56 protein-coding genes and 1 tRNA gene (1 of these 57 cut by a window edge) are annotated in these 55,045 nt (G+C 72.8%); 32 read left to right on the top strand and 25 right to left on the bottom strand.

The annotated features are described in order from the left end of the window. On the bottom strand, positions 1-363 hold the 5' portion of the coding sequence (locus AB0M28_RS00285; RefSeq protein WP_365395184.1) for a TetR/AcrR family transcriptional regulator. The gene continues 294 nt to the left of window position 1, outside the view; 363 of the gene's 657 nt are visible here — the first part of the coding sequence; the start codon lies at positions 361-363; its stop codon lies beyond the left edge, outside the window. Positions 364-478: 115 nt separating this feature from the next. Here AB0M28_RS00285 and AB0M28_RS00280 point away from each other — a divergent pair, with 115 nt between their 5' ends. Then, positions 479-1,906 carry an MFS transporter gene (locus AB0M28_RS00280; protein WP_365395181.1) on the top strand — a complete coding sequence of 476 codons (1,428 nt, stop codon included), beginning with the start codon at positions 479-481 and terminating at the stop codon, positions 1,904-1,906. A 24-nt stretch (positions 1,907-1,930) separates the two neighbouring features. Here AB0M28_RS00280 and AB0M28_RS00275 read toward each other — a convergent pair whose 3' ends face one another. Continuing rightward, positions 1,931-2,407, bottom strand: a complete 477-nt coding sequence (locus tag AB0M28_RS00275; protein ID WP_365395178.1) for a rhodanese-like domain-containing protein — start codon at positions 2,405-2,407, stop codon at positions 1,931-1,933. A 141-nt stretch (positions 2,408-2,548) separates the two neighbouring features. After that, complete coding sequence (locus AB0M28_RS00270; RefSeq protein WP_365395176.1) at positions 2,549-3,517, bottom strand: helix-turn-helix domain-containing protein; 969 nt, start codon at positions 3,515-3,517, stop codon at positions 2,549-2,551. 214 nt (positions 3,518-3,731) lie between these two features. Here AB0M28_RS00270 and AB0M28_RS00265 point away from each other — a divergent pair, with 214 nt between their 5' ends. Continuing rightward, positions 3,732-4,436 carry a hypothetical protein gene (locus tag AB0M28_RS00265; protein WP_365395173.1) on the top strand — a complete coding sequence of 235 codons (705 nt, stop codon included), beginning with the start codon at positions 3,732-3,734 and terminating at the stop codon, positions 4,434-4,436. 105 nt (positions 4,437-4,541) lie between these two features. On the opposite strand, the gene AB0M28_RS00260 is transcribed toward AB0M28_RS00265, so the two are convergent. Continuing rightward, complete coding sequence (locus AB0M28_RS00260) at positions 4,542-5,126, bottom strand: histone deacetylase (protein ID WP_365395642.1); 585 nt, start codon at positions 5,124-5,126, stop codon at positions 4,542-4,544. Positions 5,127-5,341: 215 nt separating this feature from the next. On the opposite strand from AB0M28_RS00260, the gene AB0M28_RS00255 reads away from it, so the two are divergent. Then, a complete protein-coding gene (locus tag AB0M28_RS00255) occupies positions 5,342-6,943 on the top strand; it encodes a threonine/serine exporter family protein (RefSeq protein ID WP_365395171.1) in 1,602 nt (533 codons plus the stop codon). Positions 6,944-7,005: 62 nt separating this feature from the next. Here AB0M28_RS00255 and AB0M28_RS00250 read toward each other — a convergent pair whose 3' ends face one another. Beyond that, positions 7,006-7,653 carry a DUF305 domain-containing protein gene (locus AB0M28_RS00250; protein ID WP_365395168.1) on the bottom strand — a complete coding sequence of 216 codons (648 nt, stop codon included), beginning with the start codon at positions 7,651-7,653 and terminating at the stop codon, positions 7,006-7,008. A 101-nt stretch (positions 7,654-7,754) separates the two neighbouring features. Further along, entirely contained in the window at positions 7,755-8,162 is a 408-nt protein-coding gene (locus tag AB0M28_RS00245) for a DUF6153 family protein (protein WP_365395165.1), read from the bottom strand. Positions 8,163-8,342: 180 nt separating this feature from the next. Here AB0M28_RS00245 and AB0M28_RS00240 point away from each other — a divergent pair, with 180 nt between their 5' ends. Together AB0M28_RS00240 and AB0M28_RS00235 are read left to right on the top strand one after the other, a co-directional pair. Beyond that, positions 8,343-8,735, top strand: a complete 393-nt coding sequence (locus AB0M28_RS00240) for a nuclear transport factor 2 family protein (protein WP_365395162.1) — start codon at positions 8,343-8,345, stop codon at positions 8,733-8,735. Between the two features lie 252 nt (positions 8,736-8,987). Next, on the top strand, positions 8,988-9,440 hold the full coding sequence (locus AB0M28_RS00235; protein ID WP_365395160.1) for a hypothetical protein: 453 nt from the start codon (positions 8,988-8,990) through the stop codon (positions 9,438-9,440). Between the two features lie 96 nt (positions 9,441-9,536). Here AB0M28_RS00235 and AB0M28_RS00230 read toward each other — a convergent pair whose 3' ends face one another. The 3 genes from AB0M28_RS00230 to AB0M28_RS00220 all read right to left on the bottom strand — a co-directional run bounded on the left by AB0M28_RS00230 (position 9,537) and on the right by AB0M28_RS00220 (position 11,245). Beyond that, positions 9,537-10,010 carry a hypothetical protein gene (locus AB0M28_RS00230; RefSeq protein ID WP_365395157.1) on the bottom strand — a complete coding sequence of 158 codons (474 nt, stop codon included), beginning with the start codon at positions 10,008-10,010 and terminating at the stop codon, positions 9,537-9,539. 178 nt (positions 10,011-10,188) lie between these two features. Then, positions 10,189-10,262: transfer RNA gene (locus AB0M28_RS00225), tRNA-Pro, on the bottom strand. 50 nt (positions 10,263-10,312) lie between these two features. After that, positions 10,313-11,245: a metallophosphoesterase gene (locus AB0M28_RS00220; RefSeq protein WP_365395154.1), complete on the bottom strand. Its 933-nt coding sequence runs from the start codon at positions 11,243-11,245 to the stop codon at positions 10,313-10,315. Positions 11,246-11,384: 139 nt separating this feature from the next. Here AB0M28_RS00220 and AB0M28_RS00215 point away from each other — a divergent pair, with 139 nt between their 5' ends. Continuing rightward, positions 11,385-11,849 carry a GatB/YqeY domain-containing protein gene (locus AB0M28_RS00215; protein ID WP_365395151.1) on the top strand — a complete coding sequence of 155 codons (465 nt, stop codon included), beginning with the start codon at positions 11,385-11,387 and terminating at the stop codon, positions 11,847-11,849. Positions 11,850-12,044: 195 nt separating this feature from the next. Here the strand turns inward: AB0M28_RS00215 and AB0M28_RS00210 are convergent, their stop codons facing one another. After that, positions 12,045-14,354: a transglycosylase domain-containing protein gene (locus AB0M28_RS00210; protein ID WP_365395148.1), complete on the bottom strand. Its 2,310-nt coding sequence runs from the start codon at positions 14,352-14,354 to the stop codon at positions 12,045-12,047. A gap of 397 nt (positions 14,355-14,751) precedes the next feature. On the opposite strand from AB0M28_RS00210, the gene AB0M28_RS00205 reads away from it, so the two are divergent. Further along, complete coding sequence (locus AB0M28_RS00205) at positions 14,752-15,081, top strand: WhiB family transcriptional regulator (RefSeq protein ID WP_365395145.1); 330 nt, start codon at positions 14,752-14,754, stop codon at positions 15,079-15,081. Positions 15,082-15,274: 193 nt separating this feature from the next. Here AB0M28_RS00205 and AB0M28_RS00200 read toward each other — a convergent pair whose 3' ends face one another. Together AB0M28_RS00200 and AB0M28_RS00195 are read right to left on the bottom strand one after the other, a co-directional pair. Then, a complete protein-coding gene (locus tag AB0M28_RS00200) occupies positions 15,275-16,549 on the bottom strand; it encodes an ArsA family ATPase (protein ID WP_365395142.1) in 1,275 nt (424 codons plus the stop codon). Continuing rightward, the gene (locus tag AB0M28_RS00195) at positions 16,546-17,520 is read right to left on the bottom strand and encodes an ArsA-related P-loop ATPase (RefSeq protein WP_365395139.1); all 975 of its coding nucleotides are present in this window, start codon (positions 17,518-17,520) and stop codon (positions 16,546-16,548) included. Before AB0M28_RS00195 ends, AB0M28_RS00200 begins: the two co-directional genes overlap by 4 nt. 176 nt (positions 17,521-17,696) lie before the next feature. Here AB0M28_RS00195 and AB0M28_RS00190 point away from each other — a divergent pair, with 176 nt between their 5' ends. From AB0M28_RS00190 to AB0M28_RS00160, 7 genes are all read left to right on the top strand, one after another. Further along, a complete protein-coding gene (locus AB0M28_RS00190) occupies positions 17,697-18,032 on the top strand; it encodes a YciI family protein (RefSeq protein WP_365395136.1) in 336 nt (111 codons plus the stop codon). Further along, a complete protein-coding gene (locus AB0M28_RS00185; protein WP_365395133.1) occupies positions 18,029-19,327 on the top strand; it encodes a sigma-70 family RNA polymerase sigma factor in 1,299 nt (432 codons plus the stop codon). The genes AB0M28_RS00190 and AB0M28_RS00185 overlap by 4 nt, the downstream gene beginning before the upstream one ends. 96 nt (positions 19,328-19,423) lie before the next feature. Next, positions 19,424-19,585: a hypothetical protein gene (locus AB0M28_RS00180; protein WP_365395130.1), complete on the top strand. Its 162-nt coding sequence runs from the start codon at positions 19,424-19,426 to the stop codon at positions 19,583-19,585. Then, positions 19,582-20,049 carry a RidA family protein gene (locus AB0M28_RS00175; RefSeq protein WP_365395127.1) on the top strand — a complete coding sequence of 156 codons (468 nt, stop codon included), beginning with the start codon at positions 19,582-19,584 and terminating at the stop codon, positions 20,047-20,049. The genes AB0M28_RS00180 and AB0M28_RS00175 overlap by 4 nt, the downstream gene beginning before the upstream one ends. A gap of 130 nt (positions 20,050-20,179) precedes the next feature. Next, positions 20,180-21,079, top strand: a complete 900-nt coding sequence (locus AB0M28_RS00170) for an NUDIX hydrolase (protein WP_365395124.1) — start codon at positions 20,180-20,182, stop codon at positions 21,077-21,079. Then, a complete protein-coding gene (locus AB0M28_RS00165; protein ID WP_365395121.1) occupies positions 21,076-21,906 on the top strand; it encodes an MBL fold metallo-hydrolase in 831 nt (276 codons plus the stop codon). Before AB0M28_RS00170 ends, AB0M28_RS00165 begins: the two co-directional genes overlap by 4 nt. Positions 21,907-21,970: 64 nt before the next feature. Beyond that, positions 21,971-22,639, top strand: a complete 669-nt coding sequence (locus AB0M28_RS00160; RefSeq protein WP_365395118.1) for a class I SAM-dependent methyltransferase — start codon at positions 21,971-21,973, stop codon at positions 22,637-22,639. Positions 22,640-22,681: 42 nt separating this feature from the next. Here the strand turns inward: AB0M28_RS00160 and AB0M28_RS00155 are convergent, their stop codons facing one another. The 5 genes from AB0M28_RS00155 to AB0M28_RS00135 form a co-directional block, all read right to left on the bottom strand. After that, positions 22,682-22,903, bottom strand: coding sequence for a hypothetical protein (locus AB0M28_RS00155; RefSeq protein ID WP_365395115.1), 222 nt, complete (start codon positions 22,901-22,903; stop codon positions 22,682-22,684). 47 nt (positions 22,904-22,950) lie between these two features. Then, positions 22,951-23,427: a nucleotidyltransferase domain-containing protein gene (locus AB0M28_RS00150; protein WP_365395112.1), complete on the bottom strand. Its 477-nt coding sequence runs from the start codon at positions 23,425-23,427 to the stop codon at positions 22,951-22,953. 92 nt (positions 23,428-23,519) lie between these two features. Further along, positions 23,520-24,194 carry a Crp/Fnr family transcriptional regulator gene (locus AB0M28_RS00145; RefSeq protein WP_365395109.1) on the bottom strand — a complete coding sequence of 225 codons (675 nt, stop codon included), beginning with the start codon at positions 24,192-24,194 and terminating at the stop codon, positions 23,520-23,522. A 472-nt stretch (positions 24,195-24,666) separates the two neighbouring features. Continuing rightward, positions 24,667-25,716: a DUF3533 domain-containing protein gene (locus AB0M28_RS00140; protein ID WP_365395106.1), complete on the bottom strand. Its 1,050-nt coding sequence runs from the start codon at positions 25,714-25,716 to the stop codon at positions 24,667-24,669. A 20-nt stretch (positions 25,717-25,736) separates the two neighbouring features. Next, on the bottom strand, positions 25,737-27,062 hold the full coding sequence (locus AB0M28_RS00135; protein WP_365395640.1) for a glutamate decarboxylase: 1,326 nt from the start codon (positions 27,060-27,062) through the stop codon (positions 25,737-25,739). A 238-nt stretch (positions 27,063-27,300) separates the two neighbouring features. Between AB0M28_RS00135 and nth the strand changes: the two genes are divergently transcribed. The 4 genes from nth to AB0M28_RS00115 all read left to right on the top strand — a co-directional run bounded on the left by nth (position 27,301) and on the right by AB0M28_RS00115 (position 30,445). Then, the gene (nth, locus tag AB0M28_RS00130) at positions 27,301-28,128 is read left to right on the top strand and encodes an endonuclease III (protein WP_365395104.1); all 828 of its coding nucleotides are present in this window, start codon (positions 27,301-27,303) and stop codon (positions 28,126-28,128) included. Next, entirely contained in the window at positions 28,125-28,805 is a 681-nt protein-coding gene (locus AB0M28_RS00125; RefSeq protein ID WP_365395101.1) for a CoA pyrophosphatase, read from the top strand. The genes nth and AB0M28_RS00125 overlap by 4 nt, the downstream gene beginning before the upstream one ends. 107 nt (positions 28,806-28,912) lie before the next feature. Beyond that, positions 28,913-30,109 carry a MarP family serine protease gene (locus AB0M28_RS00120; RefSeq protein WP_365395099.1) on the top strand — a complete coding sequence of 399 codons (1,197 nt, stop codon included), beginning with the start codon at positions 28,913-28,915 and terminating at the stop codon, positions 30,107-30,109. Between the two features lie 141 nt (positions 30,110-30,250). Next, positions 30,251-30,445 (top strand): hypothetical protein, encoded by a 195-nt coding sequence (locus tag AB0M28_RS00115; protein ID WP_365395096.1) that lies wholly within the window; start codon positions 30,251-30,253, stop codon positions 30,443-30,445. Positions 30,446-30,475: 30 nt separating this feature from the next. On the opposite strand, the gene AB0M28_RS00110 is transcribed toward AB0M28_RS00115, so the two are convergent. The 4 genes from AB0M28_RS00110 to acs form a co-directional block, all read right to left on the bottom strand. Then, positions 30,476-31,405, bottom strand: a complete 930-nt coding sequence (locus AB0M28_RS00110) for an alpha/beta hydrolase (RefSeq protein WP_365395093.1) — start codon at positions 31,403-31,405, stop codon at positions 30,476-30,478. Continuing rightward, complete coding sequence (locus AB0M28_RS00105) at positions 31,402-31,863, bottom strand: phage holin family protein (protein WP_365395090.1); 462 nt, start codon at positions 31,861-31,863, stop codon at positions 31,402-31,404. Before AB0M28_RS00105 ends, AB0M28_RS00110 begins: the two co-directional genes overlap by 4 nt. A gap of 34 nt (positions 31,864-31,897) precedes the next feature. Next, positions 31,898-33,298, bottom strand: a complete 1,401-nt coding sequence (gene nhaA / locus AB0M28_RS00100) for a Na+/H+ antiporter NhaA (protein WP_365395087.1) — start codon at positions 33,296-33,298, stop codon at positions 31,898-31,900. A 308-nt stretch (positions 33,299-33,606) separates the two neighbouring features. Continuing rightward, positions 33,607-35,562 carry an acetate--CoA ligase gene (gene acs / locus AB0M28_RS00095; RefSeq protein WP_365395084.1) on the bottom strand — a complete coding sequence of 652 codons (1,956 nt, stop codon included), beginning with the start codon at positions 35,560-35,562 and terminating at the stop codon, positions 33,607-33,609. Positions 35,563-35,745: 183 nt separating this feature from the next. Between acs and AB0M28_RS00090 the strand changes: the two genes are divergently transcribed. Both AB0M28_RS00090 and AB0M28_RS00085 read left to right on the top strand, forming a co-directional pair. Beyond that, positions 35,746-36,381 (top strand): sigma-70 family RNA polymerase sigma factor, encoded by a 636-nt coding sequence (locus AB0M28_RS00090; protein ID WP_365395081.1) that lies wholly within the window; start codon positions 35,746-35,748, stop codon positions 36,379-36,381. After that, entirely contained in the window at positions 36,378-36,947 is a 570-nt protein-coding gene (locus AB0M28_RS00085; RefSeq protein WP_365395078.1) for a hypothetical protein, read from the top strand. The genes AB0M28_RS00090 and AB0M28_RS00085 overlap by 4 nt, the downstream gene beginning before the upstream one ends. 70 nt (positions 36,948-37,017) lie before the next feature. On the opposite strand, the gene AB0M28_RS00080 is transcribed toward AB0M28_RS00085, so the two are convergent. Beyond that, entirely contained in the window at positions 37,018-39,252 is a 2,235-nt protein-coding gene (locus tag AB0M28_RS00080; RefSeq protein WP_365395076.1) for a bifunctional SulP family inorganic anion transporter/carbonic anhydrase, read from the bottom strand. Positions 39,253-39,694: 442 nt separating this feature from the next. On the opposite strand from AB0M28_RS00080, the gene AB0M28_RS00075 reads away from it, so the two are divergent. Continuing rightward, positions 39,695-40,843 (top strand): hypothetical protein, encoded by a 1,149-nt coding sequence (locus AB0M28_RS00075; protein WP_365395637.1) that lies wholly within the window; start codon positions 39,695-39,697, stop codon positions 40,841-40,843. Between the two features lie 45 nt (positions 40,844-40,888). Here AB0M28_RS00075 and AB0M28_RS00070 read toward each other — a convergent pair whose 3' ends face one another. Beyond that, complete coding sequence (locus AB0M28_RS00070) at positions 40,889-41,869, bottom strand: AAA family ATPase (protein ID WP_365395073.1); 981 nt, start codon at positions 41,867-41,869, stop codon at positions 40,889-40,891. Positions 41,870-41,975: 106 nt separating this feature from the next. On the opposite strand from AB0M28_RS00070, the gene AB0M28_RS00065 reads away from it, so the two are divergent. Beyond that, positions 41,976-42,803, top strand: coding sequence for an oxidoreductase (locus AB0M28_RS00065; protein WP_365395070.1), 828 nt, complete (start codon positions 41,976-41,978; stop codon positions 42,801-42,803). 429 nt (positions 42,804-43,232) lie between these two features. Here AB0M28_RS00065 and AB0M28_RS00060 read toward each other — a convergent pair whose 3' ends face one another. Continuing rightward, positions 43,233-44,063, bottom strand: coding sequence for an HAD family hydrolase (locus AB0M28_RS00060; RefSeq protein WP_365395067.1), 831 nt, complete (start codon positions 44,061-44,063; stop codon positions 43,233-43,235). 472 nt (positions 44,064-44,535) lie between these two features. Between AB0M28_RS00060 and ssd the strand changes: the two genes are divergently transcribed. From ssd to AB0M28_RS00025, 7 genes are all read left to right on the top strand, one after another. Continuing rightward, positions 44,536-45,678, top strand: coding sequence for a septum site-determining protein Ssd (gene ssd, locus AB0M28_RS00055; RefSeq protein WP_365395064.1), 1,143 nt, complete (start codon positions 44,536-44,538; stop codon positions 45,676-45,678). A 2-nt stretch (positions 45,679-45,680) separates the two neighbouring features. Beyond that, entirely contained in the window at positions 45,681-46,823 is a 1,143-nt protein-coding gene (locus tag AB0M28_RS00050) for a TadA family conjugal transfer-associated ATPase (RefSeq protein ID WP_365395634.1), read from the top strand. 89 nt (positions 46,824-46,912) lie between these two features. Continuing rightward, positions 46,913-47,707 (top strand): type II secretion system F family protein, encoded by a 795-nt coding sequence (locus AB0M28_RS00045; RefSeq protein WP_365395631.1) that lies wholly within the window; start codon positions 46,913-46,915, stop codon positions 47,705-47,707. 281 nt (positions 47,708-47,988) lie between these two features. Next, positions 47,989-48,540 carry a type II secretion system F family protein gene (locus AB0M28_RS00040; RefSeq protein ID WP_365395061.1) on the top strand — a complete coding sequence of 184 codons (552 nt, stop codon included), beginning with the start codon at positions 47,989-47,991 and terminating at the stop codon, positions 48,538-48,540. Between the two features lie 127 nt (positions 48,541-48,667). Continuing rightward, positions 48,668-48,859, top strand: coding sequence for a DUF4244 domain-containing protein (locus AB0M28_RS00035; RefSeq protein WP_365395058.1), 192 nt, complete (start codon positions 48,668-48,670; stop codon positions 48,857-48,859). Then, the gene (locus tag AB0M28_RS00030) at positions 48,846-49,265 is read left to right on the top strand and encodes a TadE family type IV pilus minor pilin (RefSeq protein ID WP_365395055.1); all 420 of its coding nucleotides are present in this window, start codon (positions 48,846-48,848) and stop codon (positions 49,263-49,265) included. Before AB0M28_RS00035 ends, AB0M28_RS00030 begins: the two co-directional genes overlap by 14 nt. Continuing rightward, a complete protein-coding gene (locus AB0M28_RS00025; RefSeq protein ID WP_365395052.1) occupies positions 49,246-49,623 on the top strand; it encodes an Rv3654c family TadE-like protein in 378 nt (125 codons plus the stop codon). Before AB0M28_RS00030 ends, AB0M28_RS00025 begins: the two co-directional genes overlap by 20 nt. Before the next feature lie 89 nt (positions 49,624-49,712). Here the strand turns inward: AB0M28_RS00025 and AB0M28_RS00020 are convergent, their stop codons facing one another. Beyond that, positions 49,713-52,085 carry a DEAD/DEAH box helicase gene (locus tag AB0M28_RS00020; RefSeq protein ID WP_365395049.1) on the bottom strand — a complete coding sequence of 791 codons (2,373 nt, stop codon included), beginning with the start codon at positions 52,083-52,085 and terminating at the stop codon, positions 49,713-49,715. 149 nt (positions 52,086-52,234) lie between these two features. On the opposite strand from AB0M28_RS00020, the gene AB0M28_RS00015 reads away from it, so the two are divergent. From AB0M28_RS00015 to AB0M28_RS00005, 3 genes are all read left to right on the top strand, one after another. Then, the gene (locus tag AB0M28_RS00015; RefSeq protein WP_323379017.1) at positions 52,235-52,588 is read left to right on the top strand and encodes an STAS domain-containing protein; all 354 of its coding nucleotides are present in this window, start codon (positions 52,235-52,237) and stop codon (positions 52,586-52,588) included. Positions 52,589-52,752: 164 nt separating this feature from the next. Further along, positions 52,753-53,226, top strand: a complete 474-nt coding sequence (locus AB0M28_RS00010; protein WP_365395045.1) for an ATP-binding protein — start codon at positions 52,753-52,755, stop codon at positions 53,224-53,226. 636 nt (positions 53,227-53,862) lie between these two features. Continuing rightward, positions 53,863-55,045 (top strand): sodium/proton-translocating pyrophosphatase (locus AB0M28_RS00005; protein ID WP_365395042.1); only part of this gene is annotated, 1,183 nt, incomplete at its 3' end.

Here is a 55,045-nt window from a genome sequence, read left to right as displayed (position 1 = left end):
GGCGAGGACGTCGGGGTTGTCGTGGACGGCGGCGACCCAGGCGCGGCCGGCGGCGATGAGCGCGGCGCGCAGGTCGTCGGAGTCGCCGAGGTCCTCGACGGCGGCGGTCAGCGTCTCGCCGAGAGGGGCGTCGGTGGAGTCCTTGATGACCGCGACGAAGAGGGCTTCCTTGCTGCCGAAGTGGTTGTAGACCGTCACCTTGGAGACACCCGCCGCGGCGGCGATGTGGTCGACGCTGACGGCGAACCCCTCACGCAGGAACAGCTCGCGGGCGGCCTTCACGATGGCCGCCCGTTTCGCCTCCGCGCGCGGGCCGGCGGGGGGCTGCTTGGGCGTGTCAGGCGTGGCGGGCGTGGTCGGCATGCGGTCAGTGTAGCGGCGTAGTGAACTGAACGGTTGAGTTCAATTGAACTGTGCCGTACAGTTCAAATCACTGCGCGACCTCCATCGAGACCCGCTATGTCCAGGGAGCCGGCCCATGACCCACACCCACACCGCTCACGAGGCCACCCACCACCGACCCGCCGCCCCGCCCCGGCGCTGGCTGATGCTCACCGTGCTCTGCCTCGCCCAGTTCATGCTGATCCTCGACGTCACCGTCGTGAACGTCGCCCTCCCCGACATGGCCGCCGACCTCGGCCTCGGCCGCTCGACCCTGACCTGGGCCGTCACGGCGTACACCCTCTGCTTCGGCGGGCTGATGCTGCTCGGCGGCCGGCTCGCGGACGTCTTCGGCGCGCCGCGCACCGCCCTCGTCGGGCTCGCGCTGTTCACCGGCGCCTCCCTGCTCACCGGGCTCGCCCAGGGGGCGGAGACGCTCATCGCCGGGCGCGCCGCCCAGGGCGTGGGCGCCGCGCTGCTGTCGCCGGCGGCGCTCTCCCTGGTCACGACGAGCTTCCACGGCCCCGAACGGAACAAGGCCCTCGGCTTCTGGGCCGCGATCGGCGGCTCCGGCTCCGCGATCGGCGTACTGCTCGGCGGCGCGCTGACCGACGGGCCGGGCTGGCGCTGGGTGTTCTACATCAACCTCCCCGTCGGCCTGCTCGCCCTGTCCGCCCTCCCCGCCCTGCTCCCGCCCCGCCCCCGGCGGCCCGCCCGCCTCGACCTGCCCGGCGCGCTGCTGGTCACCGCCGCCACCGCCGCCCTGATCTACGGCCTGGTCGAGGCCGGCGACGACGGCTGGGCCTCAGCGGGCACGCTGCTGTCGCTGCTGACCGCCGTCGTGCTGTACGCCGCGTTCACCCTCGTCGAACGCGCAAGCAGGGAACCGCTGATGGACGTACGGATGCTGCTGCGGCGGCCGGTGGCGGCGGGCGCGTTCCTGATGCTCGTCGCCACCGCCCTGCTCATCGCCTTCTTCTTCCTCGGCTCCGTGTACCTGCAGGGCGTACGGGAGTTCAGCGCGCTCCGCACCGGCCTGGTGTTCCTCCCGGTGGCGGTGGGCGCGGCGGTCGGGGCGCACCTTGGCTCGCGGCTGGTCGGCACGCTGGGCAGCCGGCCCACCGCGGCCGGCGGGATGGGCGTGGCGGCGGCCGCCCTGCTGCCGCTCGCGTGGCTGGACGGGCAATCGCCGGTGTACGCCGTGCTGATGCCGGCGCTGTCCGTCGCCGCGCTGGGGGTCGGCGCGGTGTTCGTCACGGCGACGGCGACCGCGCTCGCCTCGGTACGGCACGAGGAGGCGGGCATCGCCTCCGGCGTGGTCAACACCTTCCACGAGGTGGGTGGTTCGATCGGCGTCGCCGTGATGTCGACCGTCGCCGCCGCGGGCATCGGGGGCGGCGTGCCGGAGCCGTTCGCGGACGCGTTCGCGGTGGGCGCGGTGGCCGCCGCGGTGGCGGCGGCGGTGTCCCTGCTCGTCGTACCGCGCGGCAGGCCGCAACTCACCGGCGGCCCGCACGTCCACTAGCGACCGGGGCGCGCCCCAACGCCCTCAGCAGGCACAGGAGATACCCGTCCGCGGGGCGGTCAGGTCGTCCACCGGACGCCGGTCCGCCCCGTGCGCGGTGTCGAACGCGAACCCCTCGCGGACCCAGTACTCGAAGCCGCCGATCATCTCCTTGACCGGGTGGCCGAGCCGGGCGAAGGCCAGTGCGGCCCGGGTGGCCCCGTTGCAGCCGGGGCCCCAGCAGTACGTCACCACGGTCGCCCCCGCGGGGACCAACTCCGGTGCCAGCTCGGCGATCCGGGCCGTGGGGATGTGCACGGCACCGGGGATGTGCCCCTGGTCCCACGCCACCTGGGCGCGCGAGTCGACGACCACCACACCGGCGACGCCGGCGGTCAGGTCCGCGTGCACGTCGGAGACGTCCGCCTCGAAGGCGAGCCGGCCGGCGTAGTGGGCGACGGCGTCGGCGGACGGGGCGGCGGGAACGCTCAGCACGGCGCTGGCGGCGAGGGCGGTGGTCATCGGGAGGCTCCCTGTTCTCGTACGGGGCGGGCTGGCGTGATCAATCCTGCTGCCCCGCGTCCGCGGCCACGAGTGGCGTAAACGACCGCGTACCTCAATATCCCGCCAGGCGGCGCGCTTTCCGGCAAGGCCGGCGCGTCGCTAGGCCGGCACCCCGTCCGGCCGCGCGAACGCCCTCCGGTACCCCGTCGGCGTCGTCCGCATCACGCGCCCGAAGTGATGCCGGTACGTCGCCGTGCTCTCGAAGCCGACCGCCGCCGCGATCTCGTCCACCGACCCCTCGCCGGACTCCAGCAGCGGCAGGCTCGCCGCCACCCGCTGGGATATGACCCACCGCATCGGGGAGACCCCGTTGCGCCGGGTGAAGTGCCGCAGATACGACCGCTCCGACATGCCCGCCACCCGGGCCAGCCCCGGAACGGTCAGCGGCTCGCGCAGCCGCTCCAGCGCCCAGGTCATGCTCCGCGCCACGCCGTCCTCCTCCGGCCCGACCGGCGCGACGGCCGCCTCGATGAACTGCGCCTGTCCGCCGTCCCGGTGCGGTGGTACGACGAAACGCCGGGCCACGGTGTTGGCGACGGCGGCGCCGTGGTCGGACCGCACCAGATACAGGCACAGATCGATCCCGGCCGCGCTCCCCGCGCTGGTCAGCACGTCCCCGTTGTCGACGTACAGCACGTCCGGGTCCACCTCGACCTGCGGATACCGCTCGGCCAGCCGTTCCGCGTACCGCCAGTGCGTCGTCGCCCGCCGCCCGTCGAGCAGCCCCGTCGCCGCCAGCGCGAACGCCCCCGAGCAGATCGACACCAGCCGCGCACCCCGCGCGTGCGCCCGCCGCAGCGCCCCGACCAGCGCCGCCGACGGATCCGCCGCGCAGCCCGGGACGATCACCGTGTCCGCCGCCGCCAGCACGTCCAGCCCGTGCTCCGCCTTCAGCGAGAAGCCGCCGACCGCCCGCAGCTCCCGCCCGGGCTCCTCGGCGCACACCCGCAGGTCGTACCAGTCCACGTCCGCCAGTTCGGGCCGCGACAGCCCGAACACCTCGACGACGACCCCCAGCTCGAAGGGAGCCATCCCGTCGAAGGCCAGCACGGCAACCGTGTGAGCCATGGCGCCCTCCCCCACCCGTCGATCCGGACCGCCATCGTAGGCCGACCCACCGACAGCGCCCGATCCTCCCGTTCGTCCCTCCACTGGCCCAGACGCGGTATGACGACCTGCCGAATGGGCGAAACAGGTGGCCCCCAGCGTCGTGTCGCCGGGCCGGAGGCAGCCGGGTGCGGCAGACAGGGATCCCTACGACGAGACGGCGAGGGGTGCTGCGGTGCTGGGCAAACTGAGGAACCTGCTGACATTCGAGTGGCCGGAGCGGCTCATGCCCGGCGCTCTGATCCGGGGCACGCTCGGGCTGACGGCGCGCCTCTTCCGGGGCCTGTTCCGGGCCGTCCTCGGCCTGCCCGGGGCTCTTCTCCGCCTGCCCGGCGCGCTGCTGCGCGGTCTGCGTACGCCGAAGGTGCTGGCGGGTACCGCGGCCGCCGCCGTGGTGTTCAGCGGGATCGGCTTCATGGCCGTCGGCCTGTGGAAGGACGAACCCCCCGCCGGTGCGGGCGAGCGCTCGGCGAAGGCCCTCACGGACGCCGCGGACGGCTCCCGCGGCGTGGCGGGCGCGGGCACGGAGTCCGGGAAGGGGTCGGACACCGGCTCGGCCATGGACGACGGGAACAACGGCGGCGGCTGGTTCCCTGAGAACTCCGGCCGCGGCTGGGAGCCCCCGGGCAGCGGACTGACCTGGCCCTCCTGGGCGGCCCGTGGTGTGGTCACGGCGAAGGGCGGCGTCCTGGTGCAGCGCAGCGTCTGGCACTCCGGTCCCGCCATCGACGTGCTCGCGCGCGGCGAGATCGCGGGCATCGAGTGCAAGGTCGAGGGCCGGGACGTGCGGGGCAACGGCATCTGGTTCAAGCTGGCGGGCCACCCCGGGTTCGTGCCGGCGCGGTACGTGCGGAACGTGGACGGCGTGAAGTGGTGCTGATGGCGGGTGGCATGGGGCTGGTGCGGCGTGACGTGGCGCTGATGGCGGGTGGCGTGGTGCTGATGCCGGGTGACGTGGCGCTGGTGCGGCCTGGAGTGTGCTGACTCAGCCGACCCGGCCCATCAGCCCCGCGACCGCCTCCGCGCTCCACCGCCCCGCCGCCCCCGGACACCCCGCGAGATAGGCGGCGATCCGGTCCGGCTCCCATACGCCCGTCTCCGCGAGTCCGTCCGCCAGGTGACGCAGGTACGCCGCGGAGGGGGCGTTGAGCTCCGCCTCGGTCTGCGAGAAGGGGGCCGTGAACGTCAGGAGAGGCAAGCCGTGCAGGTCGCCCGGACGGACGAGGGTCTCGTAGCGCCCGGGCCCCAGGGCGGCGCGGCCCTCGGCGAGGACGGCCGTGAGGTCGAGGTCGCGCCCCGGCGCCCGGCCCATCTCCTGGGCGGCGATGTCGGAGAACTGCCCGACGGTCAGAAGATGCGCCCGCGCCCAGACGACGCCCGGCCCCCCGGGATCGTAGAAGGCCCGGCCGCCGCCCCACACCTCCGACTCCTGCGCGAAGTACAGCGTTCCGGGCAGCTCCACGGCGACGGACCGCAGCGGCGGCCGCGGATCGCGGCACCCCGGCTGGGACCGGGCGGCGCCCGTCGGCCGGCCGCCGGCGAGATAGCAGCGGAGCCGCTCGGCGTGCATGTTGGAGCCGTACGAGGCGTACCAGAGGCGGTCCGAGGCCACGGGCGCGAATCTAGCCGTCCCGCGGCGCCGCGGTCGTCCGCGACCCGCCCGTCGCCGACCCGCTCGGATGTGCGGGCCGCCGGGGGCGATGGTGTGATGAGGGGCAGATCGGGCAGGACCGTCCGGCGTCGCCGGTGCGGGCCCACCCGACCGAGGATCGCGGAGCGCACCACGTGCCACGGCCCAGCAGACACAGCGCGGACCGGCAGCCGGGCCGGGGACCCGGCGGGCGGCCGGGCGGGGCGTGGCTGCCCGTGCTGCTCCTCGTCGGGCAACGGCTGTTCAGACGGCTACGGGGGCGGCGGGCGGCTGACGACGGCGGGCCGAAGCCCCTGCCGGAGCCGTCAGCGAAGCCCCTGCCGCAGCCGTCAGCGAAGCCCTCGCCGCAGCCCTCGGCGAAGCCCCCGCCGGAAGACCGGCCTTCCGCGCACCGCCACCCCACCGCCACCGCGACCGCCGTCCGCTCACTCCGCCGTGCCGCCGACCGCGCCGGAGGGGCCGTCGTCCGCCTGGGCTCCTTCTGGCGCCCGCAGCCCATCCCCGAACCGGACGAGCCGCCCCCTCCCCCCATCGAACTGGTCCGCTTCCTCCGCGAGTGCGGCACCGCCCTGTGCCTCGCCGGTGAGACCACCGACCGGGTACAGCAGGTCATCGTCGAGCTGGGCGAGCGCTACGGCATGCACCAGGTGCACGCCCTCGTCCTGCCCACCGGCGTCTTCGTCCGGGTCGGCGACGGGCCCGGGGCTGTCGTGGACTTCGCGCCCGTACGCGGTGAGCCGCTGGGCCTGGACCAGGTCGGCGAGCTGTACCGGTTCCTGGAGGAGCTCTACGACCACCCGATGCCGCCCGAGGAGGGCACCGAACGCCTCCGCCGCCTGAAGTCCCTGCCGCCCCGCTTCCCGGTCGTCCTGCGGGTGCTCGGCTACACGCTGCTGACGATCGGCCTGGGCCTGATCACGTATCCGAGCCAGACGGCGGTGCTCGGTTACGCCGTGCTCGGCGTGGCGGTGGGTGCGCTGCGGGAGCTGGTCGGCGGACCGCTGCGGATGTTCTCGCTCGCCCTGCCGGTCATCGCGGCGGTGCTGGTCACGGTGCTCGCGTACCGCTACAGCGGCCCCCTGCTCGGCGAGAACCCGACCAAGCTGGTGATTCCGCCGCTGCTGGCGTTCCTGCCGGGCGCGGCGCTCACGATGGGGATGATGGAGCTGTCGGCGGGCTCGATGGTGTCGGGCACGAGCCGGCTCGCGTACGGGCTGAGCACCCTGGTCCTGCTGGTGTTCGGGATCACGGTGGGTACGTCGCTGATGCGGCTGCACCCCGTCGTGGAGGGTGCCGATGCCGACGCGATCGGCTCGTGGGCGCCCTGGGCGGGGGTGCTGCTGCTGGGCGTCGGGCACGCGCTGAACTCGTCGGCGCCGCTGCGCACCCTCCCCTGGCTGCTGCTCGTGCTGGCGGTGGCGGAGGCGGTGCAACTGCTGGGGCAGTCCTTCTCGGACGCCGTCCTGGGCGCGTTCCTGGGCGGCGCGACGCTGCCGCTGATCGCCCGGATCGTCGAGAGCCGGCGCGGGGCGCCGCCGGCACAGGTCACGTTCCTCCCGGCGTTCTGGATGCTGGTGCCCGGCTCGCTGACCCTGACGGGCGTCGGCGAACTCATCGCGGGCGACAGCTCGCACGGCCTGCTGACGTCCGTCAACGCGCTGCTGACGGTGGTGGCGGTGGCGCTGGGGGTGATGGTGGGCGCGAGCCTGCTGCGGGGCGGGCGGGCGATGGCGTGACGGGCCCCGGGGCCGGCCGCTGGAGGGGCGCGGCGCGGCCCCCGGGGCTCCTGCTGTTGCCGTCAGTTCTCGCCCTCGCTCTGGCCGAGCATCTGCTTCATCTCCGCGATCTCCGCGGTCTGCGAGGCGATGATGTCGTCGGCGAGCTGCTTGGCCGGCCCGTACTCCCCCTCCCCCTTCTCCGTCGTGGACATCTCGACGGCACCCTCATGGTGCTCGATCATCATGGTCAGGAAGATGGTGTCGAAGGCCGCACCGGACGCGTCCATCAGCTTGTCCATGTCCTCGGAGTCCATCATCCCGGGCATGTCGGAGGAGTCTCCGGAGTGCCCGCCGTGGTCCATCCCCGGCATGCCGGAGGGCACGTCCTCACCCCACGCCTTCAGCCACCCGGTCATCGTCTCGATCTCCGGGTCCTGGGCCTTCTCGATGCGCGCGGCGAGGTCCTTGACCTCGGCGGACGACGCCTGGGTGGCGGCCATCCGGGACATCTGGATGGCCTGCTGGTGGTGCGGGATCATGTCCTGCGCGAAGGACACGTCCTGGTCGTTGTGGGCGCCGGCTTCGGCCTCCGCGGTCTGCGAGGGGGAGCTGTCGCCGGTGCTGGTGCCGGAGCCGTCGTCGCTGCCGCACGCGGCGAGGACGAGGGCGGCGGCCGCGGCCGTGACGCCGAGCGCGGCACGGCGGATTCGGGAACGGGTGCTGGTCATGGTCGTACTCCTGCGATCTGTGAAGGACGCTGCGCCGTCGGGCGCGGGACAGGACGGAGTGCCGTACGGCTGTGTGGCGCGGGGTACGGCGCGGTCCCGTCCTAGATCCGCAGAAGCTGGAGCTCGGCGAGGGAGGGCGGCGCGCGCTCGCCGTCGGGCACGCTCGCGATGTCCGAGCGGGCGCTGTCGCCCGGCGGGAGCACCCCGACGGGAACGTTAGCCGGGGCGGGCAGCACGGGCCCCGCACCGACGGCACCGGACGCGCAGGCCGCGTCGGCGTGCGCGGTGTGGCCGCCGCCGGTGCTGCCGTGGCAGAGGCGCTCACCGCCACCGGCATGGTCGGGGCGGGTCGTGTGCGCGGTGTGGCCGTGGCCGGTACCGGCCGAGGCGACCGCGTCGGGAGCAAGGGCGTGCATGCCGATCAGCCCGACCAGCAGCCCGAGCACCAGCAGCACCCACATCCGCCCTAGGGGCGCTCGCGCGATGCGGCTCTGGGACCGGGCTGTCACGCCTTCATCGTACGAGCGCCACGCCGCGGGGCCGGGACAAGCGACCCGGCGCGTCCGAGCCCGAACCAGTCTCACGGCTGCCAGAGGCTGTGACAGCGGGGGAGGGCTGGGGATACTCGACGAACGACGAGACGGCCGAAGACACGAACGGGCTAGGACCGGCGACGACCAGGAGACCCCATGCACGCGTTCCGCAAGGCAGTAGAAGCGAGGGACCACGAGGCAGTCGAGGCCCTGCTGGCCGACGACGTCGTCTTCACCAGCCCGGTCGCCTTCAAGCCGTACGAGGGAAAGGCACTCACGGCCGCGATCCTGCGAGGAGTCCTCCGAGTCTTCGAGGACTTCACGTACATCCGCGAAATCACCAACCCCGAAACCCGCGACCACGCCTTCGTCTTCACGGCGACGGTGGCCGGCAAGCAGATCCAGGGCTGCGACTTCCTCCACTTCAACACCGAAGGCAAGATCGACGACTTCCTGGTCATGGTCCGCCCCCTCTCAGCGGCCCAGGCCCTGGCGGAAGCAATGGCGGCAGAGTTCCACCAGATAACCCGCGAGGCAGCGGGCCACTGATCGATCACCGAGCCATGGTGGCCAGTTGCGCCGCGCGACGCCACTCGGCCATCTGGCGTTCCCCGTGATGTGCGGCACGCGCCAGTGCCGCACATCACGGGCGGACACCGAACTGCGCGGCCGGCGTGGAGAGACTTTGGGCGGAACCTGGGCGGGGTGCCGGCCGAACCCGGCCACGTGGCCTCTGCTCATCTCACTGCCCCGTGCCGGAAGCGCGCGACTGCCGCGAGCCGCCGGTGCGAGGATTCGCGGATGGGAGTCTTGTACTGCTATTACGCAGCCGACGATGATCAGGACGCGGCACGGGCGATCGTTCGTGAAGATGGGGCGCCCAGCGGCGCAGGCTATGACCAGGTCGTGGTCAAGGGCATCGATCCGATGGTCGAACTCGCCACGGCAGAAGCCCTGATCATGGGACGGGAACGCGAGGAGATAGTGGCCGACCCTCGTCGGTGCGCTCTGGTTGCCATGGTCGGGGACGGTGAGGTGGCCGCGGTGTCGTTGACCGATGTCTTCCGTGACGAACTGGCCCGGGTCGATGCGTCGTTGCTGCCCGACGTGGCCGCAGGATGGGCGCGGTCGCCGGGCGCGTTCTACAAGGCTCCTGAGCCGGACGCACTCGCCGGCTTCCTCGCGGACCTCGCAGCGTTGGCGTCACGGGCTCTAGCCGGGCAACGGCACCTCTACTGCTGGATCTGCCCGTAGTCGGGGCCCAGTACGCCGCGCTGGTTGGCGAAGGCCGCAGCAACCGTAACGAGTCCGCCGAGGCCGATGACGATCACTAGCTGGTGACGGTCGGGTTCAGCAGGTGGCGCAGGCCGCCCGGTGCAGCGCGTGCTGAGTGAGCAGTGTCTGGCGGTGCTGCTCGACTGCTGACTGCCCTCGCCGGGTGGCGGTAGAGGAGGCCATCCCGATCAGGACACGGGTGCGGCCGTCGTCCAGGGTTAGCACCGGAGCGCCAGTAGGCAGTGGCGAGCTGCCACCACCCGACCCTGCGGCGATGTCGCGGATACAGCACCAGGCAATGACGGTCGTGCGCGTGAGCGTCCGATGGGTTACCCCCCGCGTGTCCACGCGAACGCCGACGATCGGCCCGCGGCCGACGGCGACGGCCCCGACGCCGACGACGAATGCGCCGATCGCGATACCCGGGACGGAATGGTCGGACGCGAGGACGCCACCACCGAGGAGGACGAAGACCGCACCGATGAGGACCAGGACAGCGCGCTGGCCGTGACTGCCGAAGGCGACCGGCGTCGTACTCGGCTGGCTCATCCTGCTGTCCTCTCGGCGCACTCGGTCGTCATGGCCTGGCGGCGGCACAGGAGCCGGCGCCCGCGGTGACCTTCGTGCGCAGCCAGACGATCCAGAACCATGGCCACTCAGCCCGTCACCCCGCAACGACCAAGGGCCCCGTCTCTCGCGAGACAGGGCCCTTGATCTGTTTCTTCAGTCGGGGTGGCGGGATTTGAACCCACGACCTCTTCGTCCCGAACGAAGCGCGCTGCCAAGCTGCGCTACACCCCGAAGCAACGAGGACTACTGTAGCCCACCGCCGCGTCAGGACGAAATTCGTTTCAGGGGCGTGGGGTGAGTGTGAGCAGCGTCGCCTCCGGGGGGCAGGCGAAGCGGACCGGGGTGTAGCGGTTCGTGCCGCAGCCCGCGGAGACGTGGAGGTGGGCGGTGTGGCCGCCGGCCGTGTGCGTCGACAGGCCCGAGACCCGCGCCGTGTCCAGGTCGCAGTTCGTGACCAGCGCGCCGTACAGCGGGATGCGGAGCTGGCCGCCGTGGGTGTGGCCCGCCAGGATCAGGTCGTAGCCGTCCGCCGTGAAGGCGTCGAGGGCGCGCAGGTACGGGGCGTGGACCAAGGCCAGGGTGAAGTCCGCCGAGCGGTCCGGGCCGCCGGCCACCTCGGTGTAGCGGTCGCGCCTGATGTGCGGGTCGTCCAGACCGGTCAGGCCCAGCTCCTCGCCCGTCTCCAGCTTCACCGTGCCCCGCGTGTTGGACAGACCCGTCCAGCCGGCCGCGTCGAACTCGTCGCGCATGCCCTCCCACGGGTTGCGCTCCACGCCGATCGCCGGGTCGTCCTTGCCGTTCAGGCCGTGGACGCCGCGGGCCTTCTCCAGGAGGTAGCGGCCCGGGTTGCGGAACTTCGGGGCGTAGTAGTCGTTCGACCCCATCACGTACGTGCCGGGGAACTCCATCAGCGGGCCCAGCGCGTCCAGCAGCTCCGGGACGGCCGTGGGGTCGGAGAGGTTGTCGCCCGTGTTCACCACCAGGTCCGGGCGCAGGCCGGCCAGGGACTGCAGCCAGCGCCGCTTCTTGTCCTGGCCGCTCACCATGTGGATGTCCGAGACCTGGAGGAGGCGCAGCGGCCGCATGCCCGGCGGGAGTACCGGCACCGTCACCCTGCGCAGCCGGAACGAGCGGACCTCGATCCCGGCGGCATACCCGACGCATGCCGTGCCGAGTGCGGTGAGGGCCAGGGGGACTCCGTATCGCGCGCGCATTCCTCCATCGTGGCAGACGGGGGGTCTGGGGGGCCGGCAAGCCCCCCAGCGGTACGCGACAGGGTGACGGCGCGGGCGCGGGGTCCGGGGCGGCGAATATCCCGCAGCCCCGTCAGCCCCCGCATGGGAGACTCGAGCCATGACCACGCTGAAGGCCAAGCTGCAGGGCGACCTCCACGCCGCCATGAAGGAGCGCGACCAGCTGCGCTCCGCCACGCTCCGGATGACCCTCGCCGCGATCACCAAGGAGGAGGTCGCCGGCAAGGAGGCCCGCGAGCTCTCCGACGACGAGGTGCAGAAGGTGATCGCGCGCGAGGCCAAGAAGCGGCGGGAGGCCGCCGAGGCCTTCGCCCAGGGCGGGCGGGCGGAGTCCGCCGAGCGGGAGCTGGCCGAGGGTGCGGTGCTGGACGAGTACCTGCCCAAGCAGCTCGCCGACGAGGAGCTCGCCGTGATCGTCGCCGAGGCCGTCGGCGAGGCCAAGGCCGCCGGCGCCGAGGGGCCGCGGGCCATGGGCGCCGTCATGAAGATCGTGAACCCGAAGGTCGCCGGGCGGGCGGAGGGCGGCCGCGTCGCCGCCGCCGTGAAGAAGGCCCTGGCGGGCTGACCCCGGGCGGGGGCGCCTGGCCGGAGTCGTCCGCCGGGAACGGGTCGATCCACCCGCACCGGCGGAGTCGTCCTCCGGAACACGGGTCGATCCACCCGCACCGGGCCACCACCCCCGCACACCTCACCCGCGCCGAAGGGGCGGCTCCCACACCGGGAGCCGCCCCTTCGCCGTTCACTCACCGAGCCGACCCGGCTACGGGAACCCGGTGGTCCCCCCCTTGCCGTTCCCGCCATCGGTCGTCGTCCCGCCGTCCAGGGTCCCGCCGTCCAGGGTCCCCCCGTCCAGCGTGCCGCCCGTCAGGCCGCCGTCCGTCGTCCCGCCGTCCAGCGTGCCCACGCTCGTGCTGCCGTCCGTGCCGCCGATGCCGCCGATGGTCAGGCCGCCGGGGTTGCCGTTGCCGGGGCGGTCCTTGTCCTTGTCCTTGTCGACCTTGGGCTTCGGCAGCGGGACCAGCGTGAAGTCGGGCGAGGGCTTGCCTTCCAGCGCGCCCGCCATGGCGTCCCGCCAGATCGGGCCGGGGACGCCACCACCGAAGACCTTCGGGTAGTACCTGCCGCCGATGCTGATGTTGACCATCGGGATCTTCTTGGTACCCGGGCTGCCGACCCACACCGCCGCCGACAGGTTCGGGGTGTAGCCCACGAACCAGGCGTTCTTGCGCTCATCGGTGGTACCGGTCTTGCCCGCGTTGTCCCGCCCGTCCGTCAGGCCGGCCAGCGCGCCCGTACCGTCCGTGGTCACGCCCTTCAGCAGGGTGTTGATCGTGTCGGCGGTCTTCTCCTCCATCGCCCGCCGGCACTGCGTCTTCGGCACCCCGAGCTTCTTGCCGTTCGCGTCCGTGATCGAGTCGATCGCGACCGGCGTGCAGTACACCCCGCGGTTGGCGAAGGTGGCGTACGCGTTGGCCATGGTCAGCGGCGAGATGTCGTTCACGCCCAGGGTCATGGTCGGCACCTGGGAGAGCTTCTTGCCGTCACCCCGGCGTACGCCCATCCGCTCGGCCATCTCGGCGACCGGGCAGATGCCGTACTCCGAGATCATCCCGGCGAAGTAGGTGTTGATCGACTTCTTGGTGGCCTCTTCGAGGCTGTACGGACCGACCTCCGTGACCGTCTCGTTCTGCGTGGTCTCGTTGGACTCGTTGTTCCAGTCCTTGCCGCAGGTCGAGATGCCGTCCTTCCAGGTCATCTTGTTCGGCGAAGGGTAGACCTTGTTGAGCGGCATGCCCTCCTCGATCGACGCCGCGGCGGTGATGGGCTTGAACGTCGAACCCGTCTGGAAGCCGTAGTTCGAGCCGCCCATCTTGTAGTCGACCGAGTAGTTGATCGTCGTCTCGTGGTTCTTCTTGCTCAGTCCGTACGGCCGCGACTGCCCCATCCCGATGATCTTGCCCGTGCCGGGCTCGACCATGGTGACCGCGGTGGCGACCTTGTCGGACTGGTAGACGTGCTCCTTTATCGAGCGGTTGATCGCGTCCTGCGCGTTCGGGTCCAGGGTGGTGCGGATCGTCAGTCCGCCCTGCGCCCAGCGCTTCTGCCGGGCCTCGGGGGTCTTGCCGTACATCGGGTTCTGCAGGAACGTCTCGCGCACGTAGTCGCAGAAGAAACCGGCGCCCTTCACCGCGGTGATGCAGCCGTTGCGCGGGGCGCTGAACTTCAGGCCGAGGCCCTTCTTCTTCGCCGTCGTCGCCTGGGCCGCGGTGATGTAGTGGTTCTTCGCCATCCGGTCCAGCACCCGGTTGCGGCGGGCGAGGGCCTGCTCGTCGTCGGCGAGGGGGTTGAACTCGGACGGGGACTGGACGATGCCCGCGAGCATCGCGGACTCGGTGATCGTGAGCTTGGAGGCCGGCTTGCTGTAGTAGCGCCGGGCGGCGGCCTCGATGCCGTACGCCTGGTTCCCGAAGAAGGCGATGTTGAGGTAGCCCTCGAGGATCTGCTTCTTGGTGAGCTCCTGCTCGACCTGGATCGCGAGCTTGAGCTCCTTGATCTTGCGGCCCAGCGTCTGCTTCGTGGCCTCGGCGAGCTTGGCCGGGTCCTCGCCGGCCTCCTCCATCGCGATGTTCTTGACGTACTGCTGCGTCAGCGTGGACGCGCCCTCTTTGACCGAACCGGCCTGCCGGTTGGCGTTGAGGGCGCGCAGGATGCCCTTGAGGTCGACGGCGCCGTGCTTGTAGTAGCGCTCGTCCTCGATCGCGACGATCGCCTGCTGCATCGCCGGGGCGACCTTGTCGATCGGGACGACCGTGCGGTCGCGGTCGTACACCGCCGCGATCAGTCCGCCGTCCTTGTCGAGGATGACGGACCGCTGGCTCAGCGGCGGTTGCTGGATACTGGCCGGCAGTTCGTCGAAGCCCTCCACCGTGCCCTTGGCCGCGAGGCCGAGCGCGCCGACGGCCGGCAGCGTGATCCCTGCCAGCAGCGTGCCCGCGAGCACGCTGACTCCCAGAAACTTCACAGCCTGCTGGGCAGTGGTGAGGCCGCCGCCGGGACGCTTGTATGCCATGCGCCCCACCCTAACTTCTGATTCCCCGGACAGCCGCCTGTCTGTTCGCTTACTCTGCTCCTGGCTTTCACAGGAGTGCGTAACCGTCTCATCCGTGACGTCACTCCTGTGGGTGATTAGACCTGACCGAATTGACAGGTTGTGGTGGCGAATACCCCATACGTGCCCGGTGAATCACCGGGGGAGCGTGGGGGATTGTCCCGATGGACCCGATATGCCACCCGCTCACTCCCCTGGGTGATCTGCCGCGTACGCATAGTCCGTTCGGGCCATTCAAGATTGGGCCCGCAGGGGGTGTTGCGCGCTGCCTTTCCTTCCGTAACGTCCTCAACTGGCAACGGTGAATATGCCGATGCCGCCGTGGGGGAGCCTCAATTCGGGAGAGGACGGCGCCAGCATGAGCTGGGTTACCGACTGGAGTGCACAGGCAGCGTGCCGTACCAGTGATCCGGACGAACTGTTCGTCCAGGGCGCGGCACAGAACAGGGCGAAGGCAGTATGCACCGGCTGTCCGGTGCGTACGGAGTGCCTCGCCGACGCTCTCGACAACCGGGTGGAGTTCGGTGTCTGGGGCGGGATGACGGAGCGCGAGCGGCGTGCCCTGCTGCGCCGGCGCCCGACCGTCACCTCGTGGCGCAGGCTCCTCGAGACAGCGAAGCTCGAGTACGAGCGCTCCGCGGGGCTGTTGCCCGCGGAGGAGGAGTTCGCCACCGCCGCTGCCAGCTGACGGCTGCGCCGCGGTGCACCTCGTGGGCCCGGGCCTGACCAGCCCGGGCCGAGGACGGCGTGTGCCCGAACCGGGAGCGCCCTGTGCGCACCGACGCGCCTCACGCGCATCCACACACCGTCACGCGCGTCCACACGCCCTCACGCACATCCCCCCGCCGTGACGCACACCGTGCGCCCGCGGCACACACCCCTCACACCGCACGCGCCTCCGCGAGCCGGTGCGCGATATCGCGCAACCCCACCAGATCGTGTACGTCGCCGGGCAGCGCGCCGACCTCCGCGACGGGCACCTCGGGGTGCAGCGCGGCGAAGCGGTCGCGGGTACGGCGTTCCCGCGCGAGCACCTGCATACGCTCGGCGTGCAGCCGCAGCAGCGCGGCCGTGAGCCGCTCGGCGCTCGCGCCGACGGGGTATTCGGGAGTGGTGGACGGTTCTGCTGGGACCGCGGCGCCGGTGGGGGAGCCGGTGTCGGGAGAGTGCGCGGTCCGAGAGGACGCCTTCCCTCCGTCGCGATCGACAATGCCGAGTTCGTCAAGATTTTCCGCCGCCGCCAGCGCCCGCTCGGCGCTGAGCCGGTCCGCCCCGCTGGTGTGCACCCGGTTGAGCACCAGTCCCGCCAGCGGCATCCGCTCGGCCTTCAGCCGCTCCACGAAGTACGCGGCCTCCCGCAGCGCGTCCCGCTCCGGGGCGGCGACCACCAGGAAGGCCGTACCGGGGGCCTGCAGCAGCCGGTACGTCGCGTCCGCCCGGGTGCGGAAGCCGCCGAACATCGAGTCCATGGCGGCCACGAAGGTCTGCACGTCCTTCAGCAGCTCACCGCCCAGCAGCTTGCTGAGCGTGCCGGTGAACATCGACATCCCGGCGTTCAGGAAGCGCATGCCCGCGCGGCCGCCCACCCGCGCCGGGGCCATCAGCACCCGGATGAACTTGCCGTCCAGGAAGGACCCGAGGCGCTTCGGGGCGTCGAGGAAGTCCAGCGCGGAGCGGCTCGGCGGGGTGTCGACGACGATCAGGTCCCACTCCTCCCGCGCCCGCAGCTGGCCCAGCTTCTCCATCGCCATGTACTCCTGCGTACCGGCGAAGCCCGCGGACAGTGACTGGTAGAAGGGGTTCGCCAGGATCGCCTTCGCCCGCTCCGGGTCGGCGTGCGCCTCGACGATCTCGTCGAAGGTGCGCTTCATGTCGAGCATCATCGCGTGCAGCTCGCCGTCGCCGTCCCCGTCGATGCCCTCCACCGGACGCGGGGTGTTGTCCAGCGAGGCGATGCCCATGGACTGGGCCAGGCGGCGGGCCGGGTCGATGGTCAGGACGACGACGCGGCGGCCGCGTTCGGCGGCGCGCAGCCCCAGGGCGGCGGCCGTGGTGGTCTTGCCGACGCCGCCGGCGCCGCAGCAGACGACGATCCGGGTGGCGGGGTCGTCGATGAGGGCGTCGATGTCCAGACGCGGGGCCGAATCGAGAGTCACGCCGCCACCCACTGCTTCCTCAGCTCCCCCGCCAGCGTGTACAGCCCCGCCAGGTCGATCCCCTCCGCCAGCAGCGGCAGCTCCCGTACGGGCAGGCCCAGCGCGCTGATCTCGGCGCGCTCGGCCCGCTCCAGCTCCAGCCGCGCGGCATGGTCGCGGGCCTGCTCCAGCAGCGGGGCGACGAGGCGTTCGGCCTTCGCGCCGCGGCTCGCGCCGCCGAGGCCCGCGCGGGCCAGCGCCTGGGCGACGCCCCCGCGGTCGGCGGCGGCCTCCGCGAGCGCGTCCTCGCCGATCAGGGCCGGGCGGACCATGTTGACGACGACGGACCCCACGGGCAGCCCCGCGGCGCGCAGCTCCGCGACCCCGTCGACGGTCTCCTGGACCGGCATCTCCTCCAGCAGGGTCACCAGATGCACCGCGGTCTCCCGCGACTTGATGACCCGCATCACGGACTGCGCCTGGTTGTGTATCGGGCCGACCCGCGCCAGGCCCGCCACCTCGTCGTTGACGGCGAGGAAGCGGGTGATACGGCCGGTGGGCGGGGCGTCCATCACCACCGCGTCGTACACGAAGCCGCCGCTCTTGCGGCGCCGGCGCACGGCCTCGCACGCCTTGCCGGTGAGCAGGACGTCGCGCAGGCCGGGCGCGATGGTGGTGGCGAAGTCGATGGCGCCGAGCTTGCGCAGGGCGCGGCCCGCGCCGCCGAGCTTGTAGAACATCTGCAGGTAGTCGAGGAGCGCCTGTTCGGCGTCGATGGCCAGGGCGTACACCTCGCCCCCGCCCGGCGCGACGGCGATGCGCCGTTCCTCGTACGGCAGCGCCTCCGTCTCGAAGAGCTGCGCGATGCCCTGGCGTCCCTCGACCTCGACGAGGAGCGTGCGCCGCCCCTCCTGAGCGAGGGCGAGCGCGAGGGCCGCGGCGACCGTGGTCTTTCCGGTCCCGCCCTTGCCGCTGACCACATGGAGCCTCACCCTTTCGAGACTAACCGGTGGCCCCGCGCCGCCCGGCGGAGACCGGCACGGCCGTACGGCACGTGACCCATCCCACTGAGGGGTGACCCGTCGAGGTGTCGAATCCGTAGCCCCAGGGGCGTCGTCAAGGATGAGGCCGCGAAAGGCGCGGCCCGTACGACGCACGGAGAACGACCATGGCCCAGTACACCCTGCTCACCTATCTGACCCCCGGCGCCGAGCCGAGCCCCGCCGAGGTGGGCGCGGCCTGGCAGGCCTTCCACAAGGAGATCACCGAGTCCGGCGTGCTGCTGGCCAACTCGGGCCTCGCGGGCACCGACGCGGCCACCACGGTGCGGGTGAAGGACGGCGAGCCGCAGCTCACCGACGGTCCCTTCGCCGACACCAAGGAGTACCTCGCCGGCTTCTTCCTGATCGAGGCCGCCGACCTGGACGAGGCGCTGTCGTGGGCCGCGAAGATCCCGAACGCCGCGTACGGCCCGGTCGAGGTCCGGCCCGCCTGGGGCAAGTGACGGACACCGGCGGTGGGCGGCCGGGCGGGGGCCCGGCCGCCCCGGGGCCGTACCCCGATACCGAGAGCGACCCCGCCACCGCCGCCGAAGCCGTCTTCCGCCGGGAGCGCGGCTCCGTCCTCGCCACCCTCATCCGTCACCTCGGCGACTTCCAGCTCGCCGAGGACGCCCTGCAGGACGCCTTCGCCTCGGCCATAGCGGCCTGGCCCCGCCGCGGCGTCCCGGCGAACCCCGCCGCCTGGATCATGACGACCGCCCGCCGCAAGGCCATCGACCGGCTGCGCCGCGAACAGGCCGTCGCCGACCGCACCGGGCGGCTGGCCGAGCTGGCCCGGCTCGACGCGCAGGAGCACCGGCCCGACGCCCCGGACAGCTCGGTCACCGACGACCGGCTCCGCCTGATCTTCACCTGCTGCCACCCGGCCCTGGCGCCCGACGCCCGGGTGGCGCTCACGCTGAAGACGCTCGGCGGGCTCACCACGGCCGAGGTCGCCCGCGCGTTCCTGGTCGGCGAGCCGACGATGTACCAGCGCATCACCCGCGCCAAGCGGAAGATCGCCGAGGCCCGCATCCCGTACCGGGTGCCGAGCGACGACATACTGCCCAACCGGCTGGCCGGCGTCCTCGCCGTCCTCTACCTGATCTTCAACGAGGGCTACGCGGCGGCCGGCGGCGACAGCCTCGTCCGCGCGGACCTGTGCGCCGAGGCCGTACGCCTCACACGCCTGCTGGCCGACCTCATGCCGGACGAGGCGGAGGTACGCGGCCTGCTGGCGCTGATGCTGCTGCACGACGCCCGCCGCCCCGCCCGCCTCGACGAGCGCGGCCGCTACGTCCCCCTGGACCGCCAGGACCGCACCCGCTGGGACACCGCCCGGATCGCCGAGGCGCTGCGCCTGCTGGAGGGGGCCCTGGCCCGGCGCACGCCCGGCCCGTACCAGCTGCAGGCCGCCATCGCGGCGTTGCACGTCGAGTCGCCGTCGCCCGACTGGGCGCGGATCGCGGAGCTGTACGCCGCGCTGGCCCGGCTCGCGCCCTCCCCGGTGGTGGAGATCAACCGCGCGGTCGCCGTGGCCCGGGCCGAGGACCCCGCCGCGGGGCTCGCGCTGCTGGCCCCGCTGCTCACCGACGACCGCCTCGCCCGCTACCAGCCGCTGCACGCGGCCCACGCCGAGCTGCTGCGCCTGGCCGGCGACGCTCCCGGCGCCCGCGCGGCGTACGCGACGGCGGTGGAGCTGACCGGCAACGCCGTGGAGCGCGCCGAGCTGCGGCGGCGGATGGCGGAGTTGCCCTGAGCGAGCGGCGGCGGGGGGCTGGGTACTGTTGGCGCTGCAGCTGACCGGACCGCGCACGCGGACGGTCGAACCGGTCATCAACCCTGGAGCCAAGACGTGTCACAGAGAAAGTTCGAGTACGCGACGGTGCCCCTCCTGGTGCACGCGACGAAGCAGATTCTGGACACCTGGGGCGAGGACGGCTGGGAGCTCGTCCAGGTCGTGCCCGGTCCGAACCCGGAGCAGCTGGTCGCGTACCTGAAGCGGGAGAAGGCGTGAGCGGCACCATCGAGTCGAAGCTCGCGGAGCTGGGCCTGACCCTGCCGGAGGTCGTACCGCCGCTGGCGTCGTACGCCCCGGCCGTGCGCTCCGGCGACTACGTCTACACGGCCGGCCAGCTGCCCATGGTCGACGGCAAGCTGACCGTCACCGGCAAGGTCGGCGCGGAGGTCACGCCGGAGGAGGCCAAGGACCTGGCCGCCCGGTGCGCGCTGAACGCGCTCGCCGCGATCAAGTCCGTCGTCGGCGACCTGGACAAGGTGGTCCGCGTCGTGAAGGTCGTCGGCTTCGTCGCCTCCGCCTCGGACTTCACCGGCCAGCCGGCCGTCGTCAACGGCGCCAGCGAGCTGATCGGCCAGGTCTTCGGCGACAAGGGCGTGCACGCCCGCTCGGCGGTCGGCGTGGCGGTGCTGCCGATCGACGCGCCGGTGGAGATCGAGTTCCTGGTCGAGGTCCGCGACTAGTCCGCTCCGCTGAGGACCCCACCGAAAAGCTCCCTGGGGGAGGGGCGTCCTGGTGGGGTCCGAATGCCGGACGGCGGGCCGCCGGCTGTCCGGTCTCGAACATCGACACGTTACGACGTAGCATCCGCCCATGTCCGACGCAGCGAACGCAGCGAACGCAGCCAACGCGCAGAACCCGGCCACCGGCCAGTGGTACCCGCCCGAGTGGCCCGACCGTATCCGCGCCCTCGCGCGCGGCGAGCTGACGCCCGTGGAACCGCGCCGCGCGGCCACGGTGCTGCTGCTGCGCCCCGGGCTCGACGTCTACATGCTGCGCCGCCGCGCCTCCATGGCCTTCGCGGGCGGCGCGTACGCCTACCCCGGCGGGTCCGTCGACGCCCGCGACGAGCGTCCCCTTCCGCCGGCGGCCTGGGCGGGGCCCACCCTCGCCGTATGGGCCGCGCGGCTGGGCGTCGCGACCGAGGCCGAGGCCCAGGCGGTCGTCTGCGCCGCGGTCCGTGAGACCTTCGAGGAGGCCGGCGTCCTGCTCGCCGGCCCGGGCCCGGACGAGGTCGTCGACGACACCACCGGCGAGGACTGGGAGGCCGACCGCGCGGCCCTGGTGGCCCGTGAGCTGTCCTTCGCCGACTTCCTGGCCCGCCGCGGCCTGGTGCTGCGCTCCGACCTGCTGGGCGCCTGGGCCCGCTGGATCACCCCGGAGTTCGAGCAGCGCCGCTACGACACCTGGTTCTTCGTCGCCGCCCTCCCCGAGGGCCAGCGCACCCGCAACGCCTCCACGGAGGCCGACCGCACCGTCTGGGCCCGCCCGGCGGACGCCTGCAAGGGGTACGACAAGGGCGAGTTGTTGATGATGCCGCCGACGATCACCATGCTCAGGGACATGACGTCGTACGACACCCCCGCCGCGGTCCTCGCGGCCGCCCCCGGGCGCGATCTGACGCCCGTCCTCGCGAAGGCGGAGATCGTGGGCGGGGAGCTCGTGCTCAGCTGGCCGGGGCACGACGAGTTCACGAAGAGGCTCCCCTCATGACGGACGCCCGTATGCTGCCCGGCCGGCCGCGCGGCGGCGAGATCGCCGGACAGGCCACCCCCCGGGCGTACTGCGTGCTGGCGCCGAACCCCTCGCCGATGACGCTGGACGGCACGAACACCTGGATCGTCGCCGAGCCGGACTCCGACCTGGCGGTCGTCATCGACCCTGGACCGCAGGACGAGGGGCACCTCGCGGAGGTCGTCGCCACCGCCGAGCGGCTCGGCAAGCGCGTCGCGCTCACGCTGCTGACCCACGGCCACCCCGACCACGCGGAGGGCGCGGCGCGGTTCGCGGAGCTGACGGGTACCAAGGTGCGCGCCCTCGACCCGGCGCTGCGTCTCGGCGACGAGGGGCTGACGCCGGGGAACGTCGTCCGGGTCGGCGGGCTGGAGCTGCTCGTCGTGTCGACGCCCGGCCACACCGCCGACTCCCTGTGCTTCCAGCTCGCCGCCGACCGGGCGGTCCTGACGGGCGACACGGTCCTCGGCCGCGGTACGACGGTGGTGGCCCACCCCGACGGCCGCCTCGGCGACTACCTGGACTCCCTGCGCCGGCTGCGCTCGCTCGCGGTCGACGACGGGGTGACGACGGTGCTCCCCGGCCACGGTCCGGTGCTGGGCGACGCGCAGGGCGCGGTGGAGTACTACCTCGCCCACCGGGCGAACCGGCTCGCGCAGGTCGAGACGGCGGTGGAGAACGGCCACCGCACGCCGGCGGAGGTCGTGGCCCATGTGTACGCGGACGTCGACCCGGCCCTGTGGCCGGCGGCGGAGCTGTCGGTACGGGCGCAGCTGGAGTACCTCCGGGAACACGGGCTGATCTAGGACGCCGACCGGAAAGCTTCACCGACCGTCTGTGGACCAGGCCGTGCGGCCCTATCGTGGGCGGATGCGCGCACACCCCGTCGACCGCCCGGCCGATCTCGACGCCGTACGCGACTCCTACGACCGGGTGGCCGACAACTACGCCCACATGGTCGTGACGACGGGTATGGGCGACATCCGCCGGCATCCCTGGCTCAAGGCGTCGATCGACGCCTTCGCCGACACCGTGTGCGGCCTCGGGCCCGTCCTCGACGTCGGCTGCGGGCCCGGCACGGTGACCGCCTACCTTGCCGAACGCGGGCTCGACGTGTCCGGTGTGGATCTCTCTCCCCGCATGATCGAGAACGCGCGCCGGCTCCATCCGGAGTGCCGCTTCTCCGTCGCCTCCGCCACCGAGCTCGACCTCGGTGAGGCGTCCCTGGGCGGGGTGCTCGGGTGGTGGTCGCTGTTCAACCTCCCCCGGGACGTCCTTCCCCAGGTCCTGGCCCTGTTCGCACGTGCGCTGAAGCCCGGCGGGCACTTCATCACCGGCACGCACGTCGGCGATGAGGACGCGATCCGCACCGAGGCCTACGGGGGCGTGCCCGTGCGCTGGACGACGCACCAGTGGCGGCCGGAACGACTCGTCGGCCTGATCGAGCGGGCGGGCCTGGAACCGGTCGCCGAACTGCGGCTCCCCCCGGACGAGTTCAGCGGGCCCGGTCTGGTCGTCATGGCCAGGCGCCCCGGCTGACGGTCGGCTCCGAGCCGTTGGGGACACGCCCTCCACCCGCACTCAGTACGGCCGCGCCGCCTTCACCCCGTGCACCCGGGTGTACTCCGCCGCGAGCCACGGCCCCAGCCCGTGCACCAGGTCCGCCAGCACCGCCCGGTCGGCGGTGGGCTCACGTCCGATGACGGCGGCGCGGGACATCAGGGCGCCCCACCGCGGGTAGTACCGGGCGAAGATGTCCGCCGACTTTCCGAGATCGCTGGTCCAGCCCCCGTACCGCGGCATCACGAGCGTGAACCCGGACCGTACGAGCCGCCGGGACACCCCGCGGCTCAGGGCGCGGAGCTCCTCGTCGGTGGACGCGGCGTCCAGCCTCCCCCAAGCTCTCGGCTTCGCTCGAGCAGGGGGTGCCCCCATCCCCACCCGGGCAGCGCCAGCGCCAGATCGCCGTTCGTCTCGCGGGCGAGCAGGGAGTCGGGCCGGTAGCGGGGCAGCCGCCCGCCGAGATCCGGTCCCCACACCGGCGTACACAGGCAGGCGAGGAACCAGCCCATGTCGTACCGCTCCAGCTCGCTGAGCAGCATGCCCGTGCCGAAGAGCAGCACGCCCGCCCCGTCGATCTGGGGGTACGCCGCGTCCAGCCGCGCCTCCATGGCGCGCGCGGTCGCGCGGTCGGCGTCCGTCGGAGCGTGGTGCAGCGCCAGCAGCACGTCGAGGTCGGAGACCCCGGGCACGGCGTCGCCGCGGGGGATGCTGCCGTAGAGGTACGCGCTGTGCAGGCCGTCGAAGGCCGTGGCCTCCCGGCGCACGGCGTCGACGACCTCCCCGAAAGGCGGACGGACCCGGTCCAGCGACCCCTCGCGTACGAGGAAGCCGTCCGGACCGAGCCCGTTCGACGTGCTCAGCGGGACCGCTTCGCGAGCCGCTCGACGTCCAGCAGGATGACCGCCCGCGCCTCCAGGCGCAGCCAGCCGCGGGACGCGAAGTCCGCGAGGGCCTTGTTGACCGTCTCGCGGGAGGCGCCGACCAGCTGGGCCAGCTCCTCCTGGGTGAGGTCGTGGACGACGTGGATGCCCTCGTCGGCCTGGACGCCGAAGCGGCGCGACAGGTCGAGCAGGGCGCGGGCGACACGGCCCGGGACGTCGGAGAAGACCAGGTCGGACATCTGGTCGTTGGTACGGCGCAGCCGGCGGGCCACCGCGCGCAGCAGGGCCGCGGCCACCTCGGGGCGGGCGTTCAGCCAGGGCTGCAGGTCGCCGTGGCCGAGGCCCAGCAGCTTGCACTCGGTCAGCGCCGTCGCCGTGGCCGTGCGCGGGCCCGGGTCGAACAGGGACAGCTCGCCGATGAGCTCGCCGGGGCCGAGGACGGCCAGCATGTTCTCCCGGCCGTCGGGGGAGGTGCGGTGCAGCTTCACCTTGCCCTCGGTGACGACGTACAGCCGGTCCCCGGGGTCACCCTCGTGGAACAGCGAGTCGCCCCGGGCGAGCGTCACCTCCGTCATGGAAGCGCGAAGCTCACCGGCCTGCTCGTCATCGAGCGCCGCGAAAAGCGGGGCGCGCCGTAGAACGTCGTCCACGAGTTCTCTCCTTGTCGACATGCCCAGGCGACCTTGGACTGAACGGTGAGGTCTCCATGATGCCGGACAGTAAAACAGTGCGATCAATCACAAGTTTGACGTATCGGGGAACAGGATCGTGCGCCAGGGGTCGGATTGGGCTCTGACCGGGGGGAACGCGGCGCGTCGCCGTTGCTCCGGTCGGGTGGTCAACCGGCCGGTGGGAACAGGGGGAAGCGCGTCCGAACGAGTGACTGAAAGGTCCGTTTCTGCTCTCGGCGAACAGCCGTCACCCGGATGGCGAGCGGCTCCCTCACATGGCCGCACCGAGCGCCTTCGCGACCGCGTCGCGTACCTCGTCCGCCCCCGGCACGCGGCGCCGGCCTCGCCGGCGAGCCGGGCGGCGTGTCCCGTCGTACGGCGGGAAACCCCAGCGAGGCCAGCGCGTCGGTCTCGTGCCGCTCCCGCACCCAGCCGGCCATGGTCGCACCGGCTACTGCCGTACCTCGCTCCCCTCCACGGCGTCCCGCCCGGTCCGCAGCGCGGAGAACAGCAGCGTCAGCGCCGTGCCGCCCAGCGCCCACGCGCCCAGCACGAGGAGCGGGCCGGTCATCGCGTTGCCGTCGAAGTACGCGAGGGAGCGCGCCGACCATGTACCCGCGCCCGGGATGAGGACGGGGCCGATGTCGCGCCAGAACGGCGGCAGCAGCGGATACGGATAGGCCCCGCCCGCGCTGGGATTGCCCGCGACCACGATGACGAGCACCGTCAGCCCGATCCCGACGATGCCCAGCGCCGCCTGGAAGGCGAACGTCGTCGCCCCGGCCGCGAAGGCCACCAGGGCGCCCAGCCACCACAGCCCGGAGATCCCGCCGGGCAGTGCGCCGAGGACGGTGTCGATGACCCAGGCGCCCAGCACCCCCAGCGCCACCGAGAACAGGGCCAGCGTCGTCAGCCGCAGCACCGCCCGGCGCGGGTTGGCCGGCCGGGCGCCGTAGCTGATGGCGAGGATCGCCGCGCAGAGGTAGCCGCCCACGCACCAGCCGACCACGAGGTAGAACGCCGACAGCCCGCGTGCGTCGTCCTTCGAGGCCGGGACGACGTCCACGGTCTCGGCGGTACGCCCCTCCGCGGCCTCCACCTTCCCGACGACCTGTTCCAGCGCGTCCGCGACCGCCTCGCCGCCGCCGGTCGCGACGAGCAGCCGGTCCGTGGTGCCGCGCGGGTCGACGACCAGCGCCCCGTACAGCTCGCGGTTCTCGATCTGCCGGGTGGCGTCCTCGACCGAGTCCACCGCCCGCGGGTCCAGCGGGGAGCCGGGGAGCCCGTCCAGCCGCGCGGTCACCTCACCGCTGATCTGCGCGGGGGCCACGACGCCGAAGGCGACGTCCTTGGGCTTCGGGTCGTGGAAGGCCCCGGCGTACGAGGCGATGAACAGCACACCCAGCGCCAGTACGCCCAGCACCAGCAGGGCGGACCGCGGCCGGACCGCGTCCCTGACCTCGTCGAGGAACGTCGTCCGCGTTCCGGGACCGTCGCTCATGGTCCGCGCCTCCCGGGGCGTCAGTGGTGGAACCCGGGCTGCTCCGGTGTGCCCGTGCCGACGCCCTTGGCCAGCCGGTCGACGGCGTCGCGGATGTCGCGGGCCAGCAGCGAGATCTTGTCGTGGCTGATGCCGTGCCGGACCAGCACCCGCTGGATGACGGTCTCCTCGCGCTCCGGCGGCAGCGGGTACGACGGCACCTGCCAGCCGCGGCGGCGCAGCTGGTCGGAGAGGTCGTACAGGGAGAAGCCGGCGTTCGCCGGGTCGGTGAGCGTGTACGACACGGCCGGCAGCCCGCCGCGCCCGTCGTACAGCAGCGTGAACGGGCCCATCGCGGCGATGTCCGCGCCCAGCGCCTGGGCGGTGTCGGCGGCGGCCTGGTGGACGCGGCGGTAGCCGTCGCGGCCCAGGCGCAGGAGGTTGTAGTACTGGGCCACGATCTCGCCGCCGGGGCGGGAGAAGTTGAGGGCGAAGGTGGGCATGTCGCCGCCGAGGTAGCTGACCCGGAAGACCAGGTCCTCGGGGAGCAGGTCGGCCGACCGCCACACCGCCCAGCCGACGCCGAGCGGGGCCATGCCGTACTTGTGGCCGGAGGCGTTGATCGAGGCCACCCGCTCGAGCCGGAAGTCCCATTCCACCTCGGGGTGGAGGAAGGGCGCGATGAAGCCGCCGCTGGCCGCGTCCACGTGCACGGGGATGTCGAGTCCGGTGTCCGCCTGGATGGCGTCGAGCTCGGCGGCGATCTCCTTCACCGGCTCGTAGTCGCAGGTGTACGTGACGCCGAGGATCGCCACGACGCCGATCGTGTTCTCGTCGACGTACTGGCGCAGCTGGTTCGGGCGCAGCCCGGTGGCGCCCGGCTCCAGCGGGACCTGGCGCAGCTCGACGTCGAAGTAGCGGGCGAACTTCTCCCAGCAGACCTGGACCGGTCCGCACACCAGGTTCGGGCGGTCGGCCGGCTTGCCCTCGGCCCGGCGGCGCTCGCGCCAGCGCCACTTCAGCGCCAGCCCGCCGAGCATCGCGGCCTCGGAGGAGCCGGTGGTGGAGCAGCCCATCGTCGAGTGGCCGTGGGGGGAGTGCCAGAGGTCGGCGAGGATGTGGACGCAGCGGGACTCGAGCTCCGCGGTCTGCGGGTACTCGTCCTTGTCGACCATGTTCTTGCCGAGGCACTCGTCCATCAGCGCGTGGACCTCGATATCGGCCCAGGTCGTGCAGAAGGTCGCCAGGTTCTGCGAGGCGTTGCCGTCGAGGGCCAGCTCGTCCCGGATCATCCAGTGCACCGCCCGGGGGTCGGCGGGGCCGTCGGGCATCCGGAACTTCGGCAGCGTTCGCTCGCTGATCGGCATCGTGTACACGTCGTCGAACGGCCCGGAGGCCCCTCGGTCGGTCTCGTGCAGGGCCACGGGGCGTCCTCTCTCCGGCACCGGATCTCGTCTGCCATCCATCGTCGGCAGCGGGCGCGGTGAACGCCCGTCGGACCGGCGGAGGGTGGGCCGAACGGGTGAGGGCGGCTCTTTCCCTGACCGGTGGGACGGCGGGCGGAATCCCCGCACTTCGTCAGTGGCGGGCCGTAGGCTGATCCGTATGGCGAACAGCGGTGAGACCGGGGACCGGCCGGTGATCAAGCGGGCCAAGGTGGCGCCCACCCACACGGGCCGGGTGCGGCAGGCGCGGCGGATCTACCGGGAGCTGGGCGAGGTGTATCCGTACGCCCATCCCGAGCTGGACTTCGACGACCCCTTCCAGCTGCTCGTCGCCACGGTCCTGTCCGCGCAGACCACGGACCTGCGGGTGAACCAGACGACCCCGGCGCTCTTCGCCAAGTACCCGACCCCCGAGGACCTGGCCGCGGCGAACCCGGAGGCGGTCGAGGAGCTGATCCGCCCGACGGGCTTCTTCCGCGCCAAGACCAAGTCGATCATGGGTCTGTCCACCGCGCTGCGCGACCGCTTCGGCGGCGAGGTGCCCGGCCGGCTGAAGGACCTCGTGACGCTCCCCGGCGTCGGCCGCAAGACGGCGAACGTCGTCCTCGGCAACGCCTTCGGCGTCCCCGGCATCACGGTCGACACCCACTTCCAGCGCCTGGTGCGCGACCGGTGGCACTGGACCGAGGAGACCGACCCGGACAAGATCGAGGCCGCGGTCGCGGAGATGTTCCCGAAGAAGGAGTGGACGGACCTCTCGCACCGGGTGATCTTCCACGGCCGCCGGATCTGCCACGCCCGCAAGCCCGCCTGCGGCGCCTGCCCGATCGCGGCGCTGTGCCCCTCGTACGGCGTGGGCGAGACGGACCCGGCGAAGGCGGAGAAGCTGCTGAAGTACGAGAAGGGCGGGCTGCCCGGCCAGCGGCTGAAGCCCCCGCCCGACTACCCGGGCAGGGCCGCGCCCCCGCTGCCGGGGGCGGCTTCGTGACCCACGCCCACCCGACGGTCGCTCTCAGCGCCGACGGACTGCCGGCCTGGCTCGACCCGGTGGTCGAGGCCGTCCGTACGCTCCGTCCCGAGCAGCTCAGCCGCTTCCTGCCGCCGGAGCGCGGCGGGCGGCCGTCTGCCGTGCTCGTCCTGTTCGGGGAGGGCCCGGAGGGTCCCGAGCTGCTGCTCATCGAGCGGGCCGGCAGTCTGCGCTCGCACGCCGGCCAGCCCTCCTTCCCCGGCGGCGCCCTCGACCCGGAGGACGGCGACCCCGAGGGCGACGGCCCGCTGCGCGCCGCGCTGCGCGAAGCCGAGGAGGAGACCGGGCTCGATCCGGCGGGCGTGCAGCTCTTCGGCGTACTGCCGAGGCTCTACATCCCCGTGAGCGGTTTCGTCGTCACGCCCGTGCTGGGCTGGTGGCGCGAGCCGACCCCGGTGCGTGCGGTCGACCCGAGGGAGACGGCCCGCGCCTTCACGGTCCCCATCGCCGACCTGACGAATCCGGACAACCGGGCCACAACGGTGCATCCCAGCGGGCATCGCGGGCCCGCGTTCGAGGTGGACGGCGCGCTCGTGTGGGGGTTCACCGCCGGGGTGATCGACCGGATCCTGCACCACTGCGGCTGGGAAGAGAGATGGGACACCTCCCGGCAGGTGCCCCTGGACTGGCGCGCATGAGACGGTGGCTCGCGTACTGCGATTTCCCGGGGGGCGACCCCCGGACCCCCAGCCGGACCGACAGGTCAGCCTGGGTGACGGGTGAGGACTTGGCGAGGCGAAACTGAGTGAACGTGCTCGACATATTTCTGCTGGCGGCCGCCGTGTGGTTCGCCGTGGTCGGCTACCGACAGGGGTTCGTCGTCGGCATCCTCTCCGTGGTCGGCTTCATAGGGGGTGGCCTGCTCGCCATCTACCTGCTCCCGGTCATCTGGAACGGCGCCACGGACGACGCGCCGGTGGGCCCCACGGCGACGGTCGTCGCGGTGATGCTGGTGATCGTGTGCGCCTCCGTCGGCCAGGCCTTCACCACGCATCTGGGCAACCAGCTGCGGCGGCACATCACCTGGTCCCCGGCCCGCTCGCTGGACGCCGGGGGCGGGGCGCTGGTGAACGTGGTGGCCATGCTCCTGGTCGCCTGGCTGATAGGCAGCGCGCTCGGCACGTCCACGCAGTGGCTGGGTAAGCAGGTGCGCAGCTCGCAGGTGCTGGGCGGGGTGGCCGAGGTGATGCCGCAGTCCGCCGACACCTGGTTCAGCGAGTTCAGCAACGTCCTGGCGCGCAACGGCTTCCCGTCCGTCTTCTCGCCCTTCTCCAGCGAGCACATCACCGACGTACCCGCGCCCGACCCCGCGCTGGTGGGCAGCCCGGTGGTGGCGCGCGCCAAGCAGTCCATCGTCAAGGTGATCGGCTCGGCGCCCAGCTGCGGCAAGACGCTGGAGGGCACCGGCTTCGTCTTCGCCCCGCAGCGCGTCATGACCAACGCCCATGTGGTGGGCGGCGTCGAGGAGCCGACCGTACAGGTGGGCGGCGAGGGCCGGGTGTACGAGGGCGAGGTCGTCCTGTACGACTGGGAGCGGGACATCGCGGTCATCGAGGTGCCCCAGCTGCGCGCCCCCGCGCTGAAGTTCGCCAACGCCGACGCGGGCACCGGCGACGACGCGATCGTGGCGGGCTTCCCCGAGAACGGCGGCTTCGACGTGCGCGCCGCCCGCGTCCGTGACCGGATCCAGGCCGGCGGACCGGACATCTACCGGCGGGGCACGGTCTCGCGCGACATCTACTCGCTCTACACCCTGGTCCGCCAGGGCAACTCCGGCGGCCCGCTGCTCACTCCGCGCGGCGAGGTGTCCGGCGTGATCTTCGCGAAGTCCCTCGACAACGACGACACGGGCTACGCCCTGACCGTCGACGAGGTGCGTGCGGACGTCCAGCGGGGCCGTACGGCGACCCGCGAGGTGGACACGGAGGAATGCGCCATGTGACCGCTTTGCCCCAGCGGTCGCGTGACGTCTGTTCGACGCCCTGTGACAGGTGTTCGTCGAACGGACATATGCGGGGCGCCTAGGCCGATTGAGGGTCCCGGCGGGGTGTACTCCCGCCGGGGCCTGGGCAGTCTCCGGGGTATGGGCTGGACGCATGACTACAACGACGTAGGTGCAGGAACGTCCCGGGGCGGCGCGCACCACGGCGCGGGGCACCGGAGCATCCCCGACGGTTCCGGGGGTTCCTTCGCCGGACAGTTGGGCATTCCGCGCATCATCCGCCGCCGGGCGCGCTGGGTCAGCGCGCGACTGCGGCATACGCGCGGCGTCGTCTGAGGGCGCGCGCGTCCTACGCGGTCGGGGCCCTCAGCGGTCCGGTTCGGGATCGCGCAGCCAGTTCACCAGGTCCGCGGAGAACGCGGCCGGGTCCTCCTCGTGCGGGAAGTGGCCGAGTCCGTCGTACAGCCGCCAGCGGTACGGCGCTTCGACGTACTCGCCGGAGCCCGCCGCGCTGCGCGTGCGCATCACCGGATCGAGTGAGCCGTGCAGGTGCAGGGTCGGCACCCGGACCGGCCGCCTCATCCGCCGGTTGAACTGCACCCCGTCCGGCCGGGCGAGGGAGCGCACCAGCCAGCGGTACGGCTCGACGGAGCAGTGCGCGGTGGACGGGATCAGCATGGCCTGGCGGTAGGTGTGCACGGCCTTGTCGTCCGGCATGCTGGGGCCGGACCAGTCGCGGATCAGCCGGCCCACGAGCGCCGCGTCGTCCGCGACGAGCTGCCGCTCCGGCAGCCACGGCCGCTGGAAGCCCCAGATGTACGAGCTGGCCGTGGTCTGCCGCCGGTCACCCAGCAGCGACGAGCGCCAGCGCCGCGGATGCGGCATCGACACGACCGCCAGCCGGCGGACCAGCTTGGGCCGCATCACGGCCGCGGTCCAGGCGAGGTAGCCGCCCAGATCGTGGCCCACCAGCGCGGCGTCCGGCTCCCCCAGGGAGCGGATCACACCGGTGACGTCGAGCGCGAGGTTCGCCGGGTCGTAACCGCGCGGGGTGCGGTCGCTGCCGCCGATACCGCGCAGGTCCATCGCGACGGCGCGGTAGCCGGCCTCGGCCAGGGCGGGCAGCTGGTGCCGCCAGGTCCACCAGAACTGCGGGAACCCGTGCAGCAGGAGTACCAGCGGGCCGTCGCCCATCTCGGCGATGTGGAACCGGGCGCCGTTCGCGGCGACGTCGCGGTGCGTCCAGGGGCCCTCGGGCTTCACGATCTGGGAGCCCCCGCTCGGTGGGACCGTCATGAGGCCGAGGGTTTCACACCGTCGGAGGACACGCGCCCCTCCTCAGGACGACGCCCACCCGGACGTACCCCTGAGAACACGTGGACGGTTTCCTGCACCGAGGCGATCGTCTTCTCCGGCTTGTTGACCTTCTTGAAGAACCGTACGCCGACGAGCGCGACGATCGCCCCCAGCAGTACGTGGACGCCGAAGACGATCAGGAACGACGCCCACAGCCAGATACCGGCCTCGTGCAGCCCGTACGCGCCGGCGAAGCTCAGCACCGGGATGCCGAAGAGGACCAGGGCGCCGCCGGCGACGGTGGCCGCGCTGCCGATGCCGGCCTTCTTGACGTCCTCGCGCAGCTCGGCCTTGGCCAGGGCGATCTCGTCGTGGATCAGCGCGCTCATATCGGCGGTGGCGCCGGCCACCAGCTGGCCGAGGCTGCGCTCCACGTGCTCGTCGGCAGGGGCACCCATCGTTTCGATCCCTCTTCCTTACGGCCCGGTAGGGCTACACATCATGCCGTGCACTGCCGTCCTTGTGGGCGCCAGGGTGCGTTTCCAACCACTTGCGGTGCTCGGCGGCCTTTGCCTCGTAGATCGCCACCATCCGCAGGTGGTACTCGGGATTGTTCTGTTCGTACATGTCCGGGATGCCGTCCATATCCTCGTCGAGCTCCTCGAGTTCGACGAGCCGCCGGTAGCGGGCGTTACGCCATTTGAGCAGCACGCACGCGACGAGCGCGGATATGACGGAGCCCACCAGGACCGCGGCCTTGGTCTGGTCGGCCAGCGCCGCGTCGTCCTCGAAGGCCAGCTCGCTGATGAGCAGGGAGACCGTGAAGCCGATGCCCGCCAGGGTGGCCACGGCGAGCACGTCCTCCCAGTCGAGGGCCTCGTTGAGCGTCGCACTGGTGAAGCGCGCCGCCAGCCAGGCGCCGCCGAAGATGCCGATCGTCTTGCCGAGGAAGAGGCCGAGGACCACGCCGAGCGGCTCGGGGTTGGTGAAGACGTCGGCCAGTGCCTCGGCGTTGATGGAGACGCCGGCGGCGAAGAACGCGAAGGCGGGCACCGCCAGGCCCGCGGAGAGCGGGCGGACCAGATGCTCGATGTGCTCGCCGGGCGACTGCTCCTCGCCGGGCTCGGTGGTGACCCGCAGCATCAGGCCCATGGCCACGCCGGCGACCGTGGCGTGGACGCCGCTCTCGTGCATCAGGGTCCAGATGACCAGCGCCAGCGGTACGTAGATGTACCAGCCGTGCACGTTCCTGCGGTGCAGGAACCAGAACAGCGCGAGGCCGGCGAGGGACAGGGCGAGCGCGCCGAAGTTGATGGTCGAGGTGAAGAAGACCGCGATGATGAGGATCGCGAAGAGGTCGTCGACGACCGCGAGCGTCAGCAGGAACGCCCGCAGGGCCGCGGGCAGCGAGCTGCCGATGACCGCGAGTACGGCGAGGGCGAAGGCGATGTCCGTGGCGGTGGGGATGGCCCAGCCGCCGAGGTCGCCGCCGCCCGCGGTGTTGGTCACGACGTAGACGACCGCCGGGACGGCCATGCCGCAGACCGCGGCGATGACGGGGAGGGCGGCGGCCCGGGGGTCGCGCAGCTCGCCGGCGACCAGTTCGCGTTTGAGCTCGATGCCGGCGACGAAGAAGAAGACGGCCAGCAGGCCGTCCTTGGCCCAGGTGGAGATGTCGATGTGCAGGCCGAGGGCGCTCGGGCCGATTTTGAAGCTCTTGACGTCCGCGTACCAGTCGCCGGCGGCGGAGTTGGCGAGGATCAGCGCGGCGACCGCGGCCAGGAGGAGCAGTACACCGCCGACGGTCTCCGTGCGCAGGGCGTCGGCTATGAAGCGGCGCTCCTTGAGCGGCGCGTCGCCGAGGAACTCGGGGTGCTGCGTGGGCGCGGCCACTGTGGAGCCTCCTGGATGTCGTGGTCGGCTGGTCACACGGATGACGTGTGCCGACCAGACTTCCCGGCGCGCCCTTTGCTGCTTCTTTACGCTCTCGCTACACCCTACACGGCGCCCGGTTGACCGTTCTGGAGATCACATTAAGGAGCAAAGGGGCACCCCCGCAGCGCGGGAGCGCCCCTTCGTGTGGCTGCGGCCCTCGGCTCCGCCGGTGAGCGCGACCGGCTGCCGGCGACCGGCCTGCTCCGAGGGGGTCCCGGGGCGGTACCCCCGGACCCCCTCGGTTCGTGCGTACCGGCCGGAGGCTCCTAGTCCTCGGAGGCCGCCGACGGCAGCTTGGCCGAGATCAGGTCCATGACCGTCGAGTCCGCCAGCGTCGTGACGTCGCCGACCGCCCGGTTCTCCGCGACGTCCCGCAGCAGGCGGCGCATGATCTTGCCGGAGCGGGTCTTCGGCAGCTCGGCCACCGGCAGGATCCGCTTGGGCTTGGCGATCGGGCCGAGCGCCTTGGCGACGTGCGCGCGCAGCTCCTCGACCAGGCCGTCGTCCTCCGACGCGCCGCCGCGCAGGATGACGAAGGCGACGATCGCCTGCGTGGTCTGCGGGTCGGTCGCGCCGACGACCGCCGCCTCGGCCACCTTCGGGTGCGAGACCAGCGCGGACTCGACCTCGGTGGTGGAGATGTTGTGGCCGGACACCAGCATCACGTCGTCGACCCGGCCCAGCAGCCAGATGTCGCCGTCGTCGTCCTTCTTGGCGCCGTCGCCGGCGAAGTACTTGCCCTCGAAGCGCGCCCAGTAGGTGTCCTTGTAGCGCTGGTCGTCGCCCCAGATGGTGCGCAGCATCGACGGCCACGGCTCGGTGAGCACCAGATAGCCGCCGGAGCCGTTGGGCACCTCGTTGGCGTCGTCGTCCACGACGGTCGCGGCGATGCCCGGCAGCGGGATCTGCGCGGAGCCCGGCTTGGTCTCCGTCACGCCCGGCAGCGGGGAGATCATGATGGCGCCGGTCTCCGTCTGCCACCAGGTGTCCACGATCGGGGTGGCGTCCGCGCCGATGTGCTTGCGGTACCAGATCCACGCCTCGGGGTTGATCGGCTCGCCCACCGAGCCCAGCAGCCGCAGGCTCGACAGGTCGAACTTGGCGGGGATCTCGTCGCCCCACTTCATGCAGGCGCGGATCGCGGTCGGGGCGGTGTAGAAGATCGTCACGCCGTACTTGGCGATGACCTCCCACCAGCGGCCCTGGTGCGGGGTGTCCGGGGTGCCCTCGTAGAGCACCTGGGTGGCGCCGTTGGAGAGCGGGCCGTAGACGATGTACGAGTGGCCGGTCACCCAGCCGACGTCGGCCGTGCACCAGAAGACGTCCGTCTCGGGCTTGAGGTCGAAGACGGCGTGGTGGGTGTAGGACGCCTGGGTCAGATAGCCGCCCGTGGTGTGCAGGATGCCCTTCGGCTTACCCGTCGTACCGGACGTGTAGAGGATGAAGAGCGGGTGCTCCGCGTCGTGGGCCTCGGGGGTGTGGGTGTCGGCCTGGCGGTCGACGATGTCGTGCCACCACACGTCCCGCTCGTCGTTCCACGCGACGTCCTGGCCCGTACGGCGGACGACGAGCACCTTGCGCACCCGGTCGGAGCGGTCGGCGGCATCGTCCACGGCGGGCTTGAGGGCGGACGGCTTGCCGCGGCGGTAGCCGCCGTCCGCGGTGATGACGACGTGCGCGTCGGCGTCCGCGATGCGGGCGGCCAGCGCGTCGGCGGAGAAACCGCCGAAGACGACCGAGTGCGGGGCGCCCAGGCGCGCGCACGCGAGCATCGAGACCACCGTCTCGGGGATCATCGGCATGTAGATGGCGACCCGGTCGCCCTTGCCCACGCCCAGTTCGGTCAGCGCGTTGGCGGCCTTGGCGACCTCGCGCTGCAGCTCGGCGTACGTGATCGAGCGGCTGTCGCCGGGCTCGCCCTCGAAGTGGATGGCGACCCGGTCGCCGTGGCCGGCCTCGACGTGCCGGTCCACGCAGTTGTACGCGACGTTCAGCTTGCCGTCCTTGAACCACTTCGCGAAGGGCGGGTTCGACCAGTCCAGCGTCTCGGTCGGCTCGACGGCCCAGCTCAGCCGCCGGGCCTGCTCGGCCCAGAAGCCCAGCCGGTCCGACGCGGCCTGCGCGTACGCGTCCGCGGTCACGTTGGCGGCTGCCGCCAGATCCGCCGGCGGTGCGAAGCGGCGCTCCTCCTTCAGGAGGTTGGCCAGGCTCTCGTTGCTCACGACTGCTCCCTCATCCAGGGGTGTCCGTTGTGTCCCGGGGCTTAGCTCATCAGGCGAGGATGGCCTCTGACAAGGGGTTGTGGATAAATTGGTTTAGACCTCTTGTCGTGGCCTTGTGTAACGCCTCTCCCCTTCGGCGCCAAGTACACGTGAAAGGCAGCACCGACGACGGGAGGCACGACGTTGACCGGCGGCATACGCAACAGGGGCGGGCCCGCGGCCGCGGCCCGCGACCCGGAGCTCTTCGAGGAGTTCTACCGGCGGCACTTCGACGCGGTCACCCGCTTCGTGGCCCGGCGTGTCGCGGATCCGCACACGGTGGCGGACCTGACGGCGGAGGTCTTCCTCGCGGCCATCGACTCCGGGCACACCTACCGCCCCGGCCTCGGCAGCGAGACGGGCTGGCTGTACGGCATCGCGCGCAACGTCGTCTCCGCGGAGGCCAGACGCACGGCCCGCCAGGCGGCGCTGGGCGCACGGGTCGCGGGGCGGCGGCTGCTCGACGAGGACGACATCGCGCGGCTGGAGGAGCAGTTGGACGCGGAGGCCCCGGGCCGCCGCGCCCTCGAGGCGCTCGCGGTGCTCCCGGAGGGCGAGCGCGCCCTGCTGGAGCTGATCACCGTCGACCAGCTCACGCCCGCGGAGGCCGCGGCCGCCCTCGGCATCCGCCAGGTCACCGCCCGGGTGCGGCTGCACCGGGCGCGCAAGACGCTGCGCGGCGCGGCGGAGGGCGTGGAAGCCGGGCGTACAGATCACAGGGCGCCGGTGGCGGCGCTCATCACGGAGACACTCGTCACGGGGACAGGGGAGAGGGCATGAAGGCGACATTCGAGGACCGGCTGCTGGGCGAGCTGAAGCGGGAGATCGAGCTGCGGGAACCCGCGCCGGCGCCGGCGCGCCGCAGGATCGTCACCGTGCCGCGGCTGGCACTCGCGGCGGGGATGGCGACGGCGGCGGCGGTGGCCGCGGTGATGGTGCCGGGGGCGCCGGGTACGTCGCAGGCGTTCGCGGTGGAGAAGAACCCGGACGGCAGCGTCACGGTCACGGTCGACGACCTGACGCTGTCCGCCTCCCGGCAGAAGGAGCTGGCCGAACGGCTGCGCGCGGAGGGCGTACGGGTGAGCATCGACTCGCTGGCCCTGGACGAGGCGTGCGAGCGACCGCGCGGTGAGCAGATCCAGCCGGAGCGCATGGAGGGACCCGACTGGCGGATCACCCTCGACCGCGGAGACACCCTGGCGATCGAGAACAACGTGCGGGCCGACGGCGCGTACCAGGCGTCGACCCTCTACGGCATCGAGGGGAAGGCCGAAGCCTGCAACCCGGTCGCCGGCCTGTCGACACTGCCCGGCCCGGTGGACAAGGACGCGAAGCCGATCGGCTAGCGGCCGTCCGGCACGGGGCGGCGGTCGGCCCGGGGGTGGCCGGCAGCCCCCGCGCACGGGGCGGTGGTGCTCACACCGCCGCCTCGTGCAGCGGCTCCACCGCGGGCCGTACCGCGGGCTCCGGGCCGACCGCCCGGAACTCGCCCGCGGGCGCCTCCAGGACGTACGCCTGGGCCTCGCCGACGTGGAAGTACATGCCGTGCAGCGACAGCCGCCCCGCGGCCACCGCGCGGGCCACGCAGGCGTGTGCCAGCAGGTGGTTCAGCTGCTGGACGACGTTCGCCAGGCTCAGCGCCTCCACCTCGTCCGTGTGCGGACGGTGGGCGATGCGCGGGCCCGTACGGGCGAGGCTGGGCCGGCCGTGGCGCAGCCACCGCTGCAGCGGGGTGTCCGCCGCGCTCCCGTGCGGGGAGCCGAGGAGCGCCTGCATCGCCCCGCAGCCCGAATGCCCGCACACGGTGATCGACTCGACGCGCAGGACCTCCACGGCGTACTCGATCGCGGCCGCGACGGAGTCCTCCGCGCCGGGCAGCGGGACGAGGTTGCCGACGTTGCGGACGGTGAACAGATCACCCGGGCCACTGGAGGTGATCATGCTGGTCACCAGCCGCGAGTCCGCGCAGGTGAGGAAGAGGTGGCCGGGCCGCTGTCCCTCGCGCGCCAGCCGCGCCAGCTCCTCGCGGACGAGGGGGGCGGTGGCGCGCTGGAAGTTGCTCACACCGTTCAGCAGCTTGTGCGCGGCCTCCGGCCGCCCGGTGCCCGCGGGCTGGACGCAGGCGTGGTTGTGCCAGGGGATCCACGGGCGGCAGCTGTGTCCGCTCTCGGCGGACAGCCGGCCGCTGACCAGCCGCCGTCCGGCACCCGCCGTCAGCGTCGCCGTACCGCCGCGCGACAGATGGCCCGTGCGCCACTCCTGCAGCGCCTCGTAGGCGGCGTGGTCCATGAAGGAGCCGGTCAGCTCCACGACCGCCGGCTCCCCGGCCGGCACCTGTGCCAGCGCGCGCGACAGCCGCGGCACGGCGAGGAACGTCAGCTGGCCGCGTGCCCGCACATGCCACACGCCGCCCAGCTCCTCGACGGTGACGCGGGTCCGGGCCACCCGGTGCAGCGCCACCGCGGCGGCCACCGCGATGCCCAGGGCGACACCCTGCAGGACGCCGAAGAGGACGACGCCGGCGAGCGTCGTCGCGTACACCAGCAACTCGCGGTGCTTGCGCACCGTCCGCACATGGCTGATCTTCACCATCTGCACGCCGACGACCATCACCAGCGCGGCGAGCGCGGCGAGCGGGATGTACTTCAGCACCCCGGCCAGCAGCAGGGCCGCGAGCAGCACCCAGGTGCCGTGCAGGATCGCGGAGGTGCGGGAGACCGCTCCCGTACGGCAGTTGGCGGCGCTGCGGATGGCGACCCCGGCGACGGGCAGCCCGCCGAGCAGACCGGACGTCACATTGGCCAGGCCCTGTCCGCGCAGCTCCTTGTCCAGGTCGGCCTTCGCGACCTCGCCGCCGTCCGGGCGGGCCGCCACCTGCTTGTCCAGGGCCACGGCGGACAGCAGCGACTCCACGCTCGCCACCAGCGTCACGGTGAGCACCGCGGCCATGAGGCCCAGTACGGGCCCCTGCGGCAGCCCCGCGAGCGCGTGCGAGCTCCACGACGGCAGCTCCACCCGCGGCACCGACAGCCCCAGCGCCACCGACAGCACGGTCGCCACCCCCACCGCCGCCAGCGCGGCGGGCACGGTCCGCAGCCACCGCCCGGCCCGGCCCGGCAGCCGCGGCCACAGCAGCAGTACGGCGATGACGAGCAGGCTCACCGACAGCGAGGCGGGATGCAGGTCCGCCAACTGCCCCGGCAGGGCGAGGGTGTTGGCGACGGGCGAGCTCTGCGGCCGGCCGCCCAGCACGATGTGCAGCTGGGCGATGGCGATGATGACGCCGATCCCGGCCAGCATGCCGTGCACGATCGACGGACTGACGGCCAGCGCCGAGCGCGCCACCCGCAGCCGGCCGAGTACCAGCTGGGCGAGGCCCGCGATGGCGGTGACGGCGCAGGTCGTGCGCCAGCCGTAGAGGTGGATCAGATCGGCCGTGACCACCGTCAGGCTCGCGGTGGGGCCGCTGATCTGCAGTGGGGCGCCGCCGAAGCGGCCGGCCACCAGCCCGCCGATCGCGGCGGCGACCAGACCCGCCTGGAGCGGGGCGCCGGTGGCGAGCGCGATGCCCAGCGACAGGGGCAGCGCGATCAGGAAGACGGTGATCGAGGCGGACAGGTCCGCGAGTCGAAGGCGGCGTCGGGCAGGCATGGCTGGCGTCTCCTCGGAGGGGACGGGCCGCCCCTCGCGGGACGGGCGATCAGTCACGGTGCGTAACGGTCTGGTGACTCTCAAGGCTCGGTAAATGAATCGTAATGCCCGGTAAAGAGGTCGCCAGAGTTTTTCGGCCGTCTGGCTCAGTAGGTCCATCTATCGAGTGAATGGAGCTGAATAATCGGAATTCCTGGTTATCCCTCTTTCGCGGGGCCGGTCAATCCGGGTCCCGCATTTAAGCCATTCGGGTCGGGGCCGCCGCGGGCGGTGGCACCCAGGAAGAGGGAGCGCCTTGTACAGAACATGGAGAGCGGCGATCGGCCTGTGCGCCGCGGCGGCGGTGAGCGCCTCTGTCGTCGGCTGCTCGACGGACGGCGACGGAAACGGCCGGGCGGATGCCAAGGCGGCGGGAAGCCTCAAGGCGGCGGGAAGCCGGCCGATGCGGCTCATCGGGGACGGCTCGACCGCGTACACCGGCCGCCAGCCCCACCAGCCGAGGGCCGCGAAGCTGGCGCCCGGTCAGCGGCCGCCGCAGTTCGTCGTCTTCTCCTGGGACGGCGCCGGAGAGGACGGCCAGAAGCTCTTCAGTCACTTCCGCGAGGTGGCGCGCGAGAACAACGCCGCGATGACGTACTTCGTCAGCGGCGTCTACGTCCTGCCCGAGGACAAGCGCATGAACTACCAGCCGCCCGGGCATCCGCGCGGCTCCTCCGACATCGGCTACCTGCCGCCCGACCAGGTCCGCGCCACGCTGGAGCAGGTGCGTCTGGCCTGGGAGGACGGCAGCGAGATCGGCACCCACTTCAACGGCCACTTCTGCGGCCCGACGGGCGTCGCGAGCTGGACCGTCGACCAGTGGAAGAGCGAGATCCAGCAGGCCAAGCAGTTCGTCCGGCAATGGAAGACGAACACCGGCTGGAAGAACGCCGAACCGCTGCCCTTCGACTACGAACGCGAGCTCATCGGCGGCCGCGCACCCTGCCTCGAGGGCCAGAAGAACCTGATGACCGCCGCAAAGGACATGGGCTTCCGCTATGACTCCAGCGGGGTCAACAGCCAGGTCTGGCCTTCGAAGCGGCACGGCATCTGGGATCTGTCCCTGCAGATGGTGCCGTTCCCCGGCCGCAGCTTCGAAGTCGTCAGCATGGACTACAACTTCATGGCCAACCAGTCCGGCTCCGCCCACGCCCCCGCCGAGCAGCACGCGGCGTACGAACGGCAGATGCGCGACGGCCTCCTCGCCGGATTCGAGCGCGCCTACAACGGCAACCGCGCGCCGCTCGTCGTCGGCAACCACTTCGAGAGCTGGAACGGCGGCGCGTATATGCGCGCCATCGAGCACACCATTCGCACCGTCTGCCGCCGGACGGAAGTCCGCTGCGTCTCCTTCCGGCAGCTGACCGACTGGCTCGACGCCCAGGACCCCGCCGTCCTGGCGAAGCTGCGCGGGCTCGACGTCGGGCAGGCGCCGGAGGGCGGCTGGGCGGAGTATCTCGCGGCGGCGAACGACGGCAAGCCCGGGAAGAGCGCGCCCCGGAAGGCGGAGGCGGCGGTCTTCCACGGGCGGCTGCGGCCGGCGGGGGACTGAGGATTCCCTACGCCGGCTGAGGGCTGGCGGGGGACTGAGGGTTCCCTACGCCGGCTGAGGGCTGGCGTTCGCCGGTGTGAAACCGGGGTCGATCTGGGTCGCCAGATCGACCCCGGTCTTCGCGTTCGCCCAGCTCTCGGCGTTGCGCAGATGGAAGTGCACCATCTGCTGCCGATAACGGCCCCAGTCCCGCCGCGCGTACGCCGCGTCCGCCGTCCGCCGCAGCGTGCCCAGCGCCTGCCGGGCGGGCTCCTCCAGCAGGTCGAAGGAGGGCCGGTTGCCCTTCTCCGTACTGCGCACCCAGTCCGAGCGGCCGACCGTCGCCAGCAGGTCACCGCCGACGGCCTCCCGCAGGAACGCGACGTCGTCCTCCCCCTCGACCTTGTTGCCGACGACGTGCAGCGCGATGTCGTAGTCCCGGGCGTACTCCTTGTACTGCCGGTAGACCGCCACCCCCTTGCGCGTCGGCTCGGCCACCAGGAACGTCACGTCGAAGCGCGTGAACATGCCCGACGCGAAGGAGTCGCTGCCGGCGGTCATGTCGACGACCGCGTACTCGTCGCGGCCGTCGGTCATGTGGTTCAGGCACAGCTCCACCGCGCCCGTCTTGGAGTGGTAGCAGGCCACCCCCAGATCCGCCTCGGTGAAGGGGCCGGTGACCATCAGCCGCGCGGGGTGGCCGTCCAGGTCGACGGGGCGGGCGCAGGCCCGGTAGACGGGGTTGTCCTCGTCGACGCGCAGGAGCCGCGAGCCCTCGCCGGGCGGCGTGGTCTTGATCATCGTGTCGGCGGAGGCGATCCGCGGGTTCGTGCCGCGCAGATAGTCCTTGATCAGCGGGAGGTGCGCGCCCATCGCGGGCAGGGCGGCGGCCTCTTCCTCGTCCAGTCCGAGCGCGACGCCCAGATGCTGGTTGATGTCGGCGTCGATGGCGAGCACCGGACGGCCCTGGGCGGCGAGATGACGGATGAACAGGGAGGAGAGCGTGGTCTTGCCGCTGCCGCCCTTCCCCACGAAAGCGATCTTCATGTTCACTAACGGTAGATGAACGGTGACGGAGGGTGGGGCAGCGGTGTGCGGAAGTCCACCCCATCGGGTTGCTCCGCCGTCGGCCGGGATGCGTAGGCTCCTCGTTATGAGCACCTCTTCTGTGGGCCGGACCGATCCCCTGGCCGCTCTCGCCGGACTCGACGGAGTTCCCGCGGCGGTGGACGCCGTCCGCACCGCTGTGGACCGCGTGTACGGACACCGGGTGATGCGGCGGCGCTCCACCGAGGTGTCCGCCGAGGCGGCCCTGCGCGGGGCGCGCGCCTCCGCCGCGCTGTCAGGCGCGGACTGGGGTCTGGAAGAGGTCCGCCGGCGAACCGACTTCGCGGCCCCCGGGGAGCCCCGGGTGGTCGGCGCGGCGTTGCGGCTGAACGCGGAGGTCGGTCAGCTCCTCGGCGTATGGCGGCAGTCGCCGCTGCGGGTGCTGGCGCGGCTGCACGTCGTCGCGTGCGGAACGGACGAGGAGTCCGTGGGCCGCCCGCGACTGGCCGGTGAGGCCGTCGCCCCCGACTCCGCCGGTGAGCCGCCGCTGCCGTCCGCCGACGAGGTCTCCGCGCGGCTGGACGCGCTGGCCGGGCTGATCGTCGCCGGCTCGGAGGCGCCGGCCCTGGCGCAGGCCGCCGTGGTGCACGGCGAGCTGCTCGCACTGCGCCCCTTCACGTCGTACAACGGGCTGATCGCGCGCGCCGCGGAGCGGTTGGTGCTCATCGGCAGCGGTCTGGACCCGAAGGGCATCTGCCCGGCGGAGGTCGGACACGCGGAGCTGTCCTCGTCGTACGAGGAGGGGCTGGCCGGTTACGTGAGCGGGACGCCCGCCGGGGTCGCCGCGTGGATCGCGCACTGCGGGCGGGCCGTGGAGCTGGGTGCGCGGGAGAGCGCGGCGGTGTGCGAGGCGCTGCAGCGGGGGGCGGCGTAGCGGCCGGCGGCTGAACAGAGTTGCGGCGGCGTCCTCTTCGGGCGCCGCCGCTGGCATGTCGGCCGGGGTACCAGTGCGTGCTCGATGTATGCCCATCAGGCCGGAGCTCTGCAGTCCTTTTGCCTGGTGTGGCTGGCCCCTAATCGAGGGGTCGGCGTCGCGTGGGTTCTCGGCGTCCATACATTCGGTCCGTGGGGCCGCTCAATGGGTGATCCTCTCGGATGCCCCGGTCTCGCGGGCCGTAAGTCCTTTGTACTCCGGTTGAGGTGGAAGCGGAAGCCGGGGGCCCGGTTCTTTACTTTTACGTGCAAATACCGACAAGCGAGGGCAATCGCGCGACGGGTCGGGCGGGGCGGGTGCGATGCCCGGCGGGTCGGAGGGGGCGGGGGCAGTCGTCCGCCGGGTCGGACGGGGCGGGTGTCCGGCGGGTCAGACGGGGCGGGGGCGTCGGCGCGACGCGTACCAGACGATCCCGGCCGCGGTCGCTGCCGCCACCCCGGCGGCGGTGGCCAGCAGCACGGGGCGCGAGGGCATCGCGAACTGCGGCACCCGCTGCTTCAGCCGCACCGGACGCGAGAACGTGAGCACGGGCCACTCGCGCGCCGCCGCTTCACGGCGCAGCCCCTTGTCGGGGTTGACCGCGCACGGATGGCCGACGGCCTCCAGCATCGGCACGTCCGTCACCGAATCGCTGTAGGCGTAACACCGCTTCAGGTCGTACCCCTCGGCCTCGGCCAGCTGCCGGATGGCCTCCGCCTTGGCCGGGCCGTAGGCGTAGTAGTCGATCTCGCCGGTGTAGCGGCCGTCCTCGATGACCAGACGGGTGGCGATGGCGCGGTCCGCCCCCAGCAGTTCGCCGATCGGCTCGACCACCTCCGAACCGGAGGTGCTGACGATGACGACGTCGCGGCCGGCGAGGTGGTGCTCCTCGATGAGCGAGGCGGCCTCGTCGTAGATGATCGGGTCGATCAGCTCGTGCAGGGTCTCGGCGACGATCTCCCGCACCGTGGCCACGTCCCAGCCGCGGCAGAGCGAGGTGAGGTAGGCGCGCATACGTTCGGTCTGCTCGTGGTCGGCGCCGCCGAGCAGATAGACGAACTGCGAGTAGGCGGACCGCAGTACGGCCCGCCGATTGATCAGCCCTCCTTGATAGAAGGACTTGCTGAAGGTCAGTGTGCTGGACTTCGCAATGACCGTCTTGTCCAGGTCGAAGAAGGCAGCTGTCCGGGGCAGCGACTGGTTTCCCACAACAGCGAGCATAAGGGCCCACCATTCGGCGTAAGCTGTGGCGTGTGGGTTTGCCTTAGAAGGCTGTCGGGTACACCATGGAAGTCACGGATCGTTCGCGACCGTGCTAACCCGGTCCGGCTCCTCCCCCCCCGAGTCGGCCGTGGGGACGACCCCCGCTCTCCCCCCCGGCGGGGGTCGTCGCATGTCCGGAAACATTTTCTCCGGTCGGCGCCCCGTGGGCCACTCCCCTCCTCGCAGCCCCCTTGGGCGCCTTCTGTGCTCTGAGACACGTCACCGAGCGTGACCGTTGCGTCCGAGGCCCGGTTCTCACCCAAACGAGTGAGGGAATTCTCCACAGGCTCGGAGTTGTCCACCGTTTTCGTCCAAGATCCGCAATATTCCCGGCCGGTCGGCAACGTGATTCCCGTCGTGTGCGGCGAAGCGCGCCGCTGCGGCGAAGTGCGCGGCGCAAGGGCGCCACGGGCCGGGAGGGGCGTTCGGGATGAGGATTCGCGGGACAGGGCGGACCGGTGAGGAAGCCGGTGCGCCGGAGGACGGGGGCAAGGGCTCCGACGGTGGGGGCGGGCGGGTGCTCGTCGTCACGGAGGATCCGGAGCTGCTCGACGATCTGCTGCGGCTGTGCGCCGCGGCGGGGGCGCGGCCGGAGGTGGCGGCGGATCCACCGGTCGCCGACTGGGGCGGAGCGGGCCTGGTGCTCGTCGGCGACGACCGGGCGGTGCGGCTGCGCGGCCGCCCGCGGCGGGACGGGGTGCTGCTCGTCGGGCGGGACCTCGACGACTCCGGGATCTGGCAGCGGGCGGTGGAGCTGGGGGCGGACCATGTCCTCTTTCTTCCCGACGCCGAGGGCTGGCTGGTGGAGCGGATCGCCGATGCGGCGGAGGGGGCGGGCGCCCAGGCGTTCGCCGTCGGGGTGCTCGGCGGCTGCGGCGGGGCGGGTGCGTCGACGCTGGCGTGCGCGCTGGCGGTGACGGCGGCGCGGACCGGGGAGCGGACCATGCTCGTCGATGCCGATCCGCTCGGCGGCGGGCTCGACGTACTGCTGGGTGGGGAGTCCGCCCAGGGCCTGCGCTGGCCGGCCTTCGCCCGCTCGCAAGGCCGGATCGCGGGTGGCGCGCTGGCCGACGCCCTGCCCGAGCTGCACCGGCTGCGGGTGCTGAGCTGGGACCGGGGATCGTCGGCGGCCGTGCGTCCCGAGGCGATGCGGTCGGTGCTGGCCGCGGCGCGGCGGCGGGGCGGGGTGGTGGTCGTGGACCTGCCGCGCCGGATCGACGAGGTCGTGGCGGAGGCGCTGGGCCAGCTGGATCTCGGGCTGCTCGTCGTGCCGGCCGAGCTGCGCGCGGTGGCCGCGGCGCACCGGGTGGCGGCCGCGGCGGGGATGCTGCTGCCGGATCTGCGGGTGGTGGTGCGCGACAGCTTCGCCCGGGGGCGTCCCGCGCTGAGCGACGAGGAGGTCGCCGCGCTGCTGCGGCTGCCGCTGGCCGGCGAGCTGCCGGTGGAGCACGGACTGCTGGAGCGCCTGGACGGGGGCGCGCCCCCGGGGAGCCGTCCGGGCGGTCCGCTGGCCCGGTTCTGCGGTGCCTTCTGGGAGCGGGCCCGGCCGGGGGAGCGGGGGGCGGCGGCGTGAGCGTGGACACGGGGCTGCTGGACGCCGTGCGGCTGCGGCTCGCGCGGACCGGCGCCGAGCCGACGCCCGCCCGGGTGGCGCGGGCGCTGCGGGACGAGGGACGGCTGCTCGGCGACACCGAGGTGCTGGGGGTGGTGGGCGCGCTGCGCTCGGAGATGGTCGGCACGGGTCCGCTGGAGCCGCTGCTCGCCTCGCCGGACGTCACGGACGTGCTGGTCACCGGGCCCGACGAGGTGTGGATCGACCGGGGCCGGGGCATCGAGCGCACCGCGGTGCGCTTCCCCGACGCCGACGCGGTACGGCGGCTCGCGCAGCGCCTCGCCGCCGTGGCGGGCCGCCGGCTCGACGACGCGCGGCCCTGGGTGGACGCGCGGCTGCCGGACGGCACCCGGTTGCACGCGGTGCTGCCGCCGGTCGCGGTGGAGTCGGCGTGCCTGTCGCTGCGGGTCGTGCGGCCACGGGCGTTCAGCCTCGCCGAGCTGTCGGCGGCCGGGACGGTGCCGCCGGGCGGCGAGGAGCTGCTGCGGGCGCTGGTCGCGGCACGGCTCTCCTTCCTGATCAGCGGCGGTACGGGGACGGGCAAGACGACCCTGCTCGCCGCCCTGCTCAGCATGGTCCCGCCGGACGAACGGCTCGTGCTGGCCGAGGAGTCGGCGGAGCTGCGCCCCGCGCACCCCCATGTGGTGCGGCTGGAGACCCGCCCGGCCAACCAGGAGGGCCGCGGCGTGGTCACCCTGCAGGACCTGGTGCGCCAGGCGCTGCGGATGCGTCCGGACCGGCTGGTCGTGGGCGAGGTCAGGGGCAGCGAGGTCCTCGACCTCCTCGCGGCCCTCAACACCGGCCACGAGGGCGGTTGCGGCACGGTCCACGCGAACGCCGCGTCGGACGTCCCCGCGCGGCTGGAGGCCCTGGGCGCGGTCGCGGGCCTCGACCGGGGCGCTCTGCACAGTCAGTTGGCGGCGGCCTTGTCGGTGCTGGTGCACCTGGTGCGCGACCGGGAGGGGGCGCGCCGGATCGCGGAGATCCACGTCCTGTCGCGCGATGCCGCGGGGCTGGTGACGACGGTGCCGGCGGCGGTGTGGTCGCCGGAGGGTTTCGTACGGGGGCCGGGGTGGGGGCGGTTGGCGGAGTTGTGCGGGATCTGAGTGGCGGCTGGACGTGTGATGAGGGAGGGATGATGAGCGTGCAACTTGCGGTGGCCTACCCGGCCTTGCCCGCTGCCGCGTGTGCCGGGATGGCCGCGTGGGTGGTGACGGCGGCGCCGTCCGCGGCGGGCCGGGCGCGGCGGATGCTGGGTGGACCCGGGGCCTGCGGGCCGGGGCGGTTACGGGCGCTGGCAGACGGGGTGGCGGACCGGGTGCGGGGGCGGCCGGAGCTGGGATGCGTGCCGCTGGGCGCCGTGCTCGCCGTACTGGGCGACTCCTGGCTGCCGTTGGCCGCCGGTGCGGTGGCGGTGCCGCTGGTGGGGCGCCGGCTCGCGGCGCGGCGGCGGGCGCGTGCGGAGGACGCCCGGGGCGACAACGTGATCGGTCTGTGCACGGCGGTGGTCGGCGGGCTGCGGGCGGGAAAGCAGCCGAACGAGGCGCTGCTGGCGGCTGCCCCGGCGGGCCGGGCCGCGGGCGTCGAGGTGCTGGCGGCGGCCCGTTTCGGCGGCGACGTGGCCGCCGCCCTGCGGCGCGCCGCCCGGGCGCCGGGCGCGGAGGGGCTCAGGGGCGTGGCGGCGTGCTGGCAGGTGGCGGCCGACGGCGGCGCGGGGCTGGCGGACGGCCTGGACCGGGTGGCGGGCGCCCTGCGGGCGGAACGCCGCCGGCGCGACGAGCTGCGCGCCGAGCTGGCGGGGCCACGCTCCACGGCGCTGCTGCTGGCCGCGCTGCCGCTGATCGGCCTGCTCATCGGCAGCGCGATCGGCGCGGACCCGCTGCACGTCCTCCTCCACACGCCGGCGGGGCTGGGATGCCTGGCTCTGGGCGGGGTGCTGGAGTGGGCCGGGCTGGCGTGGACGGCACGGATCGTGCGGGGTGCGGAATGATCCACAGCCTGTGGACAGTGTCGGCGGTGCTGGCGGCGATGGCGTGCGTCGCGGACGTGGCCGTCGCGGCGCGGCGTGGCCGGACGGGGAGACGGCGGGCCTGTCGGCTGGGGGCGCCGGACCTGGGGCGGGCGGATCGGGGCGGGGTCTTCGCTCTGGGGCGCGGTGGTCGCGCACCGCGGTCCGGCGGGTCGGATCGGGGTGTTCGGCGTGTCCGCTCTCCTGCGGGCGGTGCCGGGCGTCGGCCGTGGACGGTTCGGGTCGGGGCGCCGGTGGTGTGCGTGGTCGCGGGGCCCATCCTGCTGGGGGCGGTGGCCGGCTGCGTGGTGGGACTCGCCGCGGGCTACGGCATATGGCGGTGGGCGCGCCGCCCGGCCGAGCCGCCCGCCCACAGGGGGGTCGGTGAACTGCCGCTTGCCGCCGATCTGCTTGCGGCGTGTCTGGCGGCGGGGGCCGGTCCTCGGGAGGCGGCCAGGGAAGTGGGTCGTTCGCTCGACGGGGCGGTGGCGGACGAGCTGGCCCACGGGGCCGCCGAGTTGGCCCTGGGCGGCGATCCCCGGGACGCCTGGCGCGGGCTCGCTGCGCTGCCGGGGGCGGACGGGCTGGCCGTGTGCCTGGAGCAGTCCGCGTACACCGGGGTGCCGGTGGTGGAGGCGGTGTCCCGGCTGGCCGAGGAGTGCCGCGCGGAGCGCGCACGCACCGCCGCCGCCCGTGCCCGACGGGCGTCGGTGCTGGTCACGGGGCCGCTCGGGCTGTGCTTTCTGCCCGCGTTCCTGGCCGTCGGGGTGGCGCCGGTGGTGCTGGGCCTGGCGACGGGGCTGATGGGCGGCTGAGGTCGGGGTGGGCGCTCGACGGCGGGACGGCCCTTTGGCGCTCGCCTGGCGCTCGGGCGCTCGGCGGCCCTCGACGGCCCGGCGGCTTGGAAGTTCGACGAACGAAGACCGACGAAGGGGGATCATCATGTTCCGTACATTTCTGGCCAAGCTTCGCCGGCTCGCCGACGACGACCGGGGGATGACGACATCGGAGTACGCGGTCGGGACGATCGCCGCGGTGGCGTTCGCCGCGGTGCTCTACAAGGTCGTCACCTCGGGCGCGGTGAGCGGTGCGCTGCAGGGGATCGTGGAACGGGCGCTCGATGTCCCGTTCTGAGGGCGCTCGGAGGCGTCGGGGCGCATCACGCAAGGGGTGTTGGCCGCCAGCGGGACGGTGTCGCGGCGACGGACCGGACGCCGGGTTCGTGACGGCGGAGGCGGCGGTGGCGATACCGGCGCTGGTGCTGGTGGCCATGGGCCTGCTGTGGGGCCTCATGGCCGCCTGCGCCCAGATCCAGTGCGTGGACGCCGCGCGGGCCGGCGCACGCGCGGCGGCCAGGGGCGAGCCGCAGGCCACGGCGGTGGCGGCGGCCCGGTCCGCGGCGCCCCGGAGGGCGGCGGTGGCGGTGACCCGGGAGGGGGACCTCGTCCGGGTCCGCGTCACCGCCTCCGCCCCGGGCCCCGGCCCGCTCGGCCTCACGCTGCGGGGGGAGGCGGTGGCCCTTGCCGAGGAGACCGTATGAGGACCGCCGTTCGCCGGCGGCCTGGCGGGACGACCGCGGGGCGGCGACCGTCTGGACGGCGGTCGCGTGCGCGGCGCTGTGTGCGGTGTTTGTGGCGCTGCTGGCGATGGCCCAGGTGGTGCAGGCGCGGCACCGGGCCGGCGCCGCCGCGGACTTGGCGGCCCTGGCGGCTTCCGACGAGGCGGTCTATGGCCCCGGGGCCGCCTGCGCCGCCGCCCGTCGCGTCGCGGCGGCCCAGCACGCGATCCTGGCACGCTGCACGGTCACGGGTGAGGTGTCCGACCTGGTGGCCCGTGTGCGGGCGGGCCCGTTCGTGAGCGAGGTCCGGGCCCGCGCCGGCCCGGGCGCTGAGGGGTGACGCCCTGCGGAGCGGAGGCAGTGCGGGCGCGGGACGGTGGCCGCCCGAGGGCGGGCGACGCGTGTGCCTGCGCCCGCCCCGCGCCGGGGCTACGAGGCGTCCGCCCCGCGGAGCAGCTCGCCCAGCAGGCGTACCGCCGCCGCCTTGTCCAGGGGGTCGTTGCCGTTGCCGCACTTCGGGGACTGGACGCAGGACGGGCAGCCCGATTCGCATTCGCAGGACCTGATGGCCTCGCGCGTGGCCGTCAGCCACTCGCGGGCCGCGGCGAAGGCGCGTTCGGCGAAGCCGGCGCCGCCGGGGTGGCCGTCGTAGACGAACACCGTCGGCAGCAGCGTGTCCGCGTGCAGCGGGACCGAGACGCCGCCGATGTCCCAGCGGTCGCACGTGGCGAACAGCGGCAGCATGCCGATCGAGGCATGTTCGGCGGCGTGCAGCGCGCCGCCCAGCTCCTCCGGGGCGATCGACGCCGCGTCGAGCTGGTCCTCCGTCACCGTCCACCACACCGCCCGCGTCCGCAGCGTCCGCGGCGGCAGGTCCAGCTTGACCTCGCCCATCACCTCGCCGGTGAGGGCGCGGCGCTTGAGGTACGACACCACCTGGTTCGTGACCTCCACCGAGCCGAAGCACAACCGGCCGTCGCCCCACGGCACTTCCCGGTCCGTCTCCAGGATCGACACGGCCGTCGTGTCCCGTGCCGTCGTCGTGTACGCGGGGTTCTCCTGGACCACCAGGGCCACCCCGTCCTCCAGGTCCAGCTCCCGCACCACGTACGTCCGGCCCTGGTGCAGATGCACCGCGCCCTCGTGCACCGTCGTGTGCGCCGAGCCGGCGTCCACCGTGCCCAGCAGCCGCCCCGTGCCGTCCTCCACCACGTCCACCGGCCGGCCCCCGCCGCCCCGGATGTCCGCCAGGTCGGCCGCCCGCTCCCGCCGCGTCCAGTGCCACGCACCCTGCTGCCGCGGGCCCCGGCGCCGCAGCAGCCCGCGCCGCTCCAGCGACGGCATCAGCTCCGGCGCCGACGGCCCGAACAGGGCGAGCTCGTCGGCGGTCAGCGGGATCTCCGCCGCCGCCGCGCACAGGTGCGGGGCCAGCACGTACGGGTTGTCCGGGTCCAGCACCGTGGATTCCACCGGACGGCGGAAGAGGGCCTCCGGATGGTGGACCAGATACGTGTCCAGCGGATCGTCCCGCGCCACCAGCACCGCCAGCGCCCCCTGCCCGCCGCGCCCAGCCCGGCCCGCCTGCTGCCACAGCGACGCCCGTGTGCCCGGGTAGCCGGCCAGCAGCACCGCGTCCAGCCCCGACACGTCCACGCCCAGCTCCAGCGCCGTCGTGGCCGCCAGCCCGAGCAGTTCACCCGAATGCAGCGCCGCCTCCAGCGCACGCCGCTCCTCCGCCAGATAGCCCCCGCGGTACGCAGCGACCCGCCCCGCGAGGGACTTGTCCACCTCCGCCAGCCGTTCCTGGGCAATGAGGGAGATCAGCTCCGACCCGCGCCGCGACCGTACGAACGCCACCGTCCGCACACCCGCCACCGCCAGATCCGTCAGCAGGTCCGCCGTCTCCGCCACGGCCGTCCGCCGCACCGGCGCGCCCCGCTCCCCGTGCAGCTCGGTCAGCGGCGGCTCCCACAGCGCGAAGACCATCTCCCCGCGCGGCGACGCGTCCTCGGTGACCTCCCGGACCTCGATCCCCGTCAGCCGTCCGGCCGACTCCCCCGGCGAGGCGGCCGTCGCCGACGCCAGCAGGAACACCGGCGACGCCCCGTACCGCGCGCACACCCGCCGCAGCCGCCGCAGCACCTGCGCGACGTGCGAGCCGAAGACGCCCCGGTACGTGTGGCACTCGTCGATCACGACGTACCGCAGCGCCCGCAGGAACGTCGACCAGCGCGGGTGTGCCGGGAGCAGTCCGCGGTGCAGCATGTCGGGGTTGGTCAGGACGACGTTCGCGTACAGCCGAACCCACTCCCGCTCCTCCACCGGCGTGTCCCCGTCGTACACGGCCGGCCGTACCGCCTTGCCCAGCGGCTCCGCCAGCGCGCGCAGCGCCCGCAGCTGGTCGGCGGCCAGGGCCTTCGTCGGCGCGAGGTAGAGCGCGGTCGCCCCGCGCCCGTTCGGCGCCTCGGAGCCCTCGAGCGCGGCGCTGAGCACGGGCGCGAGGTACGCCAAGGACTTCCCCGACGCGGTCCCCGTCGCGACCACCGCCGACTCGCCTGCCAGCGCGTACGACGCCACGGCGGCCTGGTGCTCGTACGGGCGCTCGATCCCGGCCGCCTCGATCGCCGCCACCACCTCCGGCCGGATCCCCTCCGGCCACGAGGAGTGGGCTCCGGCCCGGGAGGGCAAGTGCTCCGTATGAGTGATGCGTCCGCGGCGGTCGGAGAAGGCGGCCAGCCGCTCCAGGACCGCGCGCGGGTGCGTTCTGCCCGGCACGCCCTGCTTCTCACTGCTGTTGTCCATCGTCACCGAGTCTCGCACCAGCGGGTCACCGGTGCGGCGGACAATGGCACGAAGGCGTCGTGCGCTCTCCCCGGTAGTGATTGAATGCCTTCGCGGGTGCCGAGCAAACTCTTGAGGGCAGCCGCTCGCTGCAAGGTGCTGGAGGATCCGTGGACCTGTCCCTGTCGACTCGAACCGTTCCCGGCCCGGACGGCGACCGCACGGTCGTCGAGGTCGGTGGCGAGATTGATGTGTACACCGCGCCCAAGCTGCGTGAGCAGCTGGTCGAGCTCGTGAACGACGGCAGTTACCACCTGGTCGTGGACATGGAGGGCGTCGACTTCCTCGACTCCACCGGTCTCGGTGTGCTGGTCGGCGGCCTGAAGCGGGTGCGCGCCCACGAGGGTTCGCTGCGGCTGGTCTGCAACCAGGAGCGCATTCTGAAGATCTTCCGAATCACCGGTCTGACCAAGGTCTTCCCGATCCACACCTCCGTGGACGAAGCGGTCAACGCCAAGGACTGACCGCGTCCGCGCGGCCCCCCGGCGACGGCTGGCCGGGGCGCCGCGCGCCGGACGCAATCTGCGGATCCAGTAACACCGGCGAAGACGACGACGTGCGGGGTACGGGCCGTCTCATGGGCCCGTACGCCCCCGTCCCGCAGCCCCGGGTGATGAGAGGGGATGGCATGGCCACCGTCGAACTGCGTTTCAGCGCGCTGCCCGAGCATGTGCGCACCGCCCGCCTGGTGGCGGCCGCGGTCGCCCGCCGGGCCGGCGTGGACGAGGCCGTGCTGGACGAGGTACGGCTCGCGGTGGGCGAGGCGTGCTCCCGCGCGGTGGGGCTGCACCGGAGCAGCGGCGTCGACAGCCCGGTGCGGGTGGTGCTGACGGAGGAGGAGAAGAGGTTCTCCATCGAGGTCGGCGACGGGGCCCCAGCCGACGCCTCGCGCCGCCCCGTGCCCGCCGCCCGTACGGCCGCGGGCCAGCACCCCGATCCGGACGCGTCGGCCGACGAGGGTGACAACGGCGACGACGCCGAGGACGAGATGGGCCTCGCGGTGATCAGCGGCCTGGTCGACGACGTGGAGGTCACCTCCGGTGAGTCGGGGGGCCTGATCCGGATGAGCTGGCCGACGACGCCGGACTCGGTCACGCCGTAACGGCGGCGGGGGTCGGCACGGATCGGGGCGTACGACCGGCACCTTCGCACACCGGCCTCGACGAAACACCGACGAGCGACGTCTCAGAGCCAGGATCCGTCGCGCCGTGAGCATCCCGACACCTCGGCGAGCCGCGCCCTGATGCCGGCGCCCGGCGTCAACACGGCGCCCGCTCACCCCGCCACTCCGGTGAACCGCGCGTCAACAACACGCCGCCCCCCGGTACACAGTCCCCGCCCTCCCGGGGGCCACGCCCCTTCCAGGCTATCGCCGACCACTGACACCCCACCCCCCACCCGCAAAGCGGGAAATTGATCTCTCCCCGTAATTCGATCAAGCGCTGATCTGCGCTCTCCCCGATTCGTAAGATCGAATACCGTCGACGTCTGCGCAGATGCAAAAGATCAGAAACGTCGTCAACGGGTCCCCCGATCGAGGGAATTATCCGACCCCCCGTACGGCCCTGATCCCGCCGTAAGGCGAATTCCGCTTCTGGCGCCCTGTTTTGATCTAGAACTGCTCCCTACAATCCGTCCACATCTTGCAGCTCAGGACGCCTGAGCGCTGCGGCCGCCCAACCCCGGCCCCGAGCCGGGATCGCCGCAACGCCCATGTGCCGTACGTCAAGGAGGACGAATGGCGGGGCCTTTCACCCCACTCGCACAGGATCAGAACCTCGCAGCCGCGGTATTGACCAGCGACAACAGAGCGATCGTCGCGGTCATCGCCGCCGTCGCCGTGGCTGCTCTCGCCGTCGCCGTGGTTCTGGTCCGTCAGGTCCTCGCGAACAGCGAGGGAACCGACAGCATGAAGAAGATCGCCGCGGCGGTGCAAGAAGGCGCGAACGCGTATCTGGCAAGGCAGTTGCGAACCCTCGGCGTCTTCGCCGTGGTCGTGTTCTTCCTCCTGATGCTGCTACCGGCCGACGACTGGAACCAGCGCATCGGCCGTTCGCTGTTCTTCCTGATCGGCGCGGTCTTCTCGGCCGCGACGGGCTACATCGGCATGTGGCTCGCGGTCCGCTCCAACGTCCGTGTCGCCGCCGCCGCCCGTGAGGCGACGCCCGGTGAGGGCGAGGCGCCCAAGGACCTCACCGAGGTCAGCCACCACGCCATGAAGATCGCCTTCCGTACGGGCGGCGTGGTCGGCATGTTCACCGTCGGCCTCGGCCTGCTCGGCGCCGCGGTCGTCGTGCTCGTGTACGCCGCGGACGCGCCCAAGGTGCTGGAAGGTTTCGGCCTCGGCGCCGCGCTGATCGCGATGTTCATGCGTGTCGGCGGCGGCATCTTCACCAAGGCCGCGGACGTCGGCGCCGACCTGGTCGGCAAGGTCGAGCAGGGCATCCCCGAGGACGACCCGCGCAACGCCGCGACCATCGCCGACAACGTCGGCGACAACGTGGGCGACTGCGCCGGCATGGCGGCCGACCTCTTCGAGTCGTACGCCGTGACGCTCGTCGCCGCGCTCATCCTGGGCAAGGTCGCCTTCGGTGACGCGGGTCTGGCGTTCCCGCTGATCGTGCCCGCGATCGGCGTACTCACCGCGATGGTCGGCATCTTCGCCGTGGCCCCGCGCCGCAGCGACCGCAGCGGGATGACGGCCATCAACCGCGGCTTCTTCATCTCCGCGGTGATCTCGCTGGTGCTGGTCGCCGGCGCGGTCTACGCCTACCTGCCCGCCACCTACGGCGAGCTCGCCGGCGCCAACGAGGCCATCCAGAACCACGACGGCGACCCGCGCATCCTCGCGCTGGTGGCCGTGGTCATCGGCATCGTGCTGGCCGCGCTCATCCAGCAGCTGACGGGCTACTTCACCGAGA

This window comes from Streptomyces sp. NPDC051940 (assembly GCF_040680895.1).
In the GTDB taxonomy this organism is placed as follows: Bacteria; Actinomycetota; Actinomycetes; order Streptomycetales; family Streptomycetaceae; genus Streptomyces.
Note: the sequence above shows the minus strand (reverse complement) of the source record. Positions and strands in the feature narration are given on the sequence as shown.

Bases quoted from the DNA above. Each gene is read 5' to 3' on its own strand.
- AB0M28_RS00170 (WP_365395124.1), top strand. From the start codon at position 20,180: ATGTCCGACGCAGCGAACGCAGCGAACGCAGCCAACGCGCAGAACCCG.
- AB0M28_RS00110 (WP_365395093.1), bottom strand. From the start codon at position 31,405: ATGACGGTCCCACCGAGCGGGGGCTCCCAGATCGTGAAGCCCGAGGGC.
- AB0M28_RS00105 (WP_365395090.1), bottom strand. From the start codon at position 31,863: ATGGGTGCCCCTGCCGACGAGCACGTGGAGCGCAGCCTCGGCCAGCTG.
- AB0M28_RS00250 (WP_365395168.1), bottom strand. From the start codon at position 7,653: ATGACCAGCACCCGTTCCCGAATCCGCCGTGCCGCGCTCGGCGTCACG.
- AB0M28_RS00230 (WP_365395157.1), bottom strand. From the start codon at position 10,010: ATGAGCCAGCCGAGTACGACGCCGGTCGCCTTCGGCAGTCACGGCCAG.
- AB0M28_RS00060 (WP_365395067.1), bottom strand. From the start codon at position 44,063: ATGCTCGCTGTTGTGGGAAACCAGTCGCTGCCCCGGACAGCTGCCTTC.
- AB0M28_RS00235 (WP_365395160.1), top strand. From the start codon at position 8,988: ATGGGAGTCTTGTACTGCTATTACGCAGCCGACGATGATCAGGACGCG.
- AB0M28_RS00115 (WP_365395096.1), top strand. From the start codon at position 30,251: ATGGGCTGGACGCATGACTACAACGACGTAGGTGCAGGAACGTCCCGG.
- AB0M28_RS00280 (WP_365395181.1), top strand. From the start codon at position 479: ATGACCCACACCCACACCGCTCACGAGGCCACCCACCACCGACCCGCC.
- AB0M28_RS00135 (WP_365395640.1), bottom strand. From the start codon at position 27,062: ATGCCGATCAGCGAGCGAACGCTGCCGAAGTTCCGGATGCCCGACGGC.
- AB0M28_RS00260 (WP_365395642.1), bottom strand. From the start codon at position 5,126: ATGCACGCCGAGCGGCTCCGCTGCTATCTCGCCGGCGGCCGGCCGACG.
- AB0M28_RS00160 (WP_365395118.1), top strand. From the start codon at position 21,971: ATGCGCGCACACCCCGTCGACCGCCCGGCCGATCTCGACGCCGTACGC.
- AB0M28_RS00205 (WP_365395145.1), top strand. From the start codon at position 14,752: ATGAGCTGGGTTACCGACTGGAGTGCACAGGCAGCGTGCCGTACCAGT.
- AB0M28_RS00010 (WP_365395045.1), top strand. From the start codon at position 52,753: ATGGCCACCGTCGAACTGCGTTTCAGCGCGCTGCCCGAGCATGTGCGC.
- ssd (WP_365395064.1), top strand. From the start codon at position 44,536: ATGAGGATTCGCGGGACAGGGCGGACCGGTGAGGAAGCCGGTGCGCCG.
- AB0M28_RS00075 (WP_365395637.1), top strand. From the start codon at position 39,695: ATGCGGCTCATCGGGGACGGCTCGACCGCGTACACCGGCCGCCAGCCC.
- AB0M28_RS00035 (WP_365395058.1), top strand. From the start codon at position 48,668: ATGTTCCGTACATTTCTGGCCAAGCTTCGCCGGCTCGCCGACGACGAC.
- AB0M28_RS00270 (WP_365395176.1), bottom strand. From the start codon at position 3,517: ATGGCTCACACGGTTGCCGTGCTGGCCTTCGACGGGATGGCTCCCTTC.
- AB0M28_RS00030 (WP_365395055.1), top strand. From the start codon at position 48,846: ATGTCCCGTTCTGAGGGCGCTCGGAGGCGTCGGGGCGCATCACGCAAG.
- AB0M28_RS00140 (WP_365395106.1), bottom strand. From the start codon at position 25,716: ATGAGCGACGGTCCCGGAACGCGGACGACGTTCCTCGACGAGGTCAGG.
- AB0M28_RS00155 (WP_365395115.1), bottom strand. From the start codon at position 22,903: ATGCCGCGGTACGGGGGCTGGACCAGCGATCTCGGAAAGTCGGCGGAC.
- AB0M28_RS00020 (WP_365395049.1), bottom strand. From the start codon at position 52,085: ATGGACAACAGCAGTGAGAAGCAGGGCGTGCCGGGCAGAACGCACCCG.
- AB0M28_RS00275 (WP_365395178.1), bottom strand. From the start codon at position 2,407: ATGACCACCGCCCTCGCCGCCAGCGCCGTGCTGAGCGTTCCCGCCGCC.
- AB0M28_RS00215 (WP_365395151.1), top strand. From the start codon at position 11,385: ATGACCACGCTGAAGGCCAAGCTGCAGGGCGACCTCCACGCCGCCATG.
- AB0M28_RS00165 (WP_365395121.1), top strand. From the start codon at position 21,076: ATGACGGACGCCCGTATGCTGCCCGGCCGGCCGCGCGGCGGCGAGATC.
- AB0M28_RS00065 (WP_365395070.1), top strand. From the start codon at position 41,976: ATGAGCACCTCTTCTGTGGGCCGGACCGATCCCCTGGCCGCTCTCGCC.
- AB0M28_RS00085 (WP_365395078.1), top strand. From the start codon at position 36,378: ATGAAGGCGACATTCGAGGACCGGCTGCTGGGCGAGCTGAAGCGGGAG.
- nth (WP_365395104.1), top strand. From the start codon at position 27,301: ATGGCGAACAGCGGTGAGACCGGGGACCGGCCGGTGATCAAGCGGGCC.
- AB0M28_RS00220 (WP_365395154.1), bottom strand. From the start codon at position 11,245: ATGCGCGCGCGATACGGAGTCCCCCTGGCCCTCACCGCACTCGGCACG.
- AB0M28_RS00190 (WP_365395136.1), top strand. From the start codon at position 17,697: ATGGCCCAGTACACCCTGCTCACCTATCTGACCCCCGGCGCCGAGCCG.
- AB0M28_RS00070 (WP_365395073.1), bottom strand. From the start codon at position 41,869: ATGAAGATCGCTTTCGTGGGGAAGGGCGGCAGCGGCAAGACCACGCTC.
- AB0M28_RS00045 (WP_365395631.1), top strand. From the start codon at position 46,913: ATGGCCGCGTGGGTGGTGACGGCGGCGCCGTCCGCGGCGGGCCGGGCG.
- AB0M28_RS00210 (WP_365395148.1), bottom strand. From the start codon at position 14,354: ATGGCATACAAGCGTCCCGGCGGCGGCCTCACCACTGCCCAGCAGGCT.
- AB0M28_RS00080 (WP_365395076.1), bottom strand. From the start codon at position 39,252: ATGCCTGCCCGACGCCGCCTTCGACTCGCGGACCTGTCCGCCTCGATC.
- AB0M28_RS00240 (WP_365395162.1), top strand. From the start codon at position 8,343: ATGCACGCGTTCCGCAAGGCAGTAGAAGCGAGGGACCACGAGGCAGTC.